Genomic DNA, 57,671 nt, shown 5'->3' with positions numbered 1-57,671 from the left:
GAATATCATTTGACTGTTCGTGGGATGAAGAAAATGGTTTAGGAGTTCGTCTTATAAATGAAAAAGTAGATGAAATAGGCTATCAAGATGTTGCGGTTTAAATATCACTATTTGCTAGGAATACACATAAAAGATTGGTTTGTTTGGAGGTTAATAGAAAAAAGCAGGGGTAAATACTAGAAATCTCTGCTTTTTTTATGGATAAATGAAAAAATTAACCTTGAAAATTATTTCTATCGTATATAGATGAGATTAATAGAATTGAGGCTTCGCTTGCTAAGGGAGGGGATGTAAGGAGAATTAAGGAAATCAATAAAGAAGCCCTTAAAAATGTGATGGTGGAAGCAGCAAAAAAATCAACCACCATATACTGAAGATTTAGTAATGAAGAAAAAAATCATTAGAATCTGGTAGAAGAGGAGAAATAAAAAAGATAAAGGAGATGATTTCATGGGATTAAAAAAATGGCTTTTTTCTGGTGAATCTTTAAATGAAAAAATTTTTATTGAAGTTGAAAGGTTATTTGGATTTAAACTCCCTGATGATTATAAAAACTGTATAATGGAAAATGATGGAGGGTTTCCAGAACCTAATACCTTTGATTGTGATGATGGAAGAATTGAAGCTGTTTTCAATGCTTTGATTAGTTTTACCGATGAAGATTTAAATATAAAAATGTTTTCTGAATTTTCATCGCAAAAATTAATTCCTTTTGGTAGAGATCCTTTTGGAAATTTACTATGTTTTGACTATAATGACAATGCTGACTCGCCTAAAGTTGTTTTTTATAATTGCGAAGAAACTGGAAGTACATTAATTACCCCAGTATGTCAGTCATTTACAGATTTATTAGATAGATTATATTCTTAAAAATAAAATGAGCACTAACAAAAAGAAAAGTAGGTGGAATTTTAGTGATACAATTTGAGTATTCATATAAACCACTAGCAAGTGAAGATATTAGGAACTTTGAAAATAAGTATGGTGTAACATTACCAGATGACTATAAAAAATTTTTATTACATAGTAATGGTGGTAAACCTGTTAAAAGAAGGTTTAAAACAGTTGATGGGACGATTACAACTTCAATTATGTTGTTTTTCCCAATAGCAGAAGAAACAGAATCAAATTTGCAAAGCTTTTATAATCAATATAATTTAGGTAAAATAGTTCCATCTAATTTGCTACCTATAGGCATTGATCCAGCTGATAGCTTGATATGCTTAGACATTGATGGGGATGGCAAAATCTACTTTTGTGACATGGATTATTTTGAAGAAGACAATGAATTAAAAGATGAGTATGTTAAATTAGTTTCAGAGAGTTTTTTGATGTTCCTTAATAACTTATATATATCATAAATTAACAAGTATGATGGTGGGCACTTGATAGGAACCCAATTCCATGGATCTGGTGATATTGATAATTTGTGAATACAAATATTAAAATGAGAAGCCACAAGATGAAAAATCAAAAGAACAGAGGATTAAACAACTCTCTTCTAGCTATTTTATTTAGTTGTACATATAATATTATTTATTATTAAAAAATAGAATAATCTAAATTCCCCCCTAAGCAAGCTCACTTGTTTAGGGGCATTTTTATGAAAGACGGAAAAAGTAAATGGTGGGTCAGCAAACAAAAACTATGATTAGGGCTATGCAAATAAAGAGTGTTGAAGTTCTTGAAGGATTAGCTAGTAGAAGATAAATTGAAATGAAGGGGGACTTGTTTTGGATAAAAAAAGTGTAAACAAAGCAATAAGGAATGCAATTAAACTTGGTGATGCTCATGAAGTCAAACAATTAATAGGTAATGAAAAAGAAATTTTGAACATAATGACTTCATTTGGTACATGGTTACATGTAGCAGCAAAGAAAGGGCCCCTTGAAATAGTTAAGTATCTCATTGAAAAAGGTATAGATATTGATGCTAGAGGTGGTAYATTYGATGCTTCTGCRTTAAATKTGGCAGCAGGAGCKGGGCAWTTGGAGATAGTAAAATATCTAATAGAGGTTGGTGCAGAATTAGATGTGAGCTTAGCAAAAAGGAATCCATTATTTGGAGCAATTTATGGTGGGCATAAAGAAGTAGCCGAGTTTTTAGTAGAAAGAAAGGGTTATTTACTTTWCAACCACTTAGATCTAACCAATTCTTTTTCTTCAAATAAGTTACATAAGTTGTTCTTAGTTAGTTCAAAACACACTAACCAAAAATCTTTTTGCCACTTTGAACAGTCTTCCTCGTAATCCATAAGCATCTGAAGCATACAGTATGAATCAGATGGCTGAATATCAATCATATCATTTTTAAAAAATAAAGCTGTAAGACCATGTTCAATAGATAGCAAGCAATTTTTATGAAATGAAATTGCAAAGTAAGCATAGTTGTCCTTCGTATAGTTAGGTAAAATCTCAAATGTAGGAGTTCCTAAATAAGGATGGATTTCTTCCATACTATTAAAAGTAATAGGGCTAAAGGAATGGTCATTTACATTTTCATTATATATTTCGTATCTCATTAAATCTTTGAATTGCAATTCAAATAGAGCATTTAGTATATTTTCATAAATAATATCAAAGTGTTCCTTTAAATAACATAGCGTATTATAAGCTTCTTTTGTTAAAGGTTGATTATTTTCTAAATACCCATCTATCTCAATGTTTTTTTGTTTAAAAAACGAAATGGAACAATTTACGTTTATAGACCTATCCCAATAGTCGCATTCTTTGGAAAACTTAAAATTGTCTACTTTGTATAACACCATTCACACCTACCTAATTAAATTTTGTTATTCATAATTAACGCCCTCTTATTAGCGAAGTTGAATATGTTCCCCGACTGTTTTTATTATGGCACAATCACAGCGTAGGGTGTAGTATAATTGTAATTAATTCACAAAAACGAAAAGTATTTTTTAGTCTTGAAAAATAGCTGTAATCCTTATAACCTCCATCAAAAATAAATAACATCCCTTTAAATACTAAATCCAAAGCGTACAACGGTGTAAATTTTTAAACGTATTAGTATGAATAGGGAAACAATTTTTAAGGAAGAACTTTTTTGGCAAAATAAATGGGTTGACCAATACTAATTTTCTATTCTAGAAAGAGAGTGTTTTAGTAKAAAATAAACCTTAGTACCAAATAACATTTCTTGAACCTCTCACAACTAAAGACATGAGAGGTTCAAAATGTTTATTGTAGATATTAAATGAAGTTAAAATATTTATAAAAAAGATTTCAAGAAGGGAATTCTATATCGAATAGCAGAAAGAAAAGATACTAGATTTAAAGCAATGAAAAGCATAATGTGCCCCCATTCTTTCATAGTATGATTGCAAATCGATAAAGAATGGGGGGATACATATACTCATTAATTAAAATGATAACTATTTAATGGAAAGTAGCAGAACGAAATAAATATAAAAGAACATCTTTTTCATTGAGATGTTCTTTTTTTCCTTATACCTAAATTAATTCTTTTGTTATATTATTTCGCTTCATCTTCAGGAATTAAAAAGCTTATATCATACTCATCTAACTTCTCAAGTAATGCTTCTCCATCGATTTTCAATAAATTCATATGAATATTAAATGGTATAAATCCAGCACGTTTATTAACTCGATACAGCCGTTGTCCTTTTGAAGGTATAGAGGCGATATATCGATCTTCAACATCATCTTCCATCACGATTCCTAAATACTTTTGCCCCTGGATTGCATAAGGTAAAACACCTAATACATCCTCCAAAGCGATTTTTACAGGATATTTTGGATTGTTAATAATTGTAATGTATTCTTGTTCTAAAATGATGGCTGGTTTTTTCGTAAGCATTTTTTGGATAACTTTCCAAAGAGCAATTAGTACAACGAATGCAAGAGCTCCAAATAAAAATCCAACTATGAAATTAGGCTCCTCAGATGAAAATGCATACATAACAATAAAGAGAAACATCACTTCAACTACCAAAGTCAAAAAAAATAATCCGACTACTTTTCTCTTTGACTCGTAAATATCATATTTTCTCATACGATTCCCCCCACTCATATAAACCCACTTTGATTTTCTAACATATTCGTCATTGCTATGCAGAACCGAAAGCAAAATGCCTATCCTATATAAATTGAAAAGTTTATGTGCCTTTTCAATTTATATAGATGATCTATTTCGCCCAACAGGACTGCAACATACAACATACATTTTCGAGGCGGCGATGTTTTAAATCTTCATCTGAAATACAAAATCCAACATTTTATTTTTGGGTAAATCATTTTGTGTGTTTCTTCGCTATGTAATTCTGCTAAATTTAATTGAGTGATAAAATGAAGGGGATGCCCTTTATATGTAGGATACATAAATGATGCGGGCAAATCAGGAGTTCATCCCATTTTCGAACACCGCCAATAACTCTTCTTTCATATGTGTTAGTTGATACTTGTCAAGCAATGTCCCAATATGTTATTTCATAAAAAACGCCTTGTGCAAAAATTAGTACCTATACATCATATCATGAAAACACTCATCACTTACTTTGTTTATCTCTAAACCAAATTTTCAATGATTGTTTTAAATAAATATAAAGTTTTTAAAAGAAACAAATGTTCGTATGTAGATTGATATGATATACTAATAATGTAAATATATTCCGTATTTTTGTATCTGAAATTTCAGATATGCGAGAGAATAGGTATTATCATATGTATATGGTATAACGATGAGTTTATAAAAGAACTAGGGAGGCAGAGAAGATGGCAGTCAGTACACATCAGTTGTTTCAACACCTTAATATGACAGGAGCACAAGAAGAATTAGCATTCCGTTACTTGCAGACGAGGGATGAAGAAGTTTTAAAACATATAGAACAAACAACCATTTGCGAAAATAAGCGTAGTGATTTTGCTTGGCAGTTCACAAATGACTTTAGGAAAACGTATAAGCAAGATCCAGTGTTTTTTCGGTTATTCTATCATTTACTTGAAGATCAACTGTTGAATGTTCTTCTCGTGCGTTTTTCATATATGAGTTTTCCAGATATAAAGGTTTATTTCGAAAAAAGCGGTCTTTTATTCGATAGACTTGTAGTATTTGCTTGTAAGTATTTAACGAATCTTTCGCGTTCTGTAAATGAAGCGGATGTTTTTCTTAGACAATTAATAAGGGAAAATCCGAAGTATATAGAAGAACAGTTGCAAGTTATAACAGGTCAGCAAAAATTACTTTTGCTTCTAGTTATGTTAGATGCAGATTATGAGAGATTTCTTCCTTATCGTTCTTTACTTGAAGAAGAATTGCAAGAGCATGCGGAGTATATATTGAGGCTAAGCGGTGCAGAAGACAAGGTTGAAGCAGCTCAAAAGTACGTTCGAGGCGAATCTGTTAGTAAGGTGTTTGCCGGGTCATCTTTACCTGACTTTACTTGGCAGCAAATTTTTCGTATGTATCCGCATTCGGATGTTGCAAGAAGATATATGGAATTGTTAGTGAAATGCTCTGTTAAAAATTTTATGAATTATGCAATTTCACATGTTAGCCATACTCTTGAACAGTCTGGAAATTACAAAAAAACAAAAAGTTTTGATACACAATTGTATGAAACAATCCGAGATTTGTGTGAGCAATTCGGTATTTCAGAGGAAAGATTTTTCGCATATCGCCTTACGCAACATCATTTAGGTGTTGTTGATTTTGATCGCGTATATGAATACCAATTGTTGCTTCGTATGGTGGAAGAGCAACCGGAATTTGTGCAGCGTACACTGCAATATTTAAGTCAAAGTCATTACCTTTTTGTATCAATGCTTTTAGCGGAAAAAGGGTACGAGTTACATAGAAACAAAGTACGTGAAGAGTTTTTAACGGTTGTCCTTCAAACAAAATCATCTGACATACGTGGTACATATCGTGACTATTTATTAGGCAATTTATCATTTGAGGATATGAAGCAACAGTTCGAAAGTTTGAAGTATAGAAATAATTACTGGAGAATGCCTGTTTTAGAAATTGCGCTTCTTTGGGATATAGAGGAAGCGGCAAAGAGAGAAGCAGTTCTTACGCTTCAACTCGGGAAAACCTATAACTATAGTTTATACGAACTTCTGCAGCGCTATGCTGCTATGGAGAACTCGCCAGAACAGGTGCTGGAAGATCTGCTTTCCTACGGTTTATCGATGGAGAAGCTCGTTTTTTATTCCATTGAACAAGCTTCCGGGCATAGTGAGAAACGAAATAAGGCGACGGAGGCACTCGTTCGTTTGTTTGTAAAAGAACGAGCGTATGTGACAGAGAAATTTCCTGAGTATTCTGCAGATGAACGGATTTTTATTTTGGATGAGTTGGCAAAGGATAACGTAGTTCAGACGCGTAATCTTCTCATTCAAAGCCTTGGGGATTCCTCTAAAAAGGTACGTACCGCTGCCGTAGAACTTCTTACAAAAGATACGGAGGCTGCAGAAGATGTAGCAAATGAATTAAATCATAGAAAGAAAGTTGTACGCGAAAATGTAATGCAAACACTTTTATATTATAAAACTGACAAATATACAAAGCTTGTACAGGAAGCTTTACAAGAAAAGAAAAACGCTTCTTTGACGGAGAAGTTTGCTCCATTGCTTGGAGAAGGAGACTTAGAAGGAGCATCAGGAAGTATAGAAGCTCTTTGCATGCGTATTTTAACGCCGCAAAAAAGGAATGCACTTGTGCAGTGGCTCGGATTTGAACCGCAAATCCGCCTTCGTGATTCTGATGCAATTGCAGATGCAATGATTCCTCTTGCATATTTTCAGCAGTACGTATCAGATTCTGTCATTGAGAAGAAGGAAGCTGCAGAAGTAATAGGTGCGGCTCTAAACGAACAAGATTTAAAGGAAAATATACAAGCAATCTATCAGCTTTGGGTTTCTCAAGGCGCGGAATCGAAGAAACGCGGTATTCTTTCGTTGTACGGTATTTATAGTGATGACGAAATGGCGTTGCAGCTCAAAAAGCAGATTGATGAGTGGGCACTTGGCATGCGCGGAGCGATTGCTGCTGCAGCTGTTCAGGCGCTAGCGTTGTCCCAATCACATATTGGACTAATGTCTATCCATGCGATGGCATTTAAGTATAAACATAAGCAAGTGCGTAATGCTGCGAAAGAAGCGCTAAGTCTCGCTGCGAAAACGCGTGGTATAACAGAGGAAGAATTAGAAGATCAGCTTGTCCCAGACCTTGGTTTTAATAAACGCGGTGAAAAGACAATTGATTACGGCAGCAGAACATTTACTGCCTATTTAACTCCAAACTTGAAAATTGAGCTGAAAACGGGAGAAGGAAAACGAATAAAGTCGCTTCCGAAACCAAATGCAAAAGATGATGCGGAAAAAGCTGAGGAGGCTAAGGCGGAGTTATCCTCTATAAAGAAGCAGCTCCGAACTATGATTACGATGCAAACGCAGCGTCTTGAAACAGCACTTTCTCTGAATTGCTATTGGTCTCAAAATACATGGCAGTCTCTGCTTGTAGAAAATCCAATTATGCAGCAGTTCGCTATCTCCCTTATTTGGGGTGAATATAAGGAAGGAAAGTTGCTTGCGATGTTCCGCTATATGGAGGATGGCACGTTTAATACGATTGAAGAAGAAGAGCATGAACTTACGCCAGAAACTGTTATCGGTCTAATCCATCCGCTAGAATTGTCAGAAGAGGAACGAGAATTATGGAAGGAACAGCTAGAAGATTATGAGATGGATCAGCCATTTCCGCAAATTGACCGTGAAGTATTTCAGGTGAAGGACAATGAGGAAGTCACTGTAGAAAGGTTTGCTGGTATCCAAATTAATGGCCGTTCGCTGTTTGGTAAGATGACGAAGTACGGCTGGAGTCGTGGATCGGTTCAAGATGCTGGTGTATATTATACATTCTATAAAGAAGATACTCGCGCCGGGCTAGGGGCGGAGCTTGCGTTTGAAGGGGCACCGGTTGGGTATGAAGTCGAGGATGATGTGTGCGTTTTTGAAATTCAATTTTACAAAGCAGGCACGGTGAGCCGCGGTTCGTATGACTACGACGAAATTGATCATGAGAGACGCGTTTTACCGAAGCAAGTATCGGAACGCTTTTTTAGCGAAATTTTATATGATATAAAACGGGCAACAGAATCGAACCTTGGCCGTGATGAAAACTGGCGCAGTAAGCGATAAGAAAGGAAATGACATATGCAGTCTATTAAACCATTAATGGAAGAATTATATGAAATAGAATTGAATGCGTTAGAAGCGAATGATTCGTTTCCGAAACCACCTAACTGGCGATTGTCACCGCGTGCCGTTCGTACGTTTATTATCGGACAAGAAGAACCGCTTCTTTTGGAAGGAAAAGAAGTGGAAATTAGTCGTAAGTTTTATGGTAATGATGTGCTTGTAGAACGAGCAATTGTCACATTAGCAGGAAATCGCGGACTTATGCTAATCGGCGAGCCGGGAACAGCAAAAACGATGATAAGCGAGCTGCTTTCTGCTGCGATATGCAGAAATAGCCGCAACACTGTGCAAGGAACAGCTGCTACGATGGAGGATACGATTAAGTACTCGTGGAACTATGCACTTCTTCTTGCGAAAGGGCCTGTAAGAGAGGCGCTTGTGCCAGGACCTCTCTTCGTTGGTATGGAACAAGGGATATTAACTAGATTTGAAGAGTTGACGCGCTGCCCGCAGGAAGTACAGGATTCGTTAATTAGTGTTTTGAGCGACAAAGTGCTGAACATTCCAGAGTTTGGGGAGCAAGGAATTCTTACAGCTAAGCCTGGATTTAATATTATTGCGACGGCTAACACACGAGATCGCGGTGTGAATGAAATGAGCAGTGCATTGAAGCGTCGTTTTAATTTTGAAACGGTGCATCCAATTAAGGATGTAAAGCTTGAAGCAAAAATAATAGAGTCACAAGTAACACGCTTATTAGGAGCATCAGGTATCACCCCAAAAGTGGATGAAACGGTTGTTCAGCTGCTAGCGACTGTTTTTCATGAACTACGGGAAGGTGTAACTGCTGAAGGAAAACGAATTGATCAGCCTTCTTCCGTAATGAGTACCGCAGAAGCAGTATCGGTATATTATCAAAGTGCAATGGACGCGTACTATTATGGAAGCGGACAGGTGAAGATGGATGCACTTGTTCGATACTTATCCGGAACGATTGCGAAAGAAAACAAGGAAGATTTAGAAAAGCTGCGCAGTTACTTTACAAGCATCGTTAGGGCGCGAGGTCAAGTAGGAGGAGAGGTATGGAAGTCGTTTTTCGAAGCTCGCAATCAGCTGAAGTAAATACATTGTTTCAAAGAGCTTACAATTTAAGCAACAACGTCGTATATGTGCCGATTCGCCATCATAGTCCTGCATGCTCTTTTCATGTACAAAAAATAGTTGAATTATATAAACCGGATGCGATTCTTATAGAGGGATTGATGGATTGTAACTCCCTTATTCCGCATATCGTGAGTGCAGAGAGCGAGACTCCGATTTGTATATATTGCAGTTATGATGATAAAACGGATGTGCTTGAAAGAGGAGAAAGTGGAAAGTACCGTGCGTACTATCCCTTTCTCGACTATTCACCGGAACTTGTCGCGCTACGGGAGGGAGCTGCACAAAGCATTCCTGTTTCATTTATTGATCTTCCCTTTAAGGAATATTTGTTTGTAACGAAAAACGAGGAAGAGCGCGGGAAGTATGACGAGCAATATTTCCGGCACAGTCAATATGTCCGTATGCTTTCGGAAAAAACGGGGTGCCGAAGCTTTCATGAATTTTGGGATAAATACTTTGAGTTGCAAGGCTTTCATATGACAAGTGAGGAGTTTGTCCATCAGCTCTTCGATTATTGTTATTATACGCGCGCGGACTATACGCAGGAGATGCTGACAGAAGACGGTTGCGAAGCCAGGGAGATACACATGGCAAAGGAAATTGAAAAAGCGCGTAAAGTGTATGACAAGGTGCTCGTTATTACCGGAGGCTTTCATGTGAAAGGGCTTCTTGAATTGGAAGGGAAAAAGAAACAGCTGTCCAAAAGCCCATTATCTAAAACGTATGCCAAAAACTACCTTATGCCGTATTCCTTTTTGGAAAGCGACCAGACGCGCGGTTATGAAAGCGGTATGCCTGCACCTGCTTTTTATCAACATATTTGGGAGAACAGGGACGAGGCGGCAGCTGAGCAATTTATGATACGAATTGCTAGACAGTTAAAAACAGAAGGTATATCAATGGCAGATGAGATTGAAGCTGCGCGAATGATACGTGAACTTGCACTGCTTCGGGGAAAGATGCAGCCTGGGTTGTATGAGCTGATGGATGCGGTGCACAGTGCATTTGTTAAAGGAGAGATATCTTCGGCAGATAAACCTTTGACGCTACTTCAGACGAGTCTGCAAGGGACGAAGCGCGGAAAATTGTCAAAAGAAGCGGATGTGCCGCCGCTCGTGCATGATTTTCGTGCTTCTGTTCGTTCGTTTCGTCTTCCGGCGCGTTCTACTGTACCACAGGAGACGATTCTTGACATATATAAGAAAGAAAGGCACTTGCGTTTAAGTCAATTCTTTCATTGCCTCGCTTTTTTAGGAGTTCCGTTTTGCGAGAAGCTGCGCGGTCCAAACCTAGCTAGAAAGCAGAATATTAATCTTATGCGAGAAACTTGGAAATATCGTTTTTCAGCACAAGTAGAAAGTGCTCTCATTGATTTATCTGTGTATGGCGGAACGGTGAGAGAAGCCGCGCAGGAAATGCTAAGAGCAAAGCTGTATAAGGCGAAAGGGCGTGCGGGAGAGGTGGCCCTTTTATTGCTAGACGCCTACTTAAGTGGTTTATTTTCCGAGTTCGCTATGTACAATCAGTTTATAGATGAAGCTGTGCAAGAGGATGGAGATTTTGCTTCTATGGCAGATTGTGCTTACTATTTATCACAAATAGAAAAAGCAGATCAGCAGGCGGATAGTGCTAGACATAAAGCGCTTTCGTTATTTTCTGTTTTAGATGGGGGCGAACCAGCAATTATTGCGGAAAAGCTTATCGATTTGTATACGCTGCAGCCTGCGGACCAGCAATTTATTGAAGCATTGGAGCTTTATTTGCAAAAGGAAAAACGAGAAAGCCAAGTAGAGGGAGCGGTATTTGGGCTGTTAACTTCTTTAGGGAAGCGGAAAATCGATGAGGTAATGCAAGTAGCAGAAGGGTATTTTTATGGAAGTGGCGATATGCAAAAGCAAGCTCCGATATTTTTGAATGGTTTGTTTGCTGGCGCAAAAGATATCTTTTTATATAACGAATGGCTGCTTGGCGGGATGTCCCATGTCCTAGAAGAACTTGATGAAGAGATGTTTTTACAAGTGTTGCCGCATTTACGCCTCTTGTTCAGTCAATTCACGCCGCTTGAGGTGGATACGATTGCTAGACAGATTGCTCGATTATATGGAGCCACAGAAGAAGTGATAAAAGAAGAAGCAATTTCCGAAGAGGTGCTGACGTATGCAATACAGTTAGATCAGAAAGCGCGGGGAATTTTAATGAGACGGGGGCTAGAAGATGGAGAATAACATTTCTTTAAATCGCTGGCGTCTTGTTCTTGGGAAACATGCGGATGACCAAATCACATTTCAGGAAGAAGATCCTGCATACAGAGAAATGGATGATGTGCTGGAGTTTTTGTACGAGAGAGAACGCGGAGAAGAACGCGGTGGATCCCTAGATCCCTCTCAGCTAACAGTGCCGACTTGGATTTCGAAAGTGCGGGAGTTATTTCCGAAAGAAACCATTGAAATTATGGAAAATCATGCGCTAGAAAAGTATGAATTAACAGCTCTATTGCAAGATAAGCAAACGCTTGAAAAAATGGAGCCGAATATGAATTTATTAAAATGYATTTTACAATTTAAAGATTATGTAAAACCGGATGTATTGGACACAGCTAAACGTATTGTAGCGAAAGTCGCTGAGGAGTTGCGTCGTAATTTAGAGCAAGAAGTGAAGCACGCATTAAGCGGTAGAGCGGATCGAAATCGTTCTAGTCGCGTACGCACGATGCGCAACTTTGATTTTAAGAAAACGATTCGAAAGAACTTGAAGCATTTTGATAAGGAAACGAACACCATTCATATTGAAAAACCGTACTTTTATGCTGCCACGAAGCACGTTAGCCCATGGCGTGTGATCCTCGCAGTAGACGAGAGCGGAAGTATGATTGATTCTGTTATTCATAGCGCAGTTATGGCGGGTATTTTTGCAAGCTTACCGACGATTAAGACAGATTTGTTCATCTTTGATACAGATGTTGTTGATTTAACGGATCGTATTGACGACCCGGTGGAGACGCTTATGAGTGTACAGCTTGGGGGAGGAACATATATTGCTCAGGCGCTGCGTTACGCAACGAATAAAATCGAGATGCCTCATAAAACAATTGTCGTGCTTGTAACGGATTTATATGAAGGTGGCAGTTACAATGAAATGTACCGAGAAGCGATGAAGATTGTAGAATCAGGGGCAAAGTTGATTGTGCTTACTTCTCTTGATCCGACTGCACAGCCTTTTTATGATAAACAGGCAGCAAAAAAAATGGCGGCGCTCGGTGCTCATGTAGCGGCACTAACACCAGGGAGGTTGGCACAATGGATCGCAACAATCATTTCTTAAATGTTCTTTCCTCTATTGATGAAACATACTTAATCGCCATGTCCAACAAAGGAACATATAAGAGAGCAATGAAGGATTTGGCCGTTGTATCAAATGTCAAAATGGACGTAGAAGAGGGTGCAGTGCAAATACATCTTGATGACGGAATTACTGTAACGTTTACGGGTGATATACGCAGTTACTCTTGTAGTTGTGAAGCCCGTTCGATTTGTAAACATGTCATTATGGCTCTGTTAGAAGCAAAGAAGATGTACGAAGGTGAAGAGAACATAAAAGTTGATTTCTCTGCTCTTTTGAATGTGGACGTTCGCAATATTGTCTCCGAAAAAATGTGGGCTGAAATAATGTTTCGCGAAACATTTCAGCAAAAGTTTGTTTTAGAAGAAGAGGGGGCTTTAATTGCGTCCTTCCCAGAAGAGAATATAGCGGTTCGCTTTCTAACAGCCGAATCGGTAGCGGATGCAATCTGTACGTGCAAAGCAGAGGGGATATGCCGGCATAAGGCGGAAGCGGTATATTGGTATCAAAAAGAGAAAGGAATCTCGCATGAAACGAAACAGATGCATCCTCTTATCATTGCGCCGGATAAGCTATCTATTTTCAAAGAAATGATCGAGCAAATTGTTCACTTTGGATTAACACGCCTTACCGAAAATACAATCTATGAAATAGAACAACTTTCTGTAAAAGCACGTTCTTTGAAACTAGCAAAGTTAGAGAATTTATTTCGCAAGCTCGGGGCGGATATCGGGCTATATCGGATGAAACATGCATCTTTTCAAATGGCATCTTATCGGCAAACACTGTCCGCGATTTATGAACACATTTTGTTGTTGGAGCRCCACCATCTGCAAGAGAGTCCGTTTCGTTCGGAATATTACGAAGTTCCACCACTTATTTTGCATGCTTTCGGTGCATCTGGCTGGCAAACGAAGTCTGGTTATGTTGGTGTGACGTATTATTTCTATAATCGAGAACAGGAAAAGTGGATAACATACACACAGTCACGCCCCATGTTTTATGAAGGGAGTAGCACAACTCCTGAAGAACTCCATGAAAGGCAAGTTCCATGGGGAATTGCAGGGAAAGGATACGAACTATCTCGTTCATCTTTCCAATTGAAGCAGGCAAAACTTAACGCCGATTTTCAATTGTCATCTAGCTCACAGACAGTAGGAGAAGTGGAAGGAAAAACAAATGTGGCAGAGTGGCAATCTCTCTTTTTAACCTCATGGGAAGAACTACTAAAAAAAGTAAAAGAGCACAGGTTAGAGGCAAATAAACAAGGAGTCTTTTGTATCGAAGTTGCTGAAATGGGAGAATGGGAATTTCAGAAGCAAGAACAAAAATGGATCATACCTCTTATCGATAAGGCTGGTAAAACATTGCAAATGCAAATGATGAAACGACCAGAAAATGAGCGGATGATTCGACTTGTAAAAATATATTTGGACTCGTTGCATGTAAAGAGAATGCTAGTTCATCCTTATCAGGAAGGAACAAAGCTCGTAGTTACACCTATTATTTTATATACAGAAGCAGGAGAGATTATAAATATTACACTCAATGAAGGAGAAACATTCTATGATCGAGTTAATGCGTATAATCGATGAATTGGAACAAGTTCTAGATGAGATGCTTGTCTCAGGAGCAGGGACTGTACCTTTTTCTTTTTTTCAGGATATAAAACGGGAATGCGAAAAGTACGGTCTTTCTTATGCTGCCGCGCAGCTACTTATCATAGAGGAAGAACGAAACAAGGCCCGCTTTCTTCATAAAGAAGAGACAAGCAAATTGACAGAAGCGTTTTGTAAGTTGCAGGAATATATTCAAGTTGTAAAGGCTGAAGTGCTACATTTATGATTCAGCCAAGAACATTTGTGATTTCAATTATGAGATGAATCAGTTTCGGACAAGGCGTGTCTTTTGACACGTCAATTGTTCGATATATACAAAATTTGTAATTAGAAAACATAGGTATTTGGTACAAATATTTATTCAAATACGTTAGTAATTACAATATTAAGGAGTTTGAAAATGAAAATAAATAATAGTGAGTATGGTGGTTTTGTCGTTTCAAAAAATATTTTGGCTGGAAAACCAGTTAGATATTCATTTAGAGAAGAAAGTTCTATCCCGCAATTAAATGGATGGAATTTGTATTCTATAGATGATACCGATGAATATGTGAATCATGCGGAAAATTTTATCATCTTAAACGCGGAATCTATTTTTAAAATTGCTCCTGCAATGTTTGAGATTTTTGAAGCTCCTTATGGAACGGATCTATGCTGGTTATATGAAGAAGGAGTTCATATTGGATTTTATGATTTAGTCGCCGATAAAGAAGTGACAATTAATGAAGTTATAAAACAAAATTAATTTTTTCATACAGTACTATTTTATAAGTTTTTCAGCAGATGGCAATAAAAGAAGCCCCTTATAAACCCCTACCAAGTAATAAATCATTAAATAAACAAAAGAAAAAACAACTACAAGAACTACTACAAAAAAATAAAAAAGTAACATTCTAGTACTAGTAAAAATTATAAAATAAATCCACCAAATTTCTGCCTGCAATCCTATATATATGAAGGAGTAACCAATTCTATATTTACCACTAAAAGGGCAGGAGGAAAAAACATGGGAGTATACCGGAGTGTACAAGTGAATTTTTGGCAAGATGAGTTTGTGCTTGATTTAACGCCAGAAGAGCGATATTTTTATATGTATTTACTGACATGTTCGAAGACGAGGCAATGCGGGATTTATCCACTGCCGTTACGTTTGGTAGAGATGGAAACGGGGTATAATCGTGAAACGGTTGAGAAGTTGTTGCAGCGGTTTATTGCGTATGGAAAGATATTGTATGATGCGACAACGAAGGAGTTATATGTTCTAAATTGGTTACGCTATAACCCTGTTACGAATACGAACATAGAAAAGTGTGTGTTACGTGAGTTGAAAACTGTGAAAAATAAAGAGTTTGTACATATGTTTCTTCGAAGATGCCTCGAGGAAGAGTTGAATATTCCGTTATTGCTAGAGCATTTCGGAATGCCTGTTGAAACATCTGATGTAATTCCACAAGAAGTTTTTCAAGGTTATGAAGCGGATGAGGAAGTAGTAGTAGAGGAAGAAGTAGAAGTGAACCCAGGTAGCAGTGTATTCACATTTTATGAACAAAACTTTGGTAGTTTGTCATCTTATGCAGTGGAGGAATTAAGTGAATGGATTGCGGATTTGTCTGAGGCACTTGTACTAAAAGCACTTCAGATTGCCTATGAAAATAATAAGCGGACGCTTGCTTATGTGAAGGGGATTTTACGAGATTGGCATGGGAAGGGATATACAAAGCTCAGTGAAATAGAGGAAGCAGCAGCGAAGTTTCGAAAGAAGGAGCCGTCTATTCTTTATGAAACGGAGAAGTTTTTGGAGGAATGTGAAGAGTGGAAGAAGAATGTACCATCTGAGGAAGAGTTACAGAAGTTCTTGCGGGAAGAAGGGTGGCAGCCGTGAGTGTTCAATATGTTGAGGCAAAGCAAATAGTATTAGAATCTTTGTTTTTTTATGATGAACCCTGTTTGACCAAGCTACATTTTTCTACGGCTGTACGTCAAGCTATATTCAAGTTAATACGAAAAATAAAGGAAGACGGGCAGTAGCTTGATCTTGTCACACTTGTTTCAAAAATGGAGTCCCCGATTTTTCACCAACAGCAAAAGCACCATTGGATCAAGACCCTATAAAGGACCTAGCTAAACGAATAAAAAAGTTATAGATCAATTAAGAAGTGTGGAGATTGATTACATAGCTAGCTGATTATATAAAAGTTCGAAAGCTCATGAAGGTTTTACCATCATGGAGTTTTGTTTTTATATTAGGATAGTGTGATAAGAACGATAAATAAGTGAGAAAAAATTTTACTGGGTGACAAAGTAACAGAGAGAAAAGGCCTGAGAGAATAATTACAAAGGAGAAGGATTATGAATTTGGAAAATATGGTAAGAGATATTTGGTATGGTGATATTCCAAATGATAGAATCGAAAATCTTAAATCTAAGCTAAAAGATGTTACAACTGAGAAAGAAAGCTTTCTCTTAATTAATAAATTGCTAAAATTAGGTGATTTCTCTGTAAAGGGATTACTCATACAACTTATGAATAGTACGCAAGATGAAGTGATTCTTAATTTATGTACAAGACTTTTTTGCTCAATCGCTAYTCATGATGACTTATTAGACACAAATAACTTGAAATTCCTTTCAAATGCTTCAGAGGATGGTGTTCATACTTTTGTGGCAAGTGCTGGTGAAACTCTTTCATATAATGTAGTACCATACCTTCTAACTTTGTTAGAAGAATGGGAAGATACTTTTATTGAGAAATCAATCAGAAATACACTTGCATTAATGCTAGGAATTAATGATGACTATTATGAACGATCAATAGAAGAATTAGGAGAAATATATTTTGAGCTCGTTAAAAATAGTGATGCCACCAAATATTACTATCATAACGATTTGGCATTTCCTGGAGACTTGGTAAAGAAATTAATCCCGAGAGTAATGATTTCTTTAAGAGATAAAAAAACATTTGATATGGTTACAATTCCATCTATTTTATCTATTTGGAGTGGGGTTAAATGTCCCGTACAATATGGTGCAATAATAACTGATGAAAAATACAGAGGGTTAATGTTATATATTGATTCTTTAACAAAAAAAGAATGGAAGATTGGTGAAAAATATTTTTATGAACATTTAGTTGTGTGAATATACATGGTATGAATTTATTGAAACTTAAATGAAGCATGAGGTGAATGAATTGTTTACAAAAGATACATACATTAGCTCGATAAAAGAAAATCTTCAAAAAATTCAGAAAGGTCGATTCATAATATAAGAGAAATTCTTAATTTTAATTATTACTGTAAAATAGAGTTAATAGATTTTATGATTTTTATCGGATCATTTGACCTTTCTATCATGATGTTTTCTATGAATAGAGAAGCAAGTGAGGTTTTTTACGAAGGAAACGATAGGAGTGTTTTTGCAGGAAGTCATGAATTACTCGAACGTATATCATACTATAACCTTTCTTATGATAAATCAGACGAGTTCTGGGAGTTTTATGAAGAAAACGATGAGATCATATCGGAAGATGAGGAAAAAATCCTTGTGGAATGGTTTGTTGATTGCTGGAATAAAGCAAATGGAGGAAGTATAAAATTACCTGCCTATTGTGGTTTTCATGATGCTAATCAATCATTTGACTTACAGAAAAATATATGGGTTTCTGATGAGGAAAAGTGGTGGGATTAACAGTTTCATTTGCTTGCATTGTAATTGAAAGCCTAAAATGAAATGGAAAATTTAGTGTATTTAAAAAGATTAAGAAAGAATTTGGACGTTTAGGTGAAGTTAATGTAATAGAATTGATTTTGTTGCTGATAGTAAGTGAACAACTGAGGTTGGCTATGTGGATTAATTTCTTCGCATTTACTGTTCGACTATACAGATGAAAATGATAAGGCTTGTGTTGTGGGGAGACGAGATAAGAACATGAAGTAGAGCATTTAAAATCAATGCTCTACTTCTGTTACCTTTTAACAGCCCTTTTTCTAATTACTTGGAGCAGCATTATTGAATAATTTAAATACTAAAATTAAAAATAGATTTGCTAATGCTATACCGCATAAAAAGAGAGCGGACATGAATTCACCTATTCCATTATTATATAAAAACAAGGAATAGAAGAAAACCGCTAAAATTACTGAAACAGCAGCTGGAATGAATTTGAAGATTGATTTTAGATGTGACTTTTTAGAAAGAAAAACAGTAGCTAACAATGTTACCGGGAAGAAAAAATACAATATTATCTGTATTATCATCATATTCACCTCCTTTCTAATAGCAAATATCTCAATATGATTTTACCGTATTTATACATAATTGTAATTTGATAACACGCCCTATTTTATTAATGAAACTATGGAGAAAAATTTTGATATTATATATAAATCCTTTCTAAAAAGACCTTAAGTACCCTTCCCTTAGCGTCATAATCCAATCTAATCAGTCGTATGTTAACATAAAAATCAAACATAATTTTTTTGAAATAAATCATTTATATTCGGAATTTTAGGGGTAGAAGGCTTAGTTACAGGGGGCTGCTCTAATATACTTGTTCCATCATCGATTCAGTATTAAATTTAGTTTTTCAATCAACATATATCAAATGATTAATAAATAGCATGCAATAATAACAGCAATCCAAAAGGGAATCACGATTAATAATCCATTCACGCAGCCTTTAAAAAAATCTAGATTACATGGGTATTCTAAATTGTAATTAGTAATTTATTTGTTTTTTGTTGTATATTTCATGTCTATATTCCTTTCTGTTCAAAAAAAGACATACCTTAAGTAGATACTACTGAAAGGTATGTCCTTTTCGAATACATATAAGATGAATAAGATAGTATGGAAGTATACATATAATCAAATTAGTACAGATGATGTAAAAGAAATTTTAAAAGGTACCGGTTTTGATTTTCCGTTAGATTATATAGAATGCGTTGCGATGAATAATGGAGGACATGTCGAGCAAATGCTATTTGATGTTGAGGGGATTGAGAGAGTTTTTGGTTCGCTTTTATCTTTTAATCATGAGAGTGAGGAGTTTATCTTAGAAACTAATAATGAATATAAAGATACTTTTCCTAGTGAACTATTTCCAATTGGAATTGATCCAGGGGGGAATTTAATCTGTTTTGATTATAAGAATCATGAAGAAAATCCGATTGTTGTTTTTTGGGAACATGAAGGTGCATGGGAAAAAGAAGCGTTGATGGAGAGCGAAGGGATTACTGCAGAACAAGCGGAGGAAGCTGCGCGAGAAAATGTATTCTACATAGCGGCATGATTTACTGAATTTCTAAAGAAATTATACTAAGGTGAGTAATATCAATTTAACCGAGAAGACCCTCTCCTCTAAACGAAGCGTAGGTGGGGGATGAATCGGTTTTTTCTTTTTAAAGAAAATGTTTCTTTTTTTGTAGAACGTACGTTTCGTTTTGTTGTATAATTGTCTTAGCAAACAAAATGGGGTGAGAACAGGTGAAGAAAGCGTTTTTTTCGAAACGGATCTATAAGACAGATTTGCCGCATGAAATGGTAGATACATTGACAGAGAGAATCGAAACATTCAATCGGGCGAAACGCTTTGCGTTTCAAACAATTGTCCGAGAAAAACGTTGGAATCGTAAGCTGCATACAGATAGTCTTCATCTCGTTCTCAAGCGGAACTATCAATTGAATGATTACTACGCAAACAGCGCGGTACAAGAAGCAAAATCTTTGTTTACAGGTTTAATGGAGTTACAAAAAATATATGAGAAACAAACACAAGAGAAACTGGGGAAACTTAAGAAAAAGTTGAAACAAGAACGGACAAATCTGACAAACTTTCGCAAAATCAAACAAAGTTGTGTGAAAGGAAAGTTGAAGTTTCCGAAAAACACTCGCTTTGCGAAGCACAACAATATCATCTCCTTGTCTCGTAAAGAGGACACATTGATTTGGCTAAATGAATATCTGTTTGAGCACCAGTACTTAGATATTCAAATCAAAAGGATTCAGACGAAAGTGGGCCTTTTGACCCACCGGCAATATCGTTTAACGCAGAAACTTGCATCATACAAAACGCATATTCCGAGTGCGGTGTTTGGAAGTGAAAAACTATTTCGGTCTCAATTTACAATCGATGAGTTTGTGTGTAACCATGACAAATGGAAAACATTCTTTTCCCGTGCTCGAAATAAACAACTCATTCTATCTGGCCGTAAAGATGCCAAACATGGGAATTTTGTGTTTCAGTATGTGATGGAGAAACAAGAATTATGGATGACGACAAGTACAGGGAAAACACTTATGTTTCCGGCTGTTATATTCCCGTATGGACAAGAAATCATTGAAGGAGTAATTACAAACCAATTACAGTGTAAAAATAAGAAAAAACAAGGTAAACCGATTGCGTGGTCTGTGGAAGACTATGGTTCGTATTATATTTTGAAATGTTTAGTCGATGTACCGGAAAATCCAAACACGAATTATAGTAAAGCAGATGGTGTTATTGGTGTAGATTGCAATCTCGAGCATTTTACGTGGGCAAATGTAACAAAGGATGGAAATTATAAAGGAAGTGGTTCCCTCCATTTTTCGATTCTAGGTAAATCCACCGGACAAATCACAAAGATCATCGAAGTGGAAGCCATTCGCTTAGTTGACTTAGCGGAGCGGTATAATAAGCCAATTGTCATCGAGAATTTAGATACCACACAATCAAAGACAGGTGATCGATACGGAAATAAGCGAGCAAATCGAATGAAGAGTATGTTCGCTTATGAGAAGATGACAAGTGCGATTCTCAGGCGTGCAGATAAAAGGGATGTGGCTGTCTTTCAAGTCAATCCTGCTTACACTTCGATTTCAGGTAAGATGAAATATATGCGGAAATTCGGTATCTCTATTCATCAATCTGCGGCTTTTACGATTGGTCGCCGTGGGCTGGGGTATACAGAAAAAGTGCCACAGGTACTTCAGCCTTATATTCCCAAGAAAGACGCCCATCACTGGAGCCATTGGCATCAATTAAACAATCGATTGGCTATTCGCACACACCATTTCTATCAGCTATACGATGTGGATCAGCCGAAAGAGGCCTTACAGATCGAGCGATTAGACGTATTTGAAAGTGAAAAGAAAAAGCTAACAAAATTGTTTGCATAAAGAAAAAAGAATACCTTGTCCCAGTCTCTTACACTTGTTACCAGAGTAGATAACAAGTCTAGGAACTGGATGCATGACAAAGTGTTCTACACCTCGATATAAGAAAAAAGTAGCTGTACCTGTTTTGCTTTCCACGGAAGATAGAATAGGTCGTCTTACATAAGGACACTACGGAACTTCTATATCGTTGTATCCTCTTTGTTGAACGAGAGGAAGTGTTTTGAAATAGTAGAATCCCCCGCCTCAAGCTCGTGTAGAGGTAGGTGGGGGTAGTTCAATGTATAGCTAATCGAATAGAAATAGGTCGTGGAACAGCACTTAGTGGCATTGAAAGTATCGATAAGTCTTTTGTTCAAAAATACAATAAAAGTGTGGTTTACTTTACTGAGCCGTTCGCTTTTCCAGAGGAATACGGCTATGTACTTACTGGAAATGCAGAAAAGGATGGGAAAGTTTTGCTGGTATTTTTTATTAGTGTTACTTGAAGAGTGGGATGAAATCACAGATACTTCGATGATCATAAGGGATTCCATTGATTTTTATATAAATTATCAAGATATCATTGGAGAAGAAGCAAGTGTAGACGAGATTGGTGAATTTTATCTTAATCACACAAAAAACTGTGATATGGAAAAGTATTATTGCTATCAGAGCCCAGCATTTCCTGGGGATTTAACAAAGAAACTATTTGAAAGAGTCATAAGAGCAGCAAATCATGAAGAACCATTAAAAATGGAGTTGATACCATCCTTATTATCAATTTGGACAGGAGAGAAAGTACCTGCTGATTATCATACGATAATTCGTAATGATAACTATAAAGATTTTGTAACCTATATAGATGCTATCTCGGAAAGAAGTTGGGAAAGAGGGCAAAAATATTTTTATGGATTTAAATTATCATAGTGGTTGAAATGATGGAATTCCTGTTTTTTATATTTTTTGGAAACATTAGGATAAGAGCAAAGGGGATATAGATGGATATGGCAGTATCATTAAGTTACAGGTGAAATGTAATTAATTCAAACGTAAATAGTGTTAACTATTTAAAAGAAATAAATTATAGGGGGCAACAATTAGATGACCGAAATTAAATGGGAGTATATAGATAACAAGATTACCGTTGAAGAAGTACTCAGCGTAATGAAGGAAATAAATTACGATATACCGAAGGATTATGCAGTTTGTGTTGCGGAAAATAATGGTGGTGTTGCAAAGCCAAGTCTATTTGATGTTGAAGGTGTAGAAAGAGTTTTTGGTTCGTTGCTTTCATATGATAAAAATGATGTGGAATTTATTTTAAAGGTTTACGATAATTATAAGGATACTTTACCTAAAGAACTTTTGCCGATAGGATTCGATCCAGCAGGAAACTTAATTTGTTTTGATTATAAAAATCATGAAGAGAATCCAATAGTCGTTTTTTGGGAGCATGAAGGTGCATGGGAAAAAGAAGAACTGACGGAGAGTGAAGGAATGACAGCAGAAGAGGCAGAGGAAGTGGCGAGGGAAAATGTATTTTATGTAGCTCAATCATTTACCGAATTTCTAAATAAATTATATGCTGATGAAGATGATGAATAAATTAGAGAAAGAAAAGAGTAATATGTGTAATGAAAAATATAATATTGAAATGAGATGGGTGGAACAATAAGTATGGCTATAGAAATGAAGCCAGAAATTAAAAAGGTTTTAGAAAAAATAAATTTTATTGATAGATATCAAGCGATGTCTAATCGATTTCGAGGGAATTCTAACGATTTAGATGATAGATTAGGAAGTTACAACATTCAAAAAGTGATAGAAGTACTGAAACATTTTGGATACGAGGAAACATTTGATTATAAAGAGAGATTTTTTAAAGTAGGAGTAGTTGATCATTCACCGCAATATATGATTTGGTTTAATATTAGTTTAGAACATGGAATGACAGAATTCATTTGGGTTGCTTATTATAATGGCGAAGTTCGATTAGGGAGTCCTTGGAGTATTTATCCGAGATTATTAATAAATCCAAGTATGAGAATAAAAATGCCTATTTTCCGTAGTTACGAAGAATTAGAAGAAATATTAAAAGAAGCTTTTGTACTCTATGAAGAGTTTAAGTGGGAGTTAATATCATTATATGAAAAAGAATAGGTAATGATTTTTGAAAACAGTTTTCGAGCGTTTCGTTTACGAATGGTTTCAATGAGGTGTAATTAAGCATCAAGAAAGGTGGTTTAATAAGGAATGAACGGTGAGGAATACAATGACTGGGTACAAGAGGTAGTTGATTTCTCAAAGGATTTTCAGTTTTCCTCTTTAACTAAAAAACTTTTGAATAAAATTTATATCATTACCGATATGCGACAAGCGGAATTTCTCGCTTATGAGGAAGTATATGGTGAGGATGAATACACGTGGACAGATATAAGGGAGCTAGAAAAAAGTAAAGTTCTAGGAGTATATTATAGGTTATCAGAAAGTGAAAGACCAAAGGAATTACATAATATGTTAGAGGTTATTGACGATCATGTAAGGCAGAGTTCAGTTAGAATGGATGGATTTTTCAATGATGTTGTAGCTGACCTCAATAATTGTTCTTTTAGCCGTGCTATCAATGGAAAAAATAACGACTTCTTTGAAACTATGTTTGAAATCTATAAAGCAGGTGGCTTTCCTTGTGGCTGGGATGGTGAGTACCCTGGTGATGGAAGAATTATCGCTTATTTTGAAAAGAGATAGTTAATACAAGCGAGTTATAAAGAAAGAGGATTCAACACATGAATCTTGTAAAATAAAGTAATCCCAAACTCCTCTAAACACGTGGATGTATTTAGGGGAGTTTTTATTATATGTTGACGCTGAGATAAAGTTTCAAAGTCAAAATATATCCATGCTTATTATCTTCAATGGGTTACAACTTTACATGTTAACAATATATACATAGGGTAAAAACAGAAAATTAATAATATATTGACCTCTTTATGGTTCATGCTATAAAATTGAAAGCGGTAACAAACGTTTTCTTTAGAATGTTTTCCATGATCTTTTGATATTTAGAGATATAATAAGGAATAAGTAAGTCTTTTTTTTGATATTTAATGCAAACGTTTTCGTTGATTTCTTATTCCTTTCTACCTTTAATTTTTCTATTAAAAGATCATTGAAATACATAAGTAAAACATTCAATACGGAGGTGTTATAAAAGCGATTTCTAGATTAACTTATGCAGTGTTACTCATAATGAATAGTTCGTAATATTTTAAGAAAGGGTGAATGGAGTGTATATTACAAAAAAATTAATAAACAAGACGTTTTTATTACTTACTGTAATTGCTATGCTATTATCTGGTTTTTCTTTTCAGAGTGTACAAGCAGAATCAAATACGAAAACAACTGAAATTATCGTTCATTATAAGGAGAAGTCTGGAAATACAAAAGACTGGAGTCTTTGGATGTGGACTGAAAATGCGAGTGGCAGGTCCTATGAATTTACTGGGGAAGATGAGTTTGGTAAGTATGCTAAGGTAAAGATTGATGGTAACTATAATCGTGTAGGATTTATAGTTCGTACGAATGAATGGGAAAAAGATGGTGGTGATCGTTGGATTGAAAATATTAAGGATGGCCGTGCTGAAGTATGGGTTCTTTCTGGCGATGATAAAGTATACGATTCTAAACCTTCTTCTGAACTTTCTATTCAGAAGGCCACTATTGATAGTTTCAATGAAATCACTATAACTACCAATGCTCCATTCAATATTAAGGAGCAAAAAATTGAAATTGAGGGCGTTAACATTGAGAAAGTTAGTCCTTATGATACAAATAATGGAGATATTACCAATAAGGTCAAAATCATTACAGAAAAGAATCTTGATTTTAAAAAAACATACAAAATCAAAATGGGAAATTCCATTGAAGCTAATACTGAAATTGGTAAAGTAATTCGTAGCGAGGAATTTGATCATTTATTTTATTATGATGGTAATGATTTAGGTAATATATATACGCCACAGGAAACCAAGTTTCGTTTGTGGGCTCCCACTGCGAGCGAGGCAAAATTGGTTACTTATAAAAAATGGAATGATGAAAAAGGTACTGAAATAAGCATGGATCAAGGTGAAAAAGGAACTTGGACTGCAAAACTTACAGGTAATCAAAAAGGCCTTTTTTATACATATAAGGTGAAGATTGGGGACAAATGGATTGAGGCCGTTGATCCATATGTGCGTGCTGCTTCTGTGAATGGTGATAAAGGTGCAGTCGTTRATTTAAAAGAAACAAATCCGAAAAAWTGGAAAGSGAACAAAAAGCCGAAATTTAAAAATCCGGAAGATGCTATTATTTATGARTTGCAWGTACGYGATCTTTCCATYCAACCTGAAAGTGGTATTAAAAATAAAGGAAAATATCTTGGTGTAACAGAAAAAGGAACGAGAGGACCAGAAGGTGTAAAAACAGGTCTTGATCATATTAAAGATCTAGGTGTTACTCATGTCCAGTTTTTACCGATATTTGATTATGCTTCAGTCAATGAAGAAAATCTAAATGAACCGCAATATAACTGGGGATATGATCCGAAAAATTATAATGTACCAGAAGGCTCGTATTCTACTAATCCTTATGAGCCGACTGTTCGAATTACTGAATTAAAGCAGATGATTCAAACACTACATGATAATAATCTTCGTGTTGTGATGGACGTTGTATATAATCATATGTACAATGCAGCTGAGTCTAATTTCCACAAGTTAGTTCCAGGTTATTATTATCGTTACAATGAGGATGGTTCACTTGCAAATGGAACTGGAGTAGGGAATGATACGGCTTCTGAACGAAAGATGATGAGGAAATTTATGATAGATTCCGTCGTGTATTGGGCAAAAGAATATAATTTAGATGGATTCCGTTTTGACTTGATGGGTATTCATGATGTCGAAACAATGAATGCGATACGTAAAGCCGTTAATCAAATTGATCCTTCTATTATCCTTCATGGAGAAGGATGGGATTTAAATACTCCTCTTGCGCCTGAGTTGAAAGCAAATCAAAAAAATGCGGAGAAAATGAAAGGAATCGCTCATTTTAATGACGATATTCGTGATGGATTGAAAGGCAGTGTATTTGGGGATAAGGATAATGGTTTTGTGAACGGAAAACAAAACATGGAAGAACGTATTAAAAAAGGAATTACGGCTGGTATTGACTATGATAGAAAAGTGTATACTTATCAGGATCCTGAGCAGGTTCTGACATATGTTGAAGCACATGACAACCATACATTATGGGATAAGCTTGAGTTGACTAATCCTGGCGACAGTGAAGAAGTACGTAAACAAATGCATAAGTTGTCTGCTTCCATCATATTGACATCGCAAGGGGTTCCATTCTTGCATGCAGGGCAAGAGTTCATGCGTACAAAATATGGTGACCATAATAGCTACAAATCTCCTGATTCTATTAACCAGATGGATTGGGTGCGCCGTGCAGCATTTGATAAAGAAGTAGATTATATGAAAGGTTTAATAGAGTTACGTAACAATTATTCAGCTTTTCGTATGACAACTGCAGAACAAATTAAAAAGCATCTAGCGTTCATTGATGCGCCAAAAAATGTTGTAGCTTATACAATAGATGGTAAAGCAAATGGTAATAAAAACGAATATTTTGTTGTAGCTCACAATGCGAATAGAGAAGCTGTGGAAATAACTCTTCCATCAAAAGGTCCTTGGAAAGTGCTAGTAGATGGTGAACGTGCAGGAAGTAAAGTGCTTTATGTTTTCCATGATAATAAGATTAAGGTTCCTGCATTAAGTTCATTTGTTTTAAAAACAGAGAAACCAATCAAATAAGAATAGATGATGTAAAAGGAAATCTTGTTTGAAAAATCCACTAACCATATCGGGAGTGCAACAGGTTCCTTGCTATAAACTATAAAGTAAAAGATAGAAATACTCATCTTCCTATTAATAAATTAATTCCCAAATATGATAATATATATATTATGGAAAAAAGATGGCAGAATTGTAGAAAATATACTAGATTGAAAAGTGAGAAGTTTAGTATTAGACGAACAAAAGTTTAAGGGGAGTTTAAAATGAGTATAAAAGTAATAAGGGCAACAGGAATGATGGGCGGAGCTACAAGAGTGGCTTTAAAGGTAGATAATGAGGTTATAATGAAATTAGAAAATAATGAAGAGTACACGCTCCCTTCTGATGTAAAAGAAGCGAAGTTAAAAGCAAATCAATTATTTTTTGGAAGTAAAGAAAAGCAAGTGAAAAGTGGCGATATAGTCGAAATTAAGATTAATAGTATAGCCATGCTATTGTATATGGTATCGTTAATAGCAGTATTATTTGGTTCAAAGATTGATCCTAATGTTATTTGGTTTGGTGTAATCGGCTCTTTGGTATCGCTTGTCTATTCAATAAATAATTGGTTCACATTAGAAGTTAAATAATAGGAAACAGCAGAGATTTTAAAAACTCTGCTGTTTTTTACATCATAATTGTTTGAATTGTGTTGCGTAGTCTAATAACTAGTGAGTATCTATGTCTAAACAACTACTTCAAAATTAACACCTAATGGAGGGATTTGAAATGGAAGACTGGGAATACAATGAATTGTTTGAAGCTATTAATGAAGCCTATAATGATTTTTTAGCTTTAAATAGAGGATATAAATATGCAATAGCAAGGGCTGCTAATGAATATATAAATCTAGGGAAAATAGAAGACGTTATTGCTGATACAGCTGTAGGTGAAATACTGTTAACTCATGACAAAGTTTTTATTGGATACATTGAAGGTATAACAAAGAGATTAAGCAAGTTTAATCCACTAGACGCAGTGGGGGAATTAACGCAAGAAGAAATAAGAGATTTATCTAATAGAATACATAAAGTATTGGAAGGTCTTGAAGAAGTGGAGATTGATTATAATCCTTCAGCAGAATAACAAGATCTATTCTCTTTCGTGCTCAAGAGGAAGTATTTGAAGGTAAACGGGTAGGAGAGAAGCTTTATCTTTGTTTTGCTCAAAATAAATGAGAAAGCGGGAATTTGAGTGGAGAGCTATTTTATTAAGATAGATGGGTTTGAATATCCAGAAGCATATAGAAAAGCAATTGAATTACACTTAGTGGATTTTGATTTATGGTATATGATGGAATCAGCACAAGCAACTAGACGCTTTCTTGATTTGAAAGAAAGGTATCCAAATAGAAAATTAGTTCCTTTTGCTAGAAGAGATGATAATGATGATATTGCCTGCTTTGAATTTGGAAAAGGACAAAAGGTTCAAGTGATTCATGACTTCGCTAGGGAAGGGTTTGAACAGAGGAAGGAATTCGGTGATTTTTGGGAGTGGCTTGAATTCACGATTAAGGAAATGATTATTTTTAATCGAATGGAAGAGGAGTAATATTGCTAGACGAAAAGCTTGTATGGGAGGAAAGGTTTAAATTGATGAACCCCAATGAATTTCTAAAAAGATGGAACCAAAAAGTATATCCACTTGTTCATTATGAAGAAGATAAACTCAAAAATTTAGATATCCCTGTGGCATGTAAATATTTTTTATTAAAATCTGGATTACCTGAATCTGCAGCTCCATTTTTAAATTTTGAATCAACAAAAAATGGAAGCTTATTAACCTTAAAGGAAAAATATAATGTAGATGCAAGTTATGAGAGGAATACATATTTAGGGTTTACAGGTGAAGGAAATATTTTATCCATGAAAGTTCCTTCAGGGATGGTCGTATGTATAGATCATGAAAAAATGGAAGAAGTATATGTAAATCAATCCATCCCACAATTAGCAGAATGCATGTTGGAATATAGTGAGTTTATAAAGAGAATAAAAGAAGTGAATGGTAGACATGCATATTTGAATAGAGAATATAAGAAGGAAGATTTAGAAGTTATGATAGAAAAATTCATTGAAATTGATAAGGATTGTCTAAATCATAATACTTTTTGGAATGAAGAAATAAATCCTTTTCATAAAGATTAGAACTTATAAAGATGAAGAGGAATATGTAGGAGTAAATGATGAGAATGAAAAAAGGAAAGAGGTATTTAGATGATTTCACCTAAAGAATTTTGTGATAAATGGAATGAAAAAAGAGACGGGCCAGTGAACAAATTAGATCGAGATATGTTACAGCACACAAATTTATCTAGTGATACAAGAAGGTTTTTAAGCGAAGTCGGTCTTCCGGCATCGGCTGCTCCATTTATAGAGTTTGATAACGCAACTGAACCGATGCAGAATGTAAACCAAAAATTTGGCATGCCAATAGATTACCAATCTTATTGGTTTATAGGAACAACTGGTTCTGGCGATCCTCTTTGTATTGATGAGAGAACAAATAAGGTAGTCTATTTACATCACGACAACAACTATGAAGAAATCTTCATTAATTCTTCCATCCATCAATTTGCAGAAAGCCTTCTATTATTTTCTAAGTTAATTGATGAAGCGATTCACATAAATGGTGAATTTGCTTTTTTAGATAATGAAATTCCAGAATCAGTGCGTATCTGGTTTGAAAATGAAGTAAGGCGTATTGATCCTAAGGCTGTGGAAAAGAATACGTTTTGGTTTGAGGAGCTTGAAAACCTTACTGAATGACAGAGTGTATTTTATCATTTTAACCGAGAAGACCCTCTCCTCTAAACGAAGCGTAGGTGGGGGTAGTTCAATGATGATGTACTTTATTTTTATGGCACCTATTGGGCTTGCATAAATGATGATTCTCTATATGTTTTTCTCTGGATTTTCAGATGAAGCCCTGTTATTTTGAAAAGAAAATCAAAGAAAGTAAGGCATATAAAAATGATTAATCAACTTAAAATCTTAAATCCTCAAGCACTTATAAGTATTTTTGGAATGATATCAGAGTTTGAACAATCAGAGTTATTAGATGTTCAGCTTAGAAGAGATGGTCCGACCTTAGTTATCCGACTCATGACAAAGGAACCTGTTGAAAATAAACCGAAGCGATGGAATAAATGGGATGTAATTTATATAGAAATTTCATTCTTTTGTATTCAAGATTTAATAATCAAAGATATAGGAACAGACAATATAATTCATCAATTTGAAATAAATGCTATTGAAGAAGAAGGGCAATTAAAAATTAAGTGTAGAAATCAGATGCAAGTTGAATGCTTATTTGGTTGGGCAAAAATAGAGAAAATAACCCCTGGTTTAATAGGACTACACTGACCTAGTTTTAGTAGCTAATTTTAAGAACACCTACTTTTTATAAAATGTAACATTTGAGGAGGGCCGCTGCGTGGCTATATATTCTGTCATTCTTGAATCAAGTATTAAAAGTCGCTTATTAATGAAAATAAAAAACTATACAAATTGCTCTTTATCTGAAATTCAATCCAACATAAAAAATAAATATCCGGTAATGGCTGTTAACCGTCGGAATTCAGAAGAAATGGAGAAAATGAAGAATTTAATTGAAGAACTGTCTTCAAATAAGCTTCAATTTAGGCTTTTTAAGCAAGCTAATGAGGAGATTAGAGAGGTAACAGTTGCAATGTTTACAAATGGTATGGAAACTTCCAGGAAGATTGCAAAACAAAGGGAGCGTTTGGATGCATTATTAATAGAAGAGGACGATGACGAATAGATGAGTGATCTAGCAATGGGTGAGGAGAATTCAAAATAAAACTACCCCTAATAAACGAGTAAGAATGAATAAAGGAGGGTTAATATCGAAAATCCAGGCGTAATCTCTCTATGGCTAGGGAATATCAAGAGTAAAGAAATGCTGCAAAAGTATGTGGAAATAAAGTTCGATGAACAGGGAGATAGAATCCCATCACAATTCATGAGAGATTTCCAAATTGATTTTATCGATTACAATGAAGACCTATTGGAAATCACATTTATTGATATTTCAACTACATCTTTACAGTTGTTATTAGAAGGCGCATCTTATTATGAAAAGATTATATCTCAATTCACAGATTATTATGGGGAACGTATGTTAGAGAGTTATAATGCAGTGATCAGAGTGTATGATTTTGAATATAGCGAAGCGAATGCTGTTGAAAATAGAAATATAGTTTTTGCTGGTGCAGTTGTTTATGAAGAGTGGGAAGAATAATGTTGGTGAATGTATTTTATGATCAAAGTATACTGCGATTATAATGTGATGAAAAGTTGAATGACAAGTTACAAGAGGTGACTGAAAGGTGCTTATATTCAAGACTATAAAAACAGTGGGTTATCAAAAGCTACTTGGTGTCAAAAACAGCACCTACCGGTTCATCGGCTATATTACTGGTTGAAAAAATTCTCACCTCGAAAACAACACCTTCATTTCCTCTATTTAATTTTTTGAAAAGGATATATTTTCCTGAATATCATAATACATTATAGAAAAATGCCGAGAGGGGTGTATGTGATGGGTTTCCCGCCTCAACAACAAAGTAAACCTGGCATTGAATCATTAATGATACCCAGACCTATATTTGATAACCCCAATTACAAACCAGCCGGTAAGCTTATAAATAAGGTAGCGCTTATAACTGGTGGGGACAGTGGGATTGGGAGAGCTGTCGCTGTAGCCTTCGCGAAAGAGGGTGCAGATATAGCAATCTCATACCTAAATGAGCACAGCGATGCCAAAGAAACGGAGTTCTATGTCAAAAAGTACGGCCGTAGTTGCATTACCATTCCAGGTGATATTGGGTATGAGCAGCATTGCCAACAAGCAGTAATGCAAACAATTCACCAATTTGGCCGTATTGACATTTTGGTGAATAATGCCGGTGTACTATACATAAGGAACAGTCTACTTGATGTAGATTCGAACCAACGAGCAAGTACCTTTCACACAAATGTTTTTTCTCAGTTTATTTTTACGAAAGCTGCTTTGCCATACATGAATTCAGGGAGCTCCATAATAAATACAACATCCCTTAGTGCCTATCATGGAGATCAAGATGCAATTGACTACTCGGCATCTAAAGGGGCTATTGTTTCATTTACACGTTCGCTGTCATTGTCACTGGCATCGCAAGGGATTCGAGTTAATGGTGTGGCCCCAGGACCAATTTGGACTCCATTAATTCCATCTTCCTTACCTTCAGAATGGCTTGCCACATTTGGAGACCATGTTCCTATGAAGCGAGCCGGTCAACCGTTTGAAGTGGCACCTGCTTATGTATTCTTGGCCTCCGATGATGCATCTTACATATCAGGGCAAATTCTGCACGTGAATGGTGGGGAAATTGTAAACGGCTAAATACTTACAAAATTAATATTAATTGTTATTATTCAAACTGGGTATTTCCCTTTTACCTTATATTCATTCAACTCTCTTTTCTTCTTCATAAAGAGTAAATATCCCATTTGAAACATGATGGAAGAGCAGATTAGAATGGTAATCAATTGCCCATACAAATGGCATTCTAACCGTTCTCTTCTATGTGTTTAAAGTTAATATTTTGTTTCTTTTGATTAGCTAACTTACTTAAAGTGGCGTATCAAATATCTGTTAATCTTGATAATTCTCGTAAGGAAATTCCTTTACGGCAAAAAAGAAGACAAAATGGAAGGGGGGGTCTAATGAAAAGTACTTCAAGAGAAAAAGAAATATTGTCATCATGTTAATGCTAGCAGCTGTTGTAGGGGTTTTTTACCACTGTTTATGTACAAAGCAATAACAGGTGAAAATGAAGTGTACAAATATCATTGCTAATCAGCTTTATAAGTTAATAGAAGAAATCATCCGAAGCACTGGTGTAACGCAAGGTGATTTCAACAATAATACTAGATAGAAAGAATACATAGAAGAAGTATGCAAGAAAACAGGGGAAGAGTTAACGAAGTATATAGAAGCGAAAAATAAAGAGCATAAAGTCGAAAAACTAGCAGATTTATATTGCTTTCTTATTGTTCTTTGTTTTATGTTGGTTCGAGTCTAGCTTGAAGTATACAATTTAAACAGGTAGGAGGAAAAATTGAAAGAAATGGACAAGTAATTCAAGAATGGGGTCCAATTGATTATAGTTTCAAATCTCAATTGAGTAAAGTGGAAGTGGCAGCTAATAGATCAAAATTTCRAGATGAAGCCCAAATAAATGAGGATGAGATAGAAGAAGCTGATTTATGTCCTACAATTCAAGAAGAATCATATAGCAAATTCATCGCTGATATAAATAGACTAACACAAGAAGCTGAACAAGCTATATTCGAATATTATCAAGAAGAATGTTTAGAGTATAGAGCTATGTTAGGGGGTGAGTCTGCTGATGAAATAGCACCAATTATAACAACTACCCAACAATTAGGGAAATTGGTTGATCTTATTGGCCTTACTATTTTACCTGATTTTGAAGATGGAGTTAGAAGGGTAGGATTAGTATTCAATTGTACATGGGAAGAGGACGGCGTTGGTGTAAGATTTGAAAATGAAGAAGTTGCTAAAGTTGGTTATCAAGATATTGTTATTTAAACTGTAGGACGAGAAAACTTACATATTAATAAAGTGAAACTAAAACGTATTTTATGTAGGTTTCACTTTATATGATGAATTGAAATCCCAAGTGAACGAAATGTCTCTAGGGATTTTGTGCTTATTAGACAAAAATAAATATAAGATGGAAATATAGTACAATAAATGTAATATAAAGTTTAATTGAAATAGAAAGAATAGTAAGTTGATTTGATCGATTTGAAAGCTGGAATGATGTGTATCATACAGATAATGCAGTAGAATTATTTCAAGCTTTTGTTACAGTGGCCGAAGAAGATGATTTTTACTATACATGTGGTATGCATTGCTTTGGGCTACCGGATGTAATTACTTTTAAAGATCAAGTAACTCCGTAATATGCTCAAGAATTAATGAACGTTTTTTGTCTGTATAATCTCATTGAAAATCCTAGCTTAACGGACTATTCTACATTCAGCTTAGATGAAGAAAACCCTCATTTCATATTGCAACATACGGAGTGTAAACATTTTTCAGAAGATGAATTGTTTTATAATCAGTATGGTATTTGGGCGTTAGTAAAAAAATAGTAGTATAAAATTTGTTGTGATAGGAATAGATGGTGCAGGAAATCCGATTTATTGTAAATCACTAACTGTAGAAATGATGAGAGTTGATATGGATACAGGTGAATAAGAATGGAGTGCTTCTAATTTAGGGGCATATTTACATAGGCATTTACTGAAGAGATACAAATCCATTTTTGATGAAAGATTTGTAGGGGGAAAATTAAGTGAAGTAAAGGGGAATATGCGTGTCTATTAAGAATGCAATGCAACAATACTTTAGGTTAAGAATAAAATTAGCGCACGAAGGTTTAGAGTTTCTATTAAAAACACCAGTTCTTGAAGAAGTGAATCCTATTCTTTATGATGGGGAAATAAATGAGGAAGGTTATATTCTATGGAAACCAGTAGAAAAAAATATCGTACACGACTTTATTCATTTAGAACAAGAAATGGATATTCACTTTCATCAAACGGTTATTATGTACTTTAATTCCTATTGGTTTGCTAAATTAAATGGTTTTTATAAAAATTATTATATTGAATTAGAAGCGGTATTGCCGAATATTGAATTGAATTCATTTGAAGAACAGTTAAAGGGCTATAAGGAGAACCACCAAGAGAGATTAAAACATATCCCAATAGGTATTGAAGGTAACGGGATGTTAGTTGTAATTGACAATGAGGATGGAAAAGTTAAATTAGAAGATTATGAAAGAGGTTCATTTGAAACCATTTCAGAGAGCATACAAGAATTGATTTCAAATTTACGTTTGAAGAGGTGATAGTCAGTACAAGTTTAAAGGAACTCATATCTCGATTAAGCTTCCGATGAATTTAGTAGTGTTTTGCTGGCTTTATATCTGTTAATTGGTGTGTATTGTTATAGAAAGTAAAGGGGCGTATTTATATGACAATCCGGTTTTGTAAGGAAGCAGTTGCATACTTAAAACCAATAGTAAAAGAGGATCTTGATGAAGAGTGTTTTACTTTATCTGAAGAAAGTAGTTTTGTCCATACATTTTTTAATGAAGATTTAATGATTACCTTTTTAGCTGAAAATGATCAAAACGATTATTTTCAATATGTTCAAAATAAGCATATATCAGGAGAAGGATTGGATGAGGAACAGTTATTAGAAATCGGGATCAATAATCTTTATAAATTAGCAGATGAAAAAGAACTACGGGTTCACACGCTATCGGAAGGGTGCTTTGCTTTAATTCTTGACGGGAATTTCGAAGCTAGCTTAATTGTTTTAGACGACTTATGGGATCACTCATTAAAAGAATTCGTATCAAATGGATATGCAGTTGCGATACCAGCGAGAGATATTCTTGTTTTTTGTGATTGTAATGCTAGTAACGGAATTGAAAAAATGAAAAGTATAATAGAAAAGGTTTGGGAAGACGGAGATCATTTACTTATTGATAAAATTTTGCTGAGAAGTGAGGGGAAATGGAGCTATTTATAGCCATCCAAAATATTCAAAAATAAAGTTGTACTTATTCTAATAGAGTGAGTATTTGGGATGAAAACGAAGTGCTTGTGAAAAGAGGGAGGAAATAGGTGGAAAAGTTTATTAAGAAGATAGGGGATAAAACTTTCATTGCTCAGGCAGAAAAGATCTTTGCAGTGCAGGTAGAAGGGTTATTTCATTTTTTAACTGAAGTAGAAAATGATCGTTTAATAGATGGATTTTCTATACAAGTTGGTTGGTCGATTTATTTTCTTGATAAAAGGGAAGATGGGTATCATATTATCATACATGATTATACGAAGAATCCATTTGAAGATATGACAGATGATTTGACGATTTCTTTATGGATATTATTAACACAAGTGAGTTTTTTAAAACCATTAACAATTGAAGGGGAATTGCTGCGTTTTTGTGACAAAATTGTTGCTGCTAAAAATGTACTGGAGTTAGATAATATTTATTTGGAAAGAACAAAGGGGTGTGAAAAAGGTGACTCCGGTTGGTATATAGGTCCTGTTAATGATGAGCATAATGCAGAAGAGTACGAAGCGCTTTATGCATATGAATTACTAAAATTGAGACCTTCTCTTATTCGAGTTTTGACATTGCCTTTTGAATATCTTGTAATCTTTGAAAAAGATGAATTGAAAGCAGTTGTAAATGAACGCAATGTTAACATTATGTTTTAAACGTTCAAGAAGGAATAGAAGTACTACCTTTAGTTCCACATCAAATGAGAAATGAATCCGAAGGCGATGTAGAATTTTTGGTAATATCTCAACCTAACAGTAAAGGTGACAGGGTTTTAACAGACAAATAAAATGGGTTGGTTTATTGTGCTATCGGGTACGATTGTTGAGTAACATAGGAGAAAATGTTCAAACTTTTTTATAAAAATCACATCTATATCAAAACTGTTGAATCTATTTTGATAGCTCCTTTTTCAAAATGGATTCTTTTTCTAGTTGAGCAGTTTAGTTGAAAAAGAAAATCAAATCGTATAGCATACAAAAAAGAAAGCAAACTAAAATCGTGGGTGCCGATAATGAAAAAATACTACTCCGCTATCTTTATATAGCGTATTTATTATAGTTGGCATCCTTGAAGGAATCACTAAATCATACTACAAGGGCGGTGAAAAAATGGCTAAAAATAAGAATAATCAATTGAAGAATAATAAAAATGTTCTACCAAAAGCAGATGTAGAATTTGCGGGAGAAAACGGACTTGAAAAAATAGCATTAAGAGCTCAAAAAAAATCAAAATAAGTAAACAATATGGGGCAGTAAATCTGTCCCTCAAAATTAACCTGATGTTTTTTAGGGATACTAAAAGTAGATCGTCATAAGGCGGTCTTTTTATTGTTTTCCGACAGAAGACTCCTTTTTCAAAAATTAAACTCTGAAAGAGACTTTATTTATAGAACATTATCAAATCAACATAATTTCATATTAATTTGACCTCAAAAACGCTATTCTTTTTGTAGAAATAAACAGAAAGGAAGGCGTTTTTATTGTATATTTTAGAGTTACTTTATGTTTACGTTTAGAACATGTTAAAATAACCACGTATGCAAACTATAAAAAGAGAATAAGGGAGTCATGAGCTTGAAGAAGGCATTGAAAGGTTTATTATGGGGGACAGGCTCGATATTTGGTGCTTTCGCGGCATTTATTACGTATGTGGTAATTACGGATGTGAAGCATAAGGATGTTGAGAAGTTGAAGGTGGCAAATAATAACGAGCGCGTTCTTAAAGTTGGGGAAGAGTTTAAGGCGACAACGTTTAATATTGGCTACGGCGGTTTAGATAAGGATCAAGATTTCTTCTTAGACGGAGGGACGGGTTCGCGCTCTAGTAGTAAAGAGCAAACAGAAAAGAATATCAGCAATATGCTGTCTTTCTTACAAAAGGAAGATTCTGATTTTATTTTAGTGCAAGAGATGGATGAGAAGTCACTTCGTTCATTTGATGTGAATCAGTATAAGGCGTTTCAAGATGGACTGAAAGATCATGCGTCTACGTTTGGTTATAACTTTAATGCGCAGTGGGTGCCGGTGCCAATTAAGAAGCCGCACGGATATACGAACAGTGGACTTAGTTCGTTCTCAAAATATAAAGTAGAAGAAGTGACGAGATATCAGCTTCCTGGAAGAGAGATGTGGCTTCGTCAATTATTCGAATTAGATCGAGCGATTGTTGAGCATAAGGTTCCAGTTGATAACGGAAAATATTTACGAATGGTGAACGTTCATTTATCTGCATATGATAAGGGCGGAAACATTCGAAAGCAACAAGTTGAGTTTTTGAAAGAGTATATGAATAAGCATTACAAAAATGGCGATTATATCGTGCTTGGCGGAGACTGGAATCAGCTATTATCTGATGTGCAGTTAAAAGATCCGAAGTTTAAAGAAGAATGGCCAGAGTGGTTAGTACAGCTACCAGAAGATTTCACTGATGGTGGGTTCCAGTGGGCTGTTGATGATACTGTTTGGACAGTTCGTGATAATGTGAAGAGTTATGTCGAAGATGAGAACTTTGTTACGATTATCGATGGATTTTTAGTGTCTCCAAATGTGGAGATTGTGAGCGTACAAGGGCATGATTTGAAGTTTGAAAACAGTGATCATAACCCGGTTAGCGCAGTGTTGAAGTTAAAATAGTAGGGGAAGACAACGGAATGGTTCAAGAGAGAATGTGTGCAAGAAGAGTGTAAGCATATGTTGTCTGAAGTCTTATCCAATGTAAATAATCTCGGCTCGTTCATTCCATTAATGGATGAATGACAGAAATTGCAACGCATCAAGGAAACTTCCAAGTAAAGAAGACAAATATTGTCCAAGATGTGAAATATGCTTCGGATGTTATTCAAGAAACTTCCGCGGCAACAGAGGGAATATTAGCGAGTATAGAAGAAGAGATGCAATAATGGCTCTATTGAAACGTTTGATACTTTGAGCAGCTAGAGGGAATTTTAAGAAAGTAAAAGTGAAATGCTATCCTTTAAAAAAGAAGCCGCTGAAAAAGCAGGAATATCACGAATGACTCTCTATCGAAAAGCAAACTCAAATATATAAATCACGAACCTCGTTGACATCCAACGAGGTTTTACTTTTATTACTATCTACTTTGCGTGTGGTGTCAGCCTCGCTGGTACTCTCCCATCGCTATCAAGCTAAGATTTTACAGTACCCCCAAAACACAAATTTCATCTCAATTTTTTGTTTTATATGTTTCATTAAAAAAATGTTTTAGACTATAGAATAAAGTAGTAGACTGTTAAAAAATAGTTGTAGACTGAAAAGGTGTTTTCAATATGTGAAAACACCTTTTGCTAACATAGATTCCGCTATTGAGTAAGATAGTTCGCGATAAGAATGATAAAAAGTAAATAGCGCTCTACATATCAAAGTGTAAAGGTTCTCTATAATTTGAAAGAATACATACAGAAGGAAGAAAAAGAAAAGGAGATGATAAATTCTAGTGATTCTATGTGGCTAGATTATTTTGAAGAAGATGCATTAAAATAGTTTTGGTGGCCGACGGAAGAAGAATTACGTAACTACCAGATGTTATGGGAACAAACTCCCATAGAAAAACGTTTAACAGATCCTAAGCTTACGACCCCATGGGATTTTGAATCTATGATCGATGCGTTTGCTTGTGGGGAATATGAACTAATATCTTGTGAAAAGGTATCAAACAATATGGGAAGAATTGAATTTTATCCCTATGGATGGCCATATGGCGGGAGCGATGTGTTTAGAGCGTTGATTGAGTATAGTGGATTCAAAATTATCGATGAGAGCGTATAGGATTTACGATCTTTAAAGGTATAGTGATAGATATGGAATAGAATAAATCATAAAAAGAAACTACAGAAGGGATGAGAAAATATGTCCAATTACTTAAGGTCGGAATTTATCGAAAATGCAGGCGGCTGTATCGTATCGAAAAATATTTTAGATGGAAATGGAAAATTGAAATGGTTGGTTAGAGATGAATCTGTAAATAGTGTTGATAATGGATGGAGATTTTTTTCGGATATTGATGATGACGATTATGTAAACGATCCGAATAATTTAGTAGTATGCGATTTTAATACGGTAGCCCAAATTGAACCTGCTATTTTAGCGATTTATTTCTTTCCGGTCGGAAGTGATTTACAGTTAGTTGTAGAGGATGGAAAGCGTTATTTTGTTGATAATATAACGGAAGAAGTTGTAGATTTTTTGTATCATTAAAATAACATACATAACTAGAAAAGTATTTCATAGGGAAGCAAAAATTGGCTTCTATTAATAGTAAGATGAAATTTGATATAAGAAAAGGAATAATTTTTAGGTAGTGAATGAAGGAAAGAATAAATGGTTTGGGAGAAGTAAAAAATGAAAGAAGAAATGAAGCAGTATTTTCATATATTACTTAAAGAGTGGAAAGATTTTAATGATTCATTACCAAAATCTCCATGGATAGAAGAAGCAGATTCTTTTATATATGAAGGGGAACCAGATGCAGAGGAATACGTCTTCTGGAAGCCTATAGAAAAAGATGTGCTTCATGATTTTTCAGTTATAGAAAAGAAATTAGCAATACAATTACATCATTCGATTAAAGAATACTATAATTCTTACTGTTTTTTTGACTTAGCTGGAAGTTATTTAGAGTATAACCTGGAGCTAAATCCTGTTATACCGGGAATTGAACTCCGAGACTTTTATATCACTTTACAAGGCTATAAAAAATCGCACCATAATGAGTTAAAGAATATTCCTATAGGTATGGAGTGTAATGGGCTTTTAGTTGTTGTAGATAATGAAAATGGACAGGTGAAGATAGAAGATTATGAAAAAGGCAGTCTTGAAGTGATTAGTAATAGTTTAGCAGAACTTATTTCAATGCTCTAATGAAAGTATATAATATAGGGTTCAATTTGAAATATAAGTTAAGAGATAATGAATATGAGTAAATTATTATTAGAAAAAATAGAATTAGTCAAAGATATTTTAGGTGATGATTCATTTAGTTTGGTTATTGGTGAAATTGTGGAGGCAGAAAACCAAATAGATGAAAAATTAGAAGATAATATTTTAATAGTATTCCAACAGAAGTCCCCTTCCTCAAGCGCGTGCAGGACATAGTCCAGTGGTAGGGAGGGGATGAATGTTGGTCATGCACAGCACGAAGTTTTCGTTTCCTTTTTTGTAACTTCATGTATACTAGTAGTGAAGGGGAACGTATATTCGTTTATTTGTTTTTAGGAATTTGAAACACTACAATGAAAAAAGAGGAAGGTGATGAGAATGTTGCTGAGCCAAAAATATGAAATTTTCCCAACGAAAGTACAGAAAGAAATGTTAGAACGTTGGCTGCAATATTGTCGTCAAACCTATAACTCTGCTCTTTTAGATAAACAGAGAAAATATAAAGAAAATAAGCAATTGTATACACGTTCTGACATGCAAAAGCAACAAGTAATTGATAAGAAGAGATATTCTTTTCTGAAAGAAGTGCCATCACAGCCCTTACAAGAAGTATTTTTACGACTCAAAAAGGCATATGATGGCTTTTTTCGTGGGGATACAAACTATCCCAAATTGAAAACGTATAAAGACTATAATAGTCTCACTTTCCCTCAATTTGGATTCAAATCGAATGGGAAACACCGCTTTGCGATGTCATTTGCAGATAACGGAAATTTATATAACAAACAATTAGGAGAAATAGAGATTCATATGCATCGGCCGATAGAAGGAGCGATCAAACAGTTGATTCTGAAACGCCAATCGAAGAGATGGTACGCTATTTTTAGTGTCGAAAGACAAGTGGTACCTTCCTCTATTGTTATGGAAAATGCGATTGGTATAGATGTAGGACTTAATAAATACGCTGTTCTTTCCAATGGAGTGGTATTTGAAAATCCAAGGTTTCTGCTACAAAAAGAAAAACGACTGAGGAAAGCACAGCGTAACCTTTCGAAGAAAAAGAAGGACTCTGCGAACTATAAGAAGCAAGTAGAACGAATTCAGGTCCTTCATGAAAAGTTAGCGAATCAAAGAAAAGATTTTTTGCATAAATTAAGTTTTCACCTTACGCAAATGTATTCGGTGATTTGTATAGAGAATCTCGATATCCGAAGCATGGTTCGGAATCGAAACGTATCAAAGTCGATTTCTGATGCAGGCTGGGGCGCTTTTCGCAAGATGCTTATGTATAAGTGCGAAAAAATTGGAGGTCTTCTTGTGAAAGTAGATCCGGCATACACATCACAAGATTGCTCGAGCTGCGGGAATCGCGTGAAGAAATCCCTATCGATTCGGACACATATTTGTCCAACGTGTGGAACAGTATTAGACAGGGACCATAATGCAAGTCTAAACATTTTGTGCAAAGGGTTAGAACAATTACTTGTGAGAACGACAGAAGACTGAAACTGTAGGGCAAGGTTGTGTCCAAACAGTATAAACGACGCCTGTGGAGAGTATGTAAGTCTGCTTGGAAATCCCAAACAGCAGCACTCTATGAAACAGGAAGCCCCTTCTTCAAACAACTCGTAAGAGTGTTAAGGAGGGGTCATTCACAAGATTATTATTTTATTACAAGAAAATACAAAATATTGAATGGTGGAGTAATTACTATATACGGCCATCAAAAACTTGAAAGTATTCAGTTTTATGTGGAAGATATGCCAGATAGAGATGATAAATGGATTTGTATAGGGACAGTAGAAAAGTATCCATTATTTATTAATAAAATTGATGGAGAAGTATCTTGTTTGTTTGGAGATTTAATTGATCAAAATTTTGTTATTGAATCATACGGTGATTTTAGCAGTTTTTTAGAAAATTATTTTTTAGGGAGCCAATATATTGATATCGGCCTGTCTTTTGTTGAAGCGGGTGGAATAAGGAATTCCATTGGAAGTAAAGATGACGAGTGGTATAAACTGTTAGAATTGAATAGATTAGTTTAAAGGTATTACTTTGAATTTGGTGGTGAAAACTTTTTTACTTTAGAGAAGTAGAAATGAAAGGGGACGGCTATATGGAACCAAAACTTGCATTTTTAAGAAAATATAAAAGAAATGTAAAGCTTCAATCAATAGATAAAATAGATAATAAGGTCATACCTAGTATTTGGTATGAAATTTTTAAAGAATACGATAGCAGCAAGAGAATAAAAATGGTTTTAGAGATTTGGAGAACATACGTAGGGAAAGAATTAAGAAACACAATCTTATATTTGGAAGAGCACCTTTTCAATGTGGAGTTAATAGAAAATAACGGCATGTATTCGATGTTATACATACTGGAGACGTCGGATGGTGAAATAGTGTATTATGAAGCAGGAAATCCTATGGATACATTTCATAATAAAGTACTAGAAGTTTCATGGGATAGAATTCCCATTTCAGTTCGAAAGTTTTATGAAAAAGTTCATAATGGTTTTTATTATTATGCGAGCGGTGCTATGGGATTAGTGCCTTTTGAATGTGTTACTTATTTTGATGATGATGAGTGGGGAATTATTGAAGAATTAGAGGAGAACTTACAAATTGATTTGAAAACAACTTTTGGATTTTTTAAAAGTGGAGCGGGCGGTTATGTAGCTATTGATTATAACAATTGCAAATATGATAAATCTACATTATGGTTTACAAACGATCAACCAAAATATAATGTTGATTTTTGGGATGTAGTAGATGAATGGATTGTGATTGGTTTTGAAGCGTAGTATGTAGAGGGTTTAAGAATTACTTTTGTGTACTGAGAAACTATATATGAATGGAGTTTGTATGCATGGAAAAAGAAGGTGTGGTCTCATTATGGCTAGGAAATATGGAATCTGAAGATTTTTTAGAGGATTATTTCAGTATAAAATATACAGATGATGGTGATTCCATACCATCACCATTTATAAAAGACTTTCATATTTGTATGTATGATATTGATGAGGACTTTATTGAAAAAGAATTTTATTTAAAGCGAAGTGATAATCTAGAAGCTTTATTAACCGGGTGTTCTTATGAAGAAGTTGTGATACCACAGATGAAAAGATTTGCTTCGAATACACTAGAGATGAAATACAACACGATTATTATGATATATAACTATGAATACAGCGGCGAAATAACAAATAAAAATGAAAATCTTTATGAAATGAAATACATAGGAGCTGTTTCGTATAAATGATAATAAAAAGGGGATGAGAACATGGAAGTTAGAGAAGTACATTCATTTAATCTGAATTCAGAAAAAGAATTTTCTGAAATTCAAGATAAATTGATACATAGAATTGAATTGAAAAATAACTTTCATCTAGAAAATGTAAGTTTAATAGCTGGAGTAGATTTAGCTTATTGGGAAAAAGATGATAAGCACTATGGAACTTGCTGTATTGTTGTTATTGATTATCATACGAAGAAGGAAGTGGAGAAGGTCTATAGTTATGGGGAGGTAACGGTACCGTATATACCAGGTTTTTTAGCATTCCGTGAGTTGCCTTTAGTAATAGAGGCAACTAAAAAGCTTACTTCAGATCCAGATATATTCATGTTCGATGGAAATGGTTATTTACACTATAAACATATGGGGATTGCGACACATGCTTCTTTTTTTCTACAAAAACCTACAATCGGTGTAGCGAAAAGTTATCTTAAGATTAAAGGTGTTGATTTTATCATGCCAGAGAATAAGGAGTTTGCTTTTAGTGATATTATGATTGATGACGAAGTATATGGGAGGACTCTGAGAACAAGAGAAAATGTAAAACCAATTTTTGTCTCTTGCGGAAATAATATAGATTTAGATACGAGTATTCAAATTGTATCGAATTTAATAGGGAAAGAAAGTAGATTACCAATTCCAGTAAGGTTGGCAGATTTAGAAACGCATAAGGTAAGAAGAGACAAGAGGGAAAATGATAGATGATAGGTATGTCTATGTAAAAAGGGATAGGAGGATGATCCCTTTTTTTTGTTATATTCGACGAAATACGACAACGCATAAAAACTTTATTTGCTATGATATTTTTTGGAATATTTCATTTTTATAATAATGAGTTGTATTAGCTATTCTTTATGGTGTTTTTGGAGAGATTCACTCTACAAACACCATGACAACATTAGTTAGAATCAAAGTGTTTATTTAGAGGGGAATGAATAAAAGTGAAAGACATGGAGAAATATCGCGAAAAAATTAAGGTGATTTCTTTTGATAGAGAACAAAATAGAATGGTGGAAGTGGAAGAAAATAAAATGATTTTCGCCGATGTTGGCGGAATGGAAGAGATTAAGAAGAAAATTAATATGGATTTTATTATGCCAATTAAAAATCCTGAATACTTTCAAGCGTTTGGTAAGAAAACAGGTGGAAGCTTATTATTTTATGGACCGCCTGGTTGCGGGAAGACATTTTTAGCACGTGCGGTAGCTGGGGAAATTGATGCGAATTTTATTCATTTGGAACTGCAAGCTATACTTTCTATGTGGACTGGTGAGTCTGAGAAAAATTTACATGAGATTTTTGAGGAAGCGCGGAGAACAAAGCCATGTATATTGTTTATTGATGAGTTAGATGCATTTGGAGGGAATAGACAAAAAATGGGTTCCCATCATCAGCGGACACTAGTAAATCAATTGCTAGTAGAAATGGATGGAAGTAATTCTTTTAATGAAGGAGTTTATATTATTGGTGCAACAAATACACCATGGTATATTGATCCTGCGTTACGTCGTCCAGGACGTTTTAATTCTCTTGTTTTTGTTGCACCACCGACTTATGAGGAACGATTAACAATATTAGATTTGAAAACAAAAGATAAGCCGAAAACAGAATTACAGCTTGACTTGGTCGCAAAGTATGCAGAGCATTTTTCGGGTGCCGATTTAACATATTTAGTTGAGGATGCGATTAATCAGGCGATTCAGCGTTCATTTGAAACAGGGCAATTACAACCTCTTTCAAATGAAGACTTGCTAGAAGCGATGAAAAAACGTCAGCCAACGACTTTAGATTGGTTTTCAACAGCGAAAAATTATGCGACATTTAGCGATGTGAATAAGGATTTTGATAAAGTGCTAGATTATATGAAAGAACACAGATTGAAATAGCAGGTAAGAAGCAGGGGATGAGGGAATGGAAGACAATTTTAGAAGGGTTTATTATTTGCTGAAACTTGGTGATGTTGAGCGTGCCAAAGAAGAAGCGGAACTTATGGTTAGGGAAGATCCAGAAGATGTTTATGGATATCTCAGCTTAAGCTATGTATATTTCTATGGGCTTCATGAAAGTGATATTGCAAGTGAATATATAGAAGAAGCACTTAAATTAGATCACTTAAATGAATTTGTTCTTTTAGCAGGATTAGATATTTTTACTGCGCAAAGTAATTTTACAAGATTAAGAGAAATAGCGGAAATTGGTATAAGAAACTATCCTGAAGAGGGATCATATTATTTCTATATGAGCGAAGCTGTCATGCATCTTGAAGGAATGAAAAATGTACTTGTTTACCTAGAAAAGGCGATGGAATTAGACCCTGAAAATGAAACGTATGTAGGCAGGTATGCTTATATCCTTTTGAAACATTTCCCAAAACGAAAAGAAGAGGGATTAAAGGCTGAAAAGCGTGCTTTAGAATTAAATCCAGAAAATATAACGAATCTTTTCTGTTTTGCAAGTATAGCGAAGGAGAAGAGGAATTTTAAAAAAGCAAGAATGCTAGCTGAAACTGCGATGAAACTAGATCCAAATGATGAGGGCGTTAGAGAAATTTATAAGGATATAATTGTAACGAAAAATAAATTTTGTGCTTTTACTATGGGATTTTCACAAATTTTAGAACGAGCTTTTTCTAAATTTTGCTCGTTATTTGGATTTGTATATAATTTGAATCGGTATGTGTATACTTTTTTAATTGTATTAAGTTTTATTGGATGGCTTATTCTTCCTATATATGTGATAGGTAGGTATGCAGGTATTATCTATTTTGTTGTTCTTGTGATGTGTCTTGTTTCTTCTATTATTAAAGGGAAGATATATAAAGAAGTTGGACTAGGTATGCCTTCGGATTGGAGAACGAATCTGCGCCGGAATCAATTTATTAGAGATCGAGAAATCTCTAAAATGAAACGTGATGTTGGGAAAGTAGAGCCTGTAAATATATCGACACAAAAGCTGTCACCAGAAGAGATTGAGTCGCAATTAGCAAGTTTTTGGGGAAAAGAAGCCGTGTTTGAAAAACAACAAGCCGAAGAAGTAGCGCCCACGGTTGCTCGGTCACAATTATCGTCTGAAGAGCATAAACAAATTCAATCGTATTCAGATATTAAATCTCCGCGTTATAATAAATGGGGAATCTGCCTAGTCATTATTTTCTCTTTTACTCTTATGTATCGTGCTGAAAAATTATACAACCTGTATCAGAGGGAAACTGGAAATACAACGCCACATATCAGCCAAGAAACAAAACAATCGATTGTTGAATATCAGGATAGAGCGCTCGAAGAACAAAAAGAAAAATTCAATAAGTATACGGTGGAATCTATTTTATATTCATTGAAAAGAAGTGATTTTAGTGAGAAATCACTTCAGCAATTTGTTGAGGAAGATTATGTTCCAGTTGTGATGGGAAAGGTTGGTCAACCTAGTGTCGAGAAATTAAAAAATGCACATCCAACTAAATTTTATAAAGAAGGAACAATTACATATGTATTATTGCAAGATGAGGAGGGCTCGTTTCTTTTAGAAATCCGAACAACAAAAATAAGTCACGTTTACGGTGAAAGTTGGGATAATAGTGAGCGAGAGATGCAGAGATACCATGAGTTAATTACGAAAATTGATACACAAGGTATTGCAGTAGGAACAAAATAAAATCATATAGGTTACATTGTTTATTTTTATATAACAAGTAAGGGGGACAAATGTCCTCCTCTTAGTTTTTGCTGAATGTTGAGGTAGGGATATTACTGCTCGTTAATGTGTGATAAATTTAATTGAAAAATAAGAAAGTTTTTTGATTTGTTACATATATTTTAGTGAAAGGCCTTTCACCATTTTATCACCTAGGGGGCAATCATAATGAAGTTTTTGTCTTACCTTACAGTAATTCTGGTGATTCTTGGCGGTTTGAATTGGTTGTTTGTTGCGCTGGATTATAATGTAGTTGAGAAATGGTTTGGTTCTACACCAGCTCTTGTGGATACCATTTATTGGCTCTTTGGTCTTTCTGCTCTTTATCAAATTTATGATCGGTTTTTTACGGACAATTAGCTCTTATAAATTTATGAATGGAGTGTTAAGCGAGATGAAATGCTTAACACTTTTTTGTATGTTTATAAAAGTAAATGCATCTGCAAACGGTTCCATTGCGTCTTGCATCCTAATAAAGCAAAACAAATTGACCGTATATTTTATATGGGTTATAATTCAGAAAGTTTAAAAAATAACGAATATAGAAACAGGGAGGTCATACGGTTGATGGAGAGAGTTTACAATTTTTCAGCAGGGCCATCTATACTCCCTTTGCCAGTTTTAGAAAAAGTGCAAAAGGAGCTTTTAAATTATAACGGGACAGGTATGTCTGTTATTGAAATGAGTCACCGATCTTCGCAGTTTCAAAGTATTATAGATGAAGCAAGTAGCTTGCTTCGTGAATTGATGCACATTCCTGAGAATTACGATGTTTTATTTTTACAAGGAGGAGCATCTTTACAGTTTTCAATGGTTCCGCTGAATTTAATGAATGAACATAAAAGATCCGGATACGTACTTACAGGTTCATGGTCTAAGAAAGCCTTACAGGAGGCTCAGAAAACTGGTGAAGTAGAAGTTATTGCTTCATCGGAAGAAAATCATTTTTCAACGATTCCACATGTAGATGTTCCAATGATTCCGAAAGAACTAGATTATGTACATATAACAACGAATAACACGATTGAAGGAACGAAATATGTTGAGTTACCACAGTTAGAGAATATTCCGCTTATTGCTGATATGTCTTCGAATATTTTATCTGAAAAATACGATATAGAGAAATTTGGTTTCATTTATGCAGGAGCACAAAAGAATTTAGGACCAGCAGGACTAACGATTGCAATTATTAGAAAAGACTTAATTGGTAAAGCGGATACTTCTTGTCCGACAATGTTAAACTATGAAACTTACAGTAAAAATAATTCCTTATATAATACACCGCCATCCTTTAGTATTTATGTGACGAAGCTAGTATTAGAATGGTTAAAGGAGCAGGGCGGCGTATCCGCAATTGAAGAACAAAATAGAAAAAAAGCAGCGCTTCTATACGATTTCTTAGATGAATCAAAATTRTTTACTTCACCGGTTGATCCTGCATATCGTTCGCTTATGAATATTCCATTTACAACACCATCCAATGATTTAAATGAGCAATTTTTACAAAAAGCTAAAACACTAGGGCTTGTTACATTAAAAGGACATCGTTCTGTTGGTGGTATGCGAGCTAGCATTTATAACGCAATGCCAGTGGAAGGCGTTCAACAATTAGTAGATTACATGAAGGATTTTGAGCTAGAGAATAGATAGGGAGATGGGGAAATGTTTCGCGTTCAAACATTAAATCAGATTGCTGAAAAAGGCTTGCAAATTTTTGGTGGAGAGCGATATGAGGTTGGAGAAGACTTAGAACATCCAGACGGTATACTACTTCGAAGCTTTTCCTTACATCAAGAAGAATTTTCAAAAGATTTAAAGGCAATTGCAAGAGCTGGAGCTGGTGTAAATAACATTCCTGTAGAACGTTGTACAGAAAGAGGGATTGTTGTTTTCAATACACCAGGGGCAAATGCGAATGCAGTGAAAGAGCTTATTCTTGCCAGTCTTATCATGTCATCACGTAATATTATAAGTGGGGTTAGTTGGACAACAGGATTAGAAGGTGAAGAAGTTCCGCAGCTTGTCGAAGCAGGGAAAAAACAATTCGTTGGTTCAGAGATAGCAGGAAAACGACTTGGTGTTATTGGACTTGGTGCCATTGGTGCTCTTGTCGCAAATGATGCATTATCTCTTGGTATGGATGTTGTTGGATACGATCCATATATATCTGTTGAAACAGCATGGCGCTTATCAACACACGTACAACGTGCATTTAGTTTAGATGAAATCTTTGCAACATGTGATTATATTACATTGCATATTCCACTGACAGATCAAACGAGAGGGATAATTGGAGAACATGCTGTGCAAACGATGAAAAAAGGTGTCCGTCTTTTTAACTTTTCAAGAGGAGAACTTGTGGATGAAGTTACGTTAGCAAAAGCTTTAGAAGAAGGAATTATTAATCATTACGTAACTGATTTTCCAAATGAAAATGTAATAAAAATGAAAAATGTAACGGCAACGCCCCATCTTGGAGCTTCAACGTATGAATCTGAAGAGAATTGTGCAGTTATGGCTGCTTGTCAATTACGAGACTATTTAGAAACAGGAAATATCCGTAATTCAGTAAATTATCCAAATGTGGAACTTCCTTATGTCGGAAAGAAACGAATTACAATTATGCATCAAAACGTTCCAAACATGGTGGGGCAAATTACAGGATGTTTAGCGGAACATCATATTAATATTGCTGATATGATAAACCGTAGTAAAGGCTCTTTTGCATATACAATGATTGATATCGATAATGGAATTGATGATATAATTAAAGAAAATGTAGTTGAAAACATAAAGAAAATCACAGGTGTAGTAGCTGTTCGAATGATTGTATAAAGGAGAGAGAGATTTGGCGACAATTCGACCATTCAGGGCAATTCGTCCAGTATCTGATAAAGCTGCACAAGTTGCAGCACTGCCGTATGATGTGTTAAATAGTGAAGAAGCAAGAGAAGTTGTAAAGGGAAACCCATATTCCTTTTTACATATTGATAAAGCTGAAATAGACTTAGATCCGGCTGTTTCACCATATGATAATAGCGTATATGAAAAGGCAAGTGAAAACCTACAACGTTTAATGCAAGAAGAAGTATTGATTCAAGATGAAGAGCCATGTCTTTATATTTATCAATTAACAATGCAAGGGCGAACACAGTCTGGGCTTGTCGTTTGTACATCAATCGACGAGTATACTGATAATACAATTAAAAAGCATGAGCGGACCCGTCATGAAAAAGAACAAGATCGCATTCGTCATGTTGATATATGTAATGCGAATACAGGTCCGATTTTTTCAACATATCGTGCGAAAGAAGACGTAACAAAGTTAATTGCAACTTGGCAAGAAAATCACACGCCAATTTATCAATTTACTACGGATGATGGTGTGGAGCATGTAATATGGAAAATCGCAGAAATTGATGCGATTTCTGCATTAGTAGAATCATTCGAAGAGATTCCTTCCTTATATATTGCAGATGGACATCATCGATCAGCATCTGCTGTGAAAGTTGGGTTAATGCGTAGGGAACAATATCCGAACTATACAGGAGAAGAAGAATTTAATTTCTTTTTATCTGTTTTATTCCCTCATGATGAACTATCAATTTGGGATTATAATCGTGTTGTGAAAGATTTAAATGGTTTATCACAGGACCAATTTTTACAGCAAATTTCACACTATTTTTATGTGGAAAAAGCTGATGTATCTCCATATAAACCAACTGAACCAAAATCATTTGGTATGTATTTGGATCAGGGGTGGTATAAACTAACTGTGAAAGAAGAAACATTTGATGCCCAYGATGTTGTACAACGTTTAGATGTTTCTATTTTACAAGATCACTTATTGAGTCAAGTATTACAAATTCACGACCCACGTGCAGATAGCCGCATTGATTTTGTTGGTGGTATTCGAGGTTTAGAGGAACTAGAGCGCCTTGTAAATCGTGGTGATTATAAAGTAGCGTTTGCTTTATATCCTACATCAATGGAAGATTTATTAGCAATTGCCGATGCGGGGGAAGTTATGCCACCAAAGTCCACTTGGTTTGAACCGAAGCTTCGTAGCGGCCTTTTTATACATTCTTTAGAATAGAGAAAAGACAGCAGATCAAATTTAAGACATACAAATAGTAAGAGTAAAGATAGTAAGGATTGAATATCCCTACTATCTTTTTTAACTATAAGTACAAATTAAAGATCCATAGTAATAATTGACGACTTATGAAAATACGCTATACACTATTCTTTCTTCAACTAAGGGATAGGCTCTAAAGTACCGTAGTTGATTGAAATTCCTCTTCCAACCATAAAATAGTATGAACACATTCTATCCATTTTCATCTTCTATAGTGTAGTACCTGTGCTGTATGAATGGATAACAGGTAGTTATCTACAAAAACAACGTGATTTTTGTATTGATCTAATGGTTCTAGATGTGATGAAATTTATGAAATCGTAGCCATCCGTCATTTTGCATTGATGACCTTGGATTCCGTCTTGCTCGTTCTTTTTGACTCCTACAAAGAGGGAGGACAGCTTAACTAACGGAGTACTACAGGTGAATAAAAAAGAGCCTGTATCGAAAATTACTTGGTAATCGAAGGTGTAGGTTTTAATTTGTAATATTTATTAATATTTGTATATATTTAATTTTAAATGCGGGCTTTTTCTTGCAAAAAACACAATTGTTTCTTAATGTAATAGTGTAGAAGGATAAACAAGGAAGGATTTAATGAATATGATACATATTTTATTAGCGGATGATGACGGGCATATTAGAGAATTATTACATTACCACTTACAAAAGGAAGGCTATAAAGTTTTTGAAGCTGAGGATGGAAAGGTAGCGCAATCCATATTAGAAAAAGAAAATATTCACCTGGCCGTTGTCGATATCATGATGCCATTTATTGACGGATATACTTTGTGCGAAGAAATTAGAAAGTATCATGATATACCTGTTATTTTATTAACTGCTAAAGATCAATTGGTGGATAAAGAAAAAGGATTTATTTCAGGAACAGATGATTATATTGTAAAGCCATTCGAACCAGCGGAAGTTATTTTCCGTATGAAAGCTTTACTTCGTCGTTATCAAAAGCTGAGTGCGGACGTTATCACGCTTCACGGAACAACGATTGATAGAAAAAGCTTTGAGGTAAAATGTAATGACCAAACGATTTTACTTCCTTTAAAGGAATTTGAATTGTTATCACAACTTGCAGGGTATCCTGGAAGAACGTTTTCAAGAGAAGAGTTGATTGAACTTGTTTGGGGGATGGACTTTGAAGGAGATGAACGGACAGTCGATGTTCATATTAAACGTCTTCGAGATCGTTTTTCAAAACGAACAGATGATTTTCAAATTAAAACGGTACGTGGACTTGGTTATAAGTTGGAGCTGAAATAAGATGAAGTCACTTTATTCTAGATTTGCATTGATTACTATTGGGATTATGCTTCTTAGTAGCATCATTGGTTTTTTATTAACCAATGTTTATTATCAAGTAAAATTAAAACCGTATAATAGTGAAAAGATTTTACGTTACGCCGAGGAAGTAAAACATTTATATGAAAAACAGACTGAGGAAAATAAGGATGAGTATTTACATTCTATTGCGAAATTAGGTTATGAGATTTATGTAGTAGATGATCAAAAACAGGGGAAACGAATTGGAAATGCTTTTCGGACTATAAAGATTAGTGATGCTACCATTGACAAAGTCTTACAAGGGAAAACATACAATGGTGTTTCTACCTATCCAACTCGTCTATTTATAACAGGCTTTTTTGATAATGAATTAATTAATAGCGTAGGGGTTCCGCTGAAACATGGTGATAAGCAATATGCCTTATTTATTCGTCCTGATATTCAGCAACAATTCGGCGAAATGAGGATTTTCTTAGCGGTATTGCTTGGATTTATTGTTGTATTAAGTATCATTTTTATTGCAATCGCAGCGCGGTATATCGTTCGTCCGATTCGCATATTTACAAAAGCGACGCAAAAAATTGCGAATGGTGAATATGATATTGAATTAGAAGAAGGGCGAAAAGATGAGATTGGAACATTATCTACGAGTTTTAAAAAAATGATAAAAAGTATAAAAGAGTTAGATCAAATGAGACAAGAGTTTGTTTCTAACGTGTCTCATGAATTTCAATCTCCACTTTCCTCGATTCAAGGTTTTTCTAAAACTCTACAGTCAGAAAAGATGACAGAAGATGAAAGAAAACGTTATTTACAAATTATTGAGGGCGAAAGTAAGCGAATGTCTAGTTTATGTAAGCAGTTACTTACGCTTGCTTCTTTAGATAAAGAGGAAAAGGTTCTTCAAATAAAAGAATTTGATGTGCATAAACAAATGAAAGATGTCATTTTTATGTTGGAATGGAAATGGCGTGAAAAAGACATAGCGGTTGAATTTGACGTACCTAACATAAATGTAAGAGGCGATGAAAATTTACTTCATCAAGTGTGGACAAATATCTTTACAAATAGTATTAAGTTTACAGATAGTGGTGGAACGATTGGATTTGCTGTAGAAGAATTAGAAACGAGTGTAGTGATTTCAATCTCAGATAGCGGGATTGGTATGGGACAAGAAGAAGTAGGTCGGATTTTTGATCGATTTTATAAGGTGGATACAGCAAGGGCTCGTAATGTAGAAGGAAGTGGCTTAGGTTTATCCATTGTGAAGAAAATTGTTGAATTGCATCATGGAGAAATCTCAGTGGAGAGTGTAAAAGGAGAAGGTACGACGTTTCGAATTGAATTACCGAAATAATGAGAAGGACTGATTTGAAGAGGAAATCTTTAAATCAGTCTTTTTTTATAGGATAAAATGATAAAAATGCTAAAAGAAAATATGTAAATCATTTGAGGTAGATTGTTGGAAGTAGCCATTTGGAAAGGGGTACGTCATTTTCTATTATGTTTAGTATTGCTAGTTGTATATTACATAGAGCATGCGACACAAATTTCATAGGTAAATGCAAAACATGGTAGGGATCCAGGATTAAGTTTTTATACACATATCTGAGATCAATACGCCCCATTTTATGTACAAGTTATTAGTTCTTCAGAAGAAGCGCCCCATATTATTGATGGCCTACTGTATCATGAAACAGATTTAAAAATTGAAGAACATTATACGGATACAGCAGGCTTCGTAGATCACGTTTTTGCCATGTGTCATATGTTAGGATTTCGATTTGCTCCTAGAATTAAAACGTTTAGTAAAAATAAAATTTATACTTTTGGAAAGCCCGTAAATCAACCACATCTAGAATTTATGATTGGCGGAACAATTCATACAAAGAAAATAAGAGAAAATTGGGATGACTTATTACGATTAACTAGCTCTGTTCGTAATGGAACCGTCACAGCTTCTCTGATTCTCAAAAAGCTTGCGGCTATTGTAAAAGAAGAATTTGAGGATTTAAAAAGGGGTTTATTAAGGAATTAGTTATTGTGGGAAGCAAGGGTATAGTTCACTGTTGTAATGCAAGGTTTTTTCTTATTGAACTAAAGAACCAAGTTAGGCCAGTAAAGAATGTGAATAAGCTTATGTATAAATTGATTACGTTGAGGAGTAGAACCAAATGGGGATTAGAAAAGCGAAGGTTGAAGATGATTAACGAATCTGTATAAGAGTCATCTTACCATGATTATGAAGGAAGTAAAACGAACTTCAAAATATCAATCACGATCTAGAAAAAGTTAGAAAATATTTTAGCGTTTGTTTATCCCTTCTGAAAGAATAAGGAATTCTCTCAGAAGGGTTCAAAAGAAAAAACATTTACTTTATCAAAACTTAAAATCAAGAAAGAAGTCACCAAATCTTATTTAGTAGCTAATCCAAAAAACCATTTTGAATAAAGATTGATCATTTCAATAAAACCTATTCAACAAACGTTCCCATTTGTTTACCTTACATACGCGAATTACCAATAACTTCTGTTCCATATATTACATCTTGCAAACATTTTTTTTAAAGTTATACTTTTTATATCAACAAAGAAATTTGTATCACCAATCATAAAATTCGGCTATACCCTTGACTTAGGAGTTTGACAGGCTAAAATTCGGTCTGTTTTTTTGCTGCAACAAAGACATGTGCAATACTACTACATCTTGTGATAAAACAGATAAACATATTTTTTTATTAAAATTCTCCAATTATCTTATATTTTCATAGGGTGACTGAGTAGTTATCAGGAATATTTATATAAGCTACAAATTAGGATTGCGTTTCATAGGAGGTTTAAATGAAAAAAATATTGCCGGGAGCCATTTTATCTTATACCCAGTATGGATATTTAAAAATACCAAAAAATATTAAAAGCCAATGTCCGAATYGCGGTAAATCAAGTGAATTTACGTTGAAAGCAAATTTTTACCAAGTGAAAAAAAGAGGATTATTCGCAGAAGGGCTTTGTTCTGAATGTGAAAAACCATCAGAGTTTGTCATTATGTTTCATAATTGTTCAGATCAAATCAATGAAGTAGACATCTTTATGTATAATCCTTCAGATTCAAAAGATCCTTTACATCAACTCGAACACAACCAAAAAATCCCTATAGACCTTCTCAGATCATATCGCTCTACCTTAAATATCAGTCAGTCAAAAGATCATTCTGCTACTGCAGTAATGTCAAAACGAGTTCTTGAAGGTGTCCTCAAACATTTCCTTGGGGAGAAAACGAATGGGCAGTCTCTTTGCCAGCAATTCGAGCAATTTCCAAAACATGTTGATTTAACGAAACCGATCCAAAATATTGGCCACCTTGTTCATCCGGACAGTCCTTTTTATGAAATGCTTGAACTAAAGCAAGAAATTGACGATGAAATGATTGTTTTATTAACAGAATTATTGGAAGTCCTGGTCGAATATTTATTTATACTGCCTGAAAAAATCGAATTGATACATGATAAGATTGAACAGAAATTGAAATAGAAGTCGCACATATGACTATCCATTTGAGAGTAGGAATATTCCTTTCATATAAAGTGAAACTTCTATCAGTGATTTTTTCATCCCCACTGACGGAAGACCAGCTAATATACGAAAAAAAGAAGATAGCCACCTATATATGAGATGGCTATCTTCTTTTTTTGAACGAGCTTTTAAAAAGTCCATTATTATTTTAACGAAAAATATCTTTTGCTACCCAGCCGACTACACCATCTTTTTTTATGTGAGGTGCAAAAGATTAATGCTTGTAATATATCCCTGAGGATATATTACAAGCACTCTGGCAAGAGCATAAATTAAATGCAATGGACAATCCCTATGGAACATGTCATGCACGATTGAAAGGAGATTGTCCACATATGGAAGCGCCACCTTGTTTGACATGCAACAGTGGTAATCCTTGCAAAGGCTTGGCGATTGGATTTTCAGAGCTAGATATTGAAAAATATGAGTTGCACATTAAAACGACAACAAGGGCTGTAGAAGTAGCTAAACAACATAATCGTGAGGATATGGTTGAAAAACATGAACGAAATCTACATCGATATGTAAAGGTAAGAGGGGGAAGAAGTGTGAATACAATTTGTTCACAAGAGGAAATTATTGAAAAAGTAAAAGAGATTTTATGCAGTTGTATACCTAAACACATTCCTAAAGAACAACTTACGTGAGTGTAGTGTAATGCTAAAAAAAGAACTGAAATACTTGTCACAATATTATTTTTCTAGGTTTTCCTTAAAAATGAACGGTTCATTTTTAAAGTGAAATCGCTCTTTTAAAAAGCTCCCTAAATTTCTCCCTATCTTCTGATGTAAA

59 protein-coding genes and 8 pseudogenes (1 of these 67 running past the window's edge) are annotated in these 57,671 nt (G+C 34.8%); 62 read left to right on the top strand and 5 right to left on the bottom strand.

Annotated elements, in window-relative coordinates; translation table 11 throughout:
- The 5 genes from AC1DIT_RS05120 to AC1DIT_RS05100 form a co-directional block, all read left to right on the top strand.
- Positions 1 to 101, top strand: partial view of a DUF6985 domain-containing protein gene (locus tag AC1DIT_RS05120; protein WP_016133078.1) — the final stretch only. 367 nt of this gene lie to the left of the window's left edge; the window shows 101 of its 468 coding nt (coding positions 368-468); its start codon lies beyond the left edge, outside the window; it ends in the stop codon at positions 99 to 101.
- Positions 102 to 450: 349 nt separating this feature from the next.
- On the top strand, positions 451 to 870 hold the full coding sequence (locus AC1DIT_RS05115) for an SMI1/KNR4 family protein (protein WP_016133077.1): 420 nt from the start codon (positions 451 to 453) through the stop codon (positions 868 to 870).
- Between the two features lie 44 nt (positions 871 to 914).
- Positions 915 to 1,361 (top strand): SMI1/KNR4 family protein, encoded by a 447-nt coding sequence (locus tag AC1DIT_RS05110; RefSeq protein WP_016133076.1) that lies wholly within the window; start codon positions 915 to 917, stop codon positions 1,359 to 1,361.
- A complete protein-coding gene (locus tag AC1DIT_RS05105; protein WP_088093729.1) occupies positions 1,362 to 1,433 on the top strand; it encodes a DNA/RNA non-specific endonuclease in 72 nt (23 codons plus the stop codon).
- Between the two features lie 300 nt (positions 1,434 to 1,733).
- The gene (locus AC1DIT_RS05100; RefSeq protein ID WP_476998087.1) at positions 1,734 to 2,249 is read left to right on the top strand and encodes an ankyrin repeat domain-containing protein; all 516 of its coding nucleotides are present in this window, start codon (positions 1,734 to 1,736) and stop codon (positions 2,247 to 2,249) included.
- Positions 2,250 to 2,287: 38 nt separating this feature from the next.
- Here AC1DIT_RS05100 and AC1DIT_RS05095 read toward each other — a convergent pair.
- The 3 genes and pseudogenes from AC1DIT_RS05095 to AC1DIT_RS05085 all read right to left on the bottom strand — a co-directional run.
- Positions 2,288 to 2,767, bottom strand: a pseudogene (locus AC1DIT_RS05095) (hypothetical protein); the annotation flags it as partial.
- Positions 2,768 to 3,492: 725 nt separating this feature from the next.
- Entirely contained in the window at positions 3,493 to 4,032 is a 540-nt protein-coding gene (locus AC1DIT_RS05090; RefSeq protein ID WP_016115395.1) for an STM3941 family protein, read from the bottom strand.
- 197 nt (positions 4,033 to 4,229) lie between these two features.
- Entirely contained in the window at positions 4,230 to 4,358 is a 129-nt protein-coding gene (locus AC1DIT_RS05085) for a DUF1963 domain-containing protein (protein WP_229161768.1), read from the bottom strand.
- A gap of 393 nt (positions 4,359 to 4,751) precedes the next feature.
- Here AC1DIT_RS05085 and AC1DIT_RS05080 point away from each other — a divergent pair, with 393 nt between their 5' ends.
- The 10 genes from AC1DIT_RS05080 to AC1DIT_RS05035 all read left to right on the top strand — a co-directional run bounded on the left by AC1DIT_RS05080 (position 4,752) and on the right by AC1DIT_RS05035 (position 17,989).
- Positions 4,752 to 8,180 carry a DUF4132 domain-containing protein gene (locus tag AC1DIT_RS05080; protein WP_016133073.1) on the top strand — a complete coding sequence of 1,143 codons (3,429 nt, stop codon included), beginning with the start codon at positions 4,752 to 4,754 and terminating at the stop codon, positions 8,178 to 8,180.
- A gap of 15 nt (positions 8,181 to 8,195) precedes the next feature.
- The gene (locus AC1DIT_RS05075; protein WP_016133072.1) at positions 8,196 to 9,302 is read left to right on the top strand and encodes an ATP-binding protein; all 1,107 of its coding nucleotides are present in this window, start codon (positions 8,196 to 8,198) and stop codon (positions 9,300 to 9,302) included.
- Positions 9,263 to 11,569: a DUF5682 family protein gene (locus AC1DIT_RS05070; RefSeq protein WP_016133071.1), complete on the top strand. Its 2,307-nt coding sequence runs from the start codon at positions 9,263 to 9,265 to the stop codon at positions 11,567 to 11,569. Before AC1DIT_RS05075 ends, AC1DIT_RS05070 begins: the two co-directional genes overlap by 40 nt.
- Complete coding sequence (locus AC1DIT_RS05065) at positions 11,559 to 12,665, top strand: VWA domain-containing protein (protein WP_016133070.1); 1,107 nt, start codon at positions 11,559 to 11,561, stop codon at positions 12,663 to 12,665. The genes AC1DIT_RS05070 and AC1DIT_RS05065 overlap by 11 nt, the downstream gene beginning before the upstream one ends.
- Complete coding sequence (locus AC1DIT_RS05060) at positions 12,641 to 14,278, top strand: SWIM zinc finger family protein (RefSeq protein WP_476998086.1); 1,638 nt, start codon at positions 12,641 to 12,643, stop codon at positions 14,276 to 14,278. Before AC1DIT_RS05065 ends, AC1DIT_RS05060 begins: the two co-directional genes overlap by 25 nt.
- Complete coding sequence (locus tag AC1DIT_RS05055) at positions 14,250 to 14,528, top strand: hypothetical protein (protein ID WP_016115389.1); 279 nt, start codon at positions 14,250 to 14,252, stop codon at positions 14,526 to 14,528. The genes AC1DIT_RS05060 and AC1DIT_RS05055 overlap by 29 nt, the downstream gene beginning before the upstream one ends.
- A gap of 174 nt (positions 14,529 to 14,702) precedes the next feature.
- Positions 14,703 to 15,047: a DUF2185 domain-containing protein gene (locus AC1DIT_RS05050; protein WP_016115388.1), complete on the top strand. Its 345-nt coding sequence runs from the start codon at positions 14,703 to 14,705 to the stop codon at positions 15,045 to 15,047.
- A 261-nt stretch (positions 15,048 to 15,308) separates the two neighbouring features.
- Positions 15,309 to 16,184, top strand: a complete 876-nt coding sequence (locus tag AC1DIT_RS05045; protein ID WP_016115387.1) for a DnaD domain-containing protein — start codon at positions 15,309 to 15,311, stop codon at positions 16,182 to 16,184.
- Positions 16,185 to 16,651: 467 nt separating this feature from the next.
- Complete coding sequence (gene imm47 / locus AC1DIT_RS05040; protein ID WP_476998085.1) at positions 16,652 to 17,440, top strand: Imm47 family immunity protein; 789 nt, start codon at positions 16,652 to 16,654, stop codon at positions 17,438 to 17,440.
- A gap of 180 nt (positions 17,441 to 17,620) precedes the next feature.
- Complete coding sequence (locus AC1DIT_RS05035; protein WP_016115385.1) at positions 17,621 to 17,989, top strand: hypothetical protein; 369 nt, start codon at positions 17,621 to 17,623, stop codon at positions 17,987 to 17,989.
- Positions 17,990 to 18,288: 299 nt separating this feature from the next.
- Here AC1DIT_RS05035 and AC1DIT_RS05030 read toward each other — a convergent pair whose 3' ends face one another.
- Positions 18,289 to 18,558 (bottom strand): hypothetical protein, encoded by a 270-nt coding sequence (locus tag AC1DIT_RS05030; RefSeq protein ID WP_033671322.1) that lies wholly within the window; start codon positions 18,556 to 18,558, stop codon positions 18,289 to 18,291.
- Positions 18,559 to 19,136: 578 nt separating this feature from the next.
- Between AC1DIT_RS05030 and AC1DIT_RS05025 the strand changes: the two genes are divergently transcribed.
- The 17 genes and pseudogenes from AC1DIT_RS05025 to AC1DIT_RS04945 all read left to right on the top strand — a co-directional run bounded on the left by AC1DIT_RS05025 (position 19,137) and on the right by AC1DIT_RS04945 (position 32,718).
- Complete coding sequence (locus tag AC1DIT_RS05025; RefSeq protein WP_033671321.1) at positions 19,137 to 19,592, top strand: SMI1/KNR4 family protein; 456 nt, start codon at positions 19,137 to 19,139, stop codon at positions 19,590 to 19,592.
- A 194-nt stretch (positions 19,593 to 19,786) separates the two neighbouring features.
- Positions 19,787 to 21,457 carry an IS200/IS605 family accessory protein TnpB-related protein gene (locus tag AC1DIT_RS05020; RefSeq protein ID WP_016133066.1) on the top strand — a complete coding sequence of 557 codons (1,671 nt, stop codon included), beginning with the start codon at positions 19,787 to 19,789 and terminating at the stop codon, positions 21,455 to 21,457.
- Between the two features lie 465 nt (positions 21,458 to 21,922).
- A pseudogene (imm47, locus tag AC1DIT_RS05015) lies at positions 21,923 to 22,363 on the top strand (Imm47 family immunity protein); the annotation flags it as partial.
- 174 nt (positions 22,364 to 22,537) lie between these two features.
- A complete protein-coding gene (locus tag AC1DIT_RS05010; RefSeq protein WP_016115380.1) occupies positions 22,538 to 23,041 on the top strand; it encodes an SMI1/KNR4 family protein in 504 nt (167 codons plus the stop codon).
- Positions 23,042 to 23,113: 72 nt separating this feature from the next.
- Positions 23,114 to 23,596 carry a hypothetical protein gene (locus tag AC1DIT_RS05005; protein WP_016133065.1) on the top strand — a complete coding sequence of 161 codons (483 nt, stop codon included), beginning with the start codon at positions 23,114 to 23,116 and terminating at the stop codon, positions 23,594 to 23,596.
- Positions 23,597 to 23,689: 93 nt separating this feature from the next.
- Entirely contained in the window at positions 23,690 to 24,184 is a 495-nt protein-coding gene (locus AC1DIT_RS05000; RefSeq protein ID WP_016115378.1) for a hypothetical protein, read from the top strand.
- A gap of 539 nt (positions 24,185 to 24,723) precedes the next feature.
- Entirely contained in the window at positions 24,724 to 27,294 is a 2,571-nt protein-coding gene (gene pulA / locus AC1DIT_RS04995; protein ID WP_476998084.1) for a type I pullulanase, read from the top strand.
- Between the two features lie 245 nt (positions 27,295 to 27,539).
- Positions 27,540 to 27,905, top strand: coding sequence for a hypothetical protein (locus AC1DIT_RS04990; protein ID WP_016115376.1), 366 nt, complete (start codon positions 27,540 to 27,542; stop codon positions 27,903 to 27,905).
- Between the two features lie 139 nt (positions 27,906 to 28,044).
- Positions 28,045 to 28,401: an Imm3 family immunity protein gene (locus AC1DIT_RS04985; RefSeq protein WP_016115375.1), complete on the top strand. Its 357-nt coding sequence runs from the start codon at positions 28,045 to 28,047 to the stop codon at positions 28,399 to 28,401.
- Between the two features lie 108 nt (positions 28,402 to 28,509).
- On the top strand, positions 28,510 to 28,866 hold the full coding sequence (locus AC1DIT_RS04980) for a hypothetical protein (RefSeq protein WP_016115374.1): 357 nt from the start codon (positions 28,510 to 28,512) through the stop codon (positions 28,864 to 28,866).
- 44 nt (positions 28,867 to 28,910) lie between these two features.
- Positions 28,911 to 29,459, top strand: coding sequence for an SUKH-4 family immunity protein (locus AC1DIT_RS04975; RefSeq protein ID WP_335357094.1), 549 nt, complete (start codon positions 28,911 to 28,913; stop codon positions 29,457 to 29,459).
- 69 nt (positions 29,460 to 29,528) lie between these two features.
- A complete protein-coding gene (locus tag AC1DIT_RS04970) occupies positions 29,529 to 30,080 on the top strand; it encodes an SUKH-4 family immunity protein (RefSeq protein ID WP_016133062.1) in 552 nt (183 codons plus the stop codon).
- 204 nt (positions 30,081 to 30,284) lie between these two features.
- Entirely contained in the window at positions 30,285 to 30,677 is a 393-nt protein-coding gene (locus tag AC1DIT_RS04965) for an immunity 50 family protein (RefSeq protein WP_016133061.1), read from the top strand.
- 70 nt (positions 30,678 to 30,747) lie between these two features.
- Complete coding sequence (locus AC1DIT_RS04960) at positions 30,748 to 31,095, top strand: hypothetical protein (protein WP_016133060.1); 348 nt, start codon at positions 30,748 to 30,750, stop codon at positions 31,093 to 31,095.
- 84 nt (positions 31,096 to 31,179) lie between these two features.
- A complete protein-coding gene (locus tag AC1DIT_RS04955; protein ID WP_033671320.1) occupies positions 31,180 to 31,575 on the top strand; it encodes an immunity 22 family protein in 396 nt (131 codons plus the stop codon).
- Between the two features lie 81 nt (positions 31,576 to 31,656).
- The gene (gene tnpA, locus AC1DIT_RS04950) at positions 31,657 to 31,812 is read left to right on the top strand and encodes an IS66 family insertion sequence element accessory protein TnpA (protein ID WP_416076135.1); all 156 of its coding nucleotides are present in this window, start codon (positions 31,657 to 31,659) and stop codon (positions 31,810 to 31,812) included.
- Between the two features lie 63 nt (positions 31,813 to 31,875).
- Positions 31,876 to 32,718 (top strand): SDR family oxidoreductase, encoded by an 843-nt coding sequence (locus tag AC1DIT_RS04945; protein ID WP_016133058.1) that lies wholly within the window; start codon positions 31,876 to 31,878, stop codon positions 32,716 to 32,718.
- Between the two features lie 166 nt (positions 32,719 to 32,884).
- Here the strand turns inward: AC1DIT_RS04945 and AC1DIT_RS04940 are convergent.
- Positions 32,885 to 33,043, bottom strand: a pseudogene (locus tag AC1DIT_RS04940) (helix-turn-helix domain-containing protein).
- Positions 33,044 to 33,253: 210 nt separating this feature from the next.
- Here AC1DIT_RS04940 and AC1DIT_RS04935 point away from each other — a divergent pair.
- The 30 genes and pseudogenes from AC1DIT_RS04935 to AC1DIT_RS04790 form a co-directional block, all read left to right on the top strand.
- A pseudogene (locus AC1DIT_RS04935) lies at positions 33,254 to 33,355 on the top strand (nucleoside triphosphate pyrophosphohydrolase); the annotation flags it as partial.
- Between the two features lie 158 nt (positions 33,356 to 33,513).
- Complete coding sequence (locus tag AC1DIT_RS04930) at positions 33,514 to 33,930, top strand: DUF6985 domain-containing protein (RefSeq protein ID WP_476998083.1); 417 nt, start codon at positions 33,514 to 33,516, stop codon at positions 33,928 to 33,930.
- Between the two features lie 236 nt (positions 33,931 to 34,166).
- Positions 34,167 to 34,307, top strand: coding sequence for a hypothetical protein (locus AC1DIT_RS04925; protein ID WP_016115372.1), 141 nt, complete (start codon positions 34,167 to 34,169; stop codon positions 34,305 to 34,307).
- A gap of 416 nt (positions 34,308 to 34,723) precedes the next feature.
- The gene (locus AC1DIT_RS04920; protein WP_016133056.1) at positions 34,724 to 35,260 is read left to right on the top strand and encodes a SecY-interacting protein Syd; all 537 of its coding nucleotides are present in this window, start codon (positions 34,724 to 34,726) and stop codon (positions 35,258 to 35,260) included.
- A gap of 125 nt (positions 35,261 to 35,385) precedes the next feature.
- Positions 35,386 to 35,949: a DUF1444 domain-containing protein gene (locus AC1DIT_RS04915; RefSeq protein WP_016115370.1), complete on the top strand. Its 564-nt coding sequence runs from the start codon at positions 35,386 to 35,388 to the stop codon at positions 35,947 to 35,949.
- Between the two features lie 95 nt (positions 35,950 to 36,044).
- Complete coding sequence (locus AC1DIT_RS04910) at positions 36,045 to 36,644, top strand: immunity protein Imm33 domain-containing protein (protein ID WP_016115369.1); 600 nt, start codon at positions 36,045 to 36,047, stop codon at positions 36,642 to 36,644.
- Positions 36,641 to 36,775: pseudogene (locus tag AC1DIT_RS04905) on the top strand (cupin domain-containing protein); the annotation flags it as partial. The gene AC1DIT_RS04910 and the pseudogene AC1DIT_RS04905, both read left to right, overlap by 4 nt.
- A gap of 322 nt (positions 36,776 to 37,097) precedes the next feature.
- Positions 37,098 to 37,223 (top strand): hypothetical protein, encoded by a 126-nt coding sequence (locus AC1DIT_RS04900; protein ID WP_016115368.1) that lies wholly within the window; start codon positions 37,098 to 37,100, stop codon positions 37,221 to 37,223.
- A gap of 339 nt (positions 37,224 to 37,562) precedes the next feature.
- Positions 37,563 to 38,621, top strand: coding sequence for an endonuclease/exonuclease/phosphatase family protein (locus AC1DIT_RS04895; protein WP_016115367.1), 1,059 nt, complete (start codon positions 37,563 to 37,565; stop codon positions 38,619 to 38,621).
- 24 nt (positions 38,622 to 38,645) lie between these two features.
- Positions 38,646 to 38,887: pseudogene (locus AC1DIT_RS04890) on the top strand (DUF4077 domain-containing protein); the annotation flags it as partial.
- 715 nt (positions 38,888 to 39,602) lie between these two features.
- Positions 39,603 to 39,773 (top strand): hypothetical protein, encoded by a 171-nt coding sequence (locus AC1DIT_RS04885; RefSeq protein WP_229166017.1) that lies wholly within the window; start codon positions 39,603 to 39,605, stop codon positions 39,771 to 39,773.
- Positions 39,774 to 39,854: 81 nt separating this feature from the next.
- Positions 39,855 to 40,202 carry a DUF2185 domain-containing protein gene (locus AC1DIT_RS04880; protein WP_016115364.1) on the top strand — a complete coding sequence of 116 codons (348 nt, stop codon included), beginning with the start codon at positions 39,855 to 39,857 and terminating at the stop codon, positions 40,200 to 40,202.
- A gap of 144 nt (positions 40,203 to 40,346) precedes the next feature.
- Positions 40,347 to 40,865, top strand: coding sequence for a SecY-interacting protein Syd (locus AC1DIT_RS04875; RefSeq protein ID WP_016115363.1), 519 nt, complete (start codon positions 40,347 to 40,349; stop codon positions 40,863 to 40,865).
- A gap of 54 nt (positions 40,866 to 40,919) precedes the next feature.
- Complete coding sequence (locus AC1DIT_RS04870) at positions 40,920 to 41,099, top strand: hypothetical protein (RefSeq protein WP_016115362.1); 180 nt, start codon at positions 40,920 to 40,922, stop codon at positions 41,097 to 41,099.
- Between the two features lie 156 nt (positions 41,100 to 41,255).
- Positions 41,256 to 42,389 (top strand): RNA-guided endonuclease InsQ/TnpB family protein, encoded by a 1,134-nt coding sequence (locus tag AC1DIT_RS04865; RefSeq protein WP_016115361.1) that lies wholly within the window; start codon positions 41,256 to 41,258, stop codon positions 42,387 to 42,389.
- Between the two features lie 17 nt (positions 42,390 to 42,406).
- On the top strand, positions 42,407 to 42,931 hold the full coding sequence (locus AC1DIT_RS04860; protein ID WP_016115360.1) for a hypothetical protein: 525 nt from the start codon (positions 42,407 to 42,409) through the stop codon (positions 42,929 to 42,931).
- 71 nt (positions 42,932 to 43,002) lie between these two features.
- On the top strand, positions 43,003 to 43,692 hold the full coding sequence (locus AC1DIT_RS04855; RefSeq protein WP_033671317.1) for a hypothetical protein: 690 nt from the start codon (positions 43,003 to 43,005) through the stop codon (positions 43,690 to 43,692).
- A 65-nt stretch (positions 43,693 to 43,757) separates the two neighbouring features.
- Positions 43,758 to 44,150 carry an immunity 22 family protein gene (locus AC1DIT_RS04850; RefSeq protein WP_016115358.1) on the top strand — a complete coding sequence of 131 codons (393 nt, stop codon included), beginning with the start codon at positions 43,758 to 43,760 and terminating at the stop codon, positions 44,148 to 44,150.
- A gap of 21 nt (positions 44,151 to 44,171) precedes the next feature.
- Positions 44,172 to 44,888, top strand: coding sequence for an endonuclease V (locus AC1DIT_RS04845; RefSeq protein WP_016115357.1), 717 nt, complete (start codon positions 44,172 to 44,174; stop codon positions 44,886 to 44,888).
- Positions 44,889 to 45,124: 236 nt separating this feature from the next.
- Positions 45,125 to 46,069 carry an ATP-binding protein gene (locus AC1DIT_RS04840; protein WP_016115356.1) on the top strand — a complete coding sequence of 315 codons (945 nt, stop codon included), beginning with the start codon at positions 45,125 to 45,127 and terminating at the stop codon, positions 46,067 to 46,069.
- Positions 46,070 to 46,094: 25 nt separating this feature from the next.
- Positions 46,095 to 47,834, top strand: a complete 1,740-nt coding sequence (locus tag AC1DIT_RS04835) for a tetratricopeptide repeat protein (RefSeq protein WP_016115355.1) — start codon at positions 46,095 to 46,097, stop codon at positions 47,832 to 47,834.
- Positions 47,835 to 48,041: 207 nt separating this feature from the next.
- The gene (locus tag AC1DIT_RS04830; protein ID WP_016115354.1) at positions 48,042 to 48,233 is read left to right on the top strand and encodes a DUF378 domain-containing protein; all 192 of its coding nucleotides are present in this window, start codon (positions 48,042 to 48,044) and stop codon (positions 48,231 to 48,233) included.
- Between the two features lie 207 nt (positions 48,234 to 48,440).
- Positions 48,441 to 49,523 (top strand): 3-phosphoserine/phosphohydroxythreonine transaminase, encoded by a 1,083-nt coding sequence (gene serC / locus AC1DIT_RS04825; RefSeq protein ID WP_016133055.1) that lies wholly within the window; start codon positions 48,441 to 48,443, stop codon positions 49,521 to 49,523.
- A 12-nt stretch (positions 49,524 to 49,535) separates the two neighbouring features.
- Positions 49,536 to 50,708 carry a phosphoglycerate dehydrogenase gene (locus tag AC1DIT_RS04820; protein WP_016115352.1) on the top strand — a complete coding sequence of 391 codons (1,173 nt, stop codon included), beginning with the start codon at positions 49,536 to 49,538 and terminating at the stop codon, positions 50,706 to 50,708.
- Positions 50,709 to 50,721: 13 nt separating this feature from the next.
- Positions 50,722 to 51,969 (top strand): DUF1015 domain-containing protein, encoded by a 1,248-nt coding sequence (locus AC1DIT_RS04815; protein ID WP_016115351.1) that lies wholly within the window; start codon positions 50,722 to 50,724, stop codon positions 51,967 to 51,969.
- A 639-nt stretch (positions 51,970 to 52,608) separates the two neighbouring features.
- Positions 52,609 to 53,286, top strand: a complete 678-nt coding sequence (locus AC1DIT_RS04810) for a response regulator transcription factor (protein WP_077293979.1) — start codon at positions 52,609 to 52,611, stop codon at positions 53,284 to 53,286.
- Between the two features lies 1 nt (position 53,287).
- The gene (locus tag AC1DIT_RS04805) at positions 53,288 to 54,664 is read left to right on the top strand and encodes a sensor histidine kinase (protein ID WP_016115349.1); all 1,377 of its coding nucleotides are present in this window, start codon (positions 53,288 to 53,290) and stop codon (positions 54,662 to 54,664) included.
- A 201-nt stretch (positions 54,665 to 54,865) separates the two neighbouring features.
- A pseudogene (locus tag AC1DIT_RS04800) lies at positions 54,866 to 55,306 on the top strand (Tn3 family transposase); the annotation flags it as partial.
- An 841-nt stretch (positions 55,307 to 56,147) separates the two neighbouring features.
- The gene (locus AC1DIT_RS04795) at positions 56,148 to 56,837 is read left to right on the top strand and encodes a DUF4145 domain-containing protein (RefSeq protein ID WP_476998082.1); all 690 of its coding nucleotides are present in this window, start codon (positions 56,148 to 56,150) and stop codon (positions 56,835 to 56,837) included.
- 243 nt (positions 56,838 to 57,080) lie between these two features.
- A pseudogene (locus tag AC1DIT_RS04790) lies at positions 57,081 to 57,526 on the top strand (hypothetical protein); the annotation flags it as partial.
- Between the last annotated feature and the right edge of the window lie 145 nt (positions 57,527 to 57,671).

This window comes from Bacillus sp. 05T22, from assembly GCF_056396765.1.
Note: the sequence above shows the minus strand (reverse complement) of the source record. Positions and strands in the feature narration are given on the sequence as shown.

What these genes read in the sequence shown, in the direction of transcription:
- AC1DIT_RS04945 (WP_016133058.1), top strand. Translation starts at nt 31,876, where the DNA reads ATGGGTTTCCCGCCTCAACAACAAAGTAAACCTGGCATTGAATCATTA.
- AC1DIT_RS04875 (WP_016115363.1), top strand. Translation starts at nt 40,347, where the DNA reads ATGAAAGAAGAAATGAAGCAGTATTTTCATATATTACTTAAAGAGTGG.
- AC1DIT_RS04805 (WP_016115349.1), top strand. Translation starts at nt 53,288, where the DNA reads ATGAAGTCACTTTATTCTAGATTTGCATTGATTACTATTGGGATTATG.
- AC1DIT_RS05050 (WP_016115388.1), top strand. Translation starts at nt 14,703, where the DNA reads ATGAAAATAAATAATAGTGAGTATGGTGGTTTTGTCGTTTCAAAAAAT.
- AC1DIT_RS04985 (WP_016115375.1), top strand. Translation starts at nt 28,045, where the DNA reads ATGGAAGACTGGGAATACAATGAATTGTTTGAAGCTATTAATGAAGCC.
- AC1DIT_RS04835 (WP_016115355.1), top strand. Translation starts at nt 46,095, where the DNA reads ATGGAAGACAATTTTAGAAGGGTTTATTATTTGCTGAAACTTGGTGAT.
- AC1DIT_RS05045 (WP_016115387.1), top strand. Translation starts at nt 15,309, where the DNA reads ATGGGAGTATACCGGAGTGTACAAGTGAATTTTTGGCAAGATGAGTTT.
- AC1DIT_RS04865 (WP_016115361.1), top strand. Translation starts at nt 41,256, where the DNA reads ATGAGAATGTTGCTGAGCCAAAAATATGAAATTTTCCCAACGAAAGTA.
- AC1DIT_RS05080 (WP_016133073.1), top strand. Translation starts at nt 4,752, where the DNA reads ATGGCAGTCAGTACACATCAGTTGTTTCAACACCTTAATATGACAGGA.
- AC1DIT_RS04855 (WP_033671317.1), top strand. Translation starts at nt 43,003, where the DNA reads ATGGAACCAAAACTTGCATTTTTAAGAAAATATAAAAGAAATGTAAAG.
- AC1DIT_RS05030 (WP_033671322.1), bottom strand. Translation starts at nt 18,558, where the DNA reads ATGATAATACAGATAATATTGTATTTTTTCTTCCCGGTAACATTGTTA.
- AC1DIT_RS05005 (WP_016133065.1), top strand. Translation starts at nt 23,114, where the DNA reads ATGGCTATAGAAATGAAGCCAGAAATTAAAAAGGTTTTAGAAAAAATA.
- AC1DIT_RS04830 (WP_016115354.1), top strand. Translation starts at nt 48,042, where the DNA reads ATGAAGTTTTTGTCTTACCTTACAGTAATTCTGGTGATTCTTGGCGGT.
- AC1DIT_RS04810 (WP_077293979.1), top strand. Translation starts at nt 52,609, where the DNA reads ATGAATATGATACATATTTTATTAGCGGATGATGACGGGCATATTAGA.
- AC1DIT_RS04880 (WP_016115364.1), top strand. Translation starts at nt 39,855, where the DNA reads ATGTCCAATTACTTAAGGTCGGAATTTATCGAAAATGCAGGCGGCTGT.
- AC1DIT_RS04915 (WP_016115370.1), top strand. Translation starts at nt 35,386, where the DNA reads ATGACAATCCGGTTTTGTAAGGAAGCAGTTGCATACTTAAAACCAATA.
- AC1DIT_RS04965 (WP_016133061.1), top strand. Translation starts at nt 30,285, where the DNA reads ATGATTAATCAACTTAAAATCTTAAATCCTCAAGCACTTATAAGTATT.
- AC1DIT_RS05055 (WP_016115389.1), top strand. Translation starts at nt 14,250, where the DNA reads ATGATCGAGTTAATGCGTATAATCGATGAATTGGAACAAGTTCTAGAT.
- AC1DIT_RS04885 (WP_229166017.1), top strand. Translation starts at nt 39,603, where the DNA reads ATGATCGATGCGTTTGCTTGTGGGGAATATGAACTAATATCTTGTGAA.
- AC1DIT_RS05025 (WP_033671321.1), top strand. Translation starts at nt 19,137, where the DNA reads ATGAATAAGATAGTATGGAAGTATACATATAATCAAATTAGTACAGAT.
- AC1DIT_RS04900 (WP_016115368.1), top strand. Translation starts at nt 37,098, where the DNA reads ATGGCTAAAAATAAGAATAATCAATTGAAGAATAATAAAAATGTTCTA.
- AC1DIT_RS05010 (WP_016115380.1), top strand. Translation starts at nt 22,538, where the DNA reads ATGACCGAAATTAAATGGGAGTATATAGATAACAAGATTACCGTTGAA.
- AC1DIT_RS04990 (WP_016115376.1), top strand. Translation starts at nt 27,540, where the DNA reads ATGAGTATAAAAGTAATAAGGGCAACAGGAATGATGGGCGGAGCTACA.
- AC1DIT_RS05035 (WP_016115385.1), top strand. Translation starts at nt 17,621, where the DNA reads ATGATTTTTATCGGATCATTTGACCTTTCTATCATGATGTTTTCTATG.
- AC1DIT_RS05090 (WP_016115395.1), bottom strand. Translation starts at nt 4,032, where the DNA reads ATGAGAAAATATGATATTTACGAGTCAAAGAGAAAAGTAGTCGGATTA.
- AC1DIT_RS05115 (WP_016133077.1), top strand. Translation starts at nt 451, where the DNA reads ATGGGATTAAAAAAATGGCTTTTTTCTGGTGAATCTTTAAATGAAAAA.
- AC1DIT_RS04870 (WP_016115362.1), top strand. Translation starts at nt 40,920, where the DNA reads ATGAGTAAATTATTATTAGAAAAAATAGAATTAGTCAAAGATATTTTA.
- AC1DIT_RS05070 (WP_016133071.1), top strand. Translation starts at nt 9,263, where the DNA reads ATGGAAGTCGTTTTTCGAAGCTCGCAATCAGCTGAAGTAAATACATTG.
- AC1DIT_RS04845 (WP_016115357.1), top strand. Translation starts at nt 44,172, where the DNA reads ATGGAAGTTAGAGAAGTACATTCATTTAATCTGAATTCAGAAAAAGAA.
- AC1DIT_RS05000 (WP_016115378.1), top strand. Translation starts at nt 23,690, where the DNA reads ATGAACGGTGAGGAATACAATGACTGGGTACAAGAGGTAGTTGATTTC.
- AC1DIT_RS04975 (WP_335357094.1), top strand. Translation starts at nt 28,911, where the DNA reads ATGAACCCCAATGAATTTCTAAAAAGATGGAACCAAAAAGTATATCCA.
- AC1DIT_RS04970 (WP_016133062.1), top strand. Translation starts at nt 29,529, where the DNA reads ATGATTTCACCTAAAGAATTTTGTGATAAATGGAATGAAAAAAGAGAC.
- AC1DIT_RS04820 (WP_016115352.1), top strand. Translation starts at nt 49,536, where the DNA reads ATGTTTCGCGTTCAAACATTAAATCAGATTGCTGAAAAAGGCTTGCAA.
- AC1DIT_RS05085 (WP_229161768.1), bottom strand. Translation starts at nt 4,358, where the DNA reads ATGTATCCTACATATAAAGGGCATCCCCTTCATTTTATCACTCAATTA.
- AC1DIT_RS05075 (WP_016133072.1), top strand. Translation starts at nt 8,196, where the DNA reads ATGCAGTCTATTAAACCATTAATGGAAGAATTATATGAAATAGAATTG.
- AC1DIT_RS04850 (WP_016115358.1), top strand. Translation starts at nt 43,758, where the DNA reads ATGGAAAAAGAAGGTGTGGTCTCATTATGGCTAGGAAATATGGAATCT.